The organism is Qipengyuania qiaonensis (assembly GCF_019711515.1).
Lineage (GTDB): Bacteria > Pseudomonadota > Alphaproteobacteria > Sphingomonadales > Sphingomonadaceae > Qipengyuania > Qipengyuania qiaonensis.
In genome coordinates, this window is record NZ_JAIGNO010000018.1 from 1 (window position 1) to 41,952 (window position 41,952).

Here is a 41,952-nt window from a genome sequence, read left to right on the forward strand (position 1 = left end):
AATATCACCAACCGGACGAGGCCCACACTCCGAAAAATTACGCCCCGAAGTGTGCCAAATGTTTTGACGACGGACAGTCCTTGGTGAAGCCCATACGTCGAAATGCCGCGTTGATGGTATTCTCGCTCATTGGACGCTGCTGTGTATGGAACGCCGGGAAGATGTAGCCCTTGGTGCCGGTTATTGATTTCAGCTCCCGAAACAGTTCCAACACCTGGCGTGATAAAGGCACCACATGGGTCCGGCGCGCCTTCATCTTGCCTTCCGGAATCGTCCAGATGGCCTTGTCCCAATCGATCTCATTCCACTCGCCATGGCGAAGCTCGCCGGGGCGCACAAAGACATGGGGTGCGATTTTCAACGCGAACTTCGTGGCCGGGTAGCATTCGAAGCCATCGATAGCGCGAAGTAGTCCGCCTAATTTCTCGGGTTCGAGGATAGCCGCGTAGTGCCGCGCCCTGGGCGTGACCAGCGCGCCCTGCAAGATCGATGTTGGATCGGTTTGGCACTGACCAAGCGCGGCTCCATACCGGAAAACCCGGCTTGCGAAGGATCGGCATTTCTTCGCGGTTTCGAGATTGCCTTTGGCTTCGAGCTTCTTGAGCGCCGCCAGCATCAGTTGCGGATCAACGTCGTTGATTGGCATATTGCCGATTGCGGGCTTTAGCAGGTCAAGGAACCAGCGCGCCTTCCGGAGCGTGGCCTCCGCCCTGCCTTCGGGCACCATCTTCTCGTCGATGTACTTGTTGGCGATGACCTCGAAGGTGTTCTCCGCACCAAGCTTTAACCTGGCCTTCTTGCGCTTCCGCTCCAGCATTGGATCGATGCCATCGGAAACCTTGAGCCGTGCTCGGTCACGAAGCTGGCGCGCTTGCGACAAGCTGACCTCTGGAAATGCGCCGATGGGCAGCTTCTTTTCCTTCCCGCCGAAGCGGTACTTGAAATACCAGAGCTTGGAGCCGTTCGGCTTCACCAGAAGCAGCAGCCCCCGTGAGTCGTATTTCTTGTACGATTTGTCGGCAGCCCGGAAGCCTTTGATTTCCTGCACATTGAGGCTCATTTGGGGGCCTCACTTTTTTGCAAGTTGGGGCCTTTTGAGCTGGAGCCCCCAGCCGAGGCCCCCAGAGACGTTGGAACAAAGCGGAACAAAACAAGACCTCGCTTTCTGCGCTAGAGGTCAAGAATGGCAGAATTCAGCCATTTTCGCAATGTTTTGGAACGTTCTGAAAAGAACAAATGGTGCCAGAAGAGGACTCGAAAGAACAACTTAAAGTGCTCAATTGAAACTCCTTTTTAGACTCCCTTCATACCGGAACCATCGTTCTTACCATCAGCCGAGTGCGATGTGTTGGTTCGATCTCAAACCAAGAAGCCTCGTGTCGATTTAGCTGAATTCCTCAACCGAGTCGCGGCTCAGTTTGCTGATGTAAGGCTCGATCTCCGTAAGCCCCATTAAGGTGACGGTTTCCGCGCTAAGAGGCTTCTGTGCGACGCGCCGACCCGAACAGGTGCCATGATCTTACGAGTGTCGGGGTCGAGGTCCACTGCGGCCCCGTCGGTCCAAATTCCTTCATCCCGGGATTTGTGGATGCGGCGGTCAAAATCCTTCCCCGTCGCGACGTGCCTTTCCGCATCAAGTTTCGCTACGGTAACATTTACAATATGGGCCTTCGCTGAATGTACTAGGCAGCGAAATTGCGGATGGTGTGATATGCTTGTTTGCGGCAAGAGGTCTAAGGCAATGCGTCTTTGAAAGGCGCGTGACGATTGCTGCCCCTACGGTTAACTGGGTGTTTCTAGCGAGCAATTGCCCACTTGATTTGCCGCCGGTCCCCACAAAGCGGACCCATCATGGCATAAGACTGCCATTGTGATATGTCTCTCCATGCGGCCCTGCTCATTGAGAAAGGATGCTAAAATTGAACAAGGGGCCGAATACGCTGGCTGATTTGGCACGGATTGCTGGTGTTTCGGTGACGACGGTGTCACGGTCGCTCGCTGGCAATCCGGTCATCGCCAAGAGCACTCGCCAACGTGTGGTCGCACTCGCTCGCGAGCATGGCTTCAAGATCAATCAATCGGCGCGCAATCTTCGCCTTAAGCGAACGGGCGCGATCGGTGTCATCTTGCCCTTGGGGCACGAACAACAGCAGCATCTGTCCGATCCATTCTTCATGAGCTTACTCGGGCCCCTCGCGGATGCATTGAGCGAGAACGGCTACGATCTGCTTCTTTCGCGCGTTATACCGTCGGACGAGGGCTGGCTCGACGAAATGACCGATTCCGGAAAGGTGGACGGGGTTATAGTCATTGGTCAGTCCAACCAGACCGACGTCATCGAGAAGGTTTCTGCCCGGTACCGACCGATTGTGGTCTGGGGGGCCGCCGCCCCCGGAATGCTCCAAACAACGGTAGGCTCTGACAATATTGCTGGGGGACGGCTCGCTGCTTCGCATCTCCTGGCCCAAGGACGTCGCCGTCTTGCGTTCTTTGGTGCCTCGGAAGTTCCGGAGTTCGCCGCGAGACTCGATGGGTTTCGTCAGGCAATCTCAGAAGTCGCAGATGCCAAGGAGCCCTTACTGCTCCCCGTTCATTTGACGACTGAGGAATCCTACTCGGCCATTGCCGAATTTCTATCGGGCCATCCCCCCCCGGATGGCATTGTCGCAGCATCCGACGTCATCGCGATGAGCGCACTTAGGGCGCTCGGCGAACGGGGTTTGAGAATCCCTCACGATGTCGCGGTCATCGGATATGACGACGTGCTTATCGCAACCCACACCAATCCACCACTCACGACCATCCGCCAAGACGTCGAGCGAGGTGCGCGGTCGCTAGTCGAACTCCTTTTCCAGCGAATGGAAGGCAAAGAGGTCAGTTCGGTCATGATGGAACCGGAATTGGTCCTCCGGGTATCAGCCTGAGCGGACATGCAGTCGGCCATCGGCAGCGGCGACTAGATTAAGCTGGTCGACGCTCGGGCCGCCCTCCCGCCTTTACGGCTAAAGTTGCTACGGCGCCTACGATCATCATGACACCAGCAAGAAGGAGAACGTTTCTCGGATCGCCTCCCAGGAGCGGCCGGTACATGAGCGGCATGGTCAGCGTCTGAATCAGCATCGGGATGACGATGAACATGTTGAAGATACCCATGTAAATGCCGTTGCGCTCGGGCGGAATGCTGTCCGCCAGCATGACGTAGGTATTACCCATCATTCCGGCCCATCCGATACCGATGCCAAGCATCAGCACGAAGAGCAACGGCACGGTTGTCGTCGACGGGATAAGCAACATGGCCAGACCCGAGGCCGTTAGACATACCGCGTGCACGTTCCTCGCGCCCAATCGTTTGACCACGGGGATGAGAGCCAGCGCACCAGCGAATGCGATGATATTATAGATCGCCCCCGCCTGTTGTGTCGTCAGGGTCGCCTCCCGGAAGGCGGCGCTCGAGGGGTCAGACGTGTCGTAGATCGAGCGACCGACGGCGAAGGTAATGTATTGCCAATAGGCGAACATCGCATACCACTGGCAAAGCATCGCCAGACTGAGCTGCCGCATCGCGGGCGGCATCTGGCGGATGGCATCGACGATCTCTCGCGCGGTCGAGCTGACGGTACTTGGCCGGGCTTCCAGAGCCGCTCTTTCCGCCGGGGCCAGCGGCAGTTCGGGCACGCGCCAGATCGACCACACGATGGTGCTGATCGACAGGATGGCACCGATCACGAAGGCGATCCGCACCACCGCCGGAATGCCGTTGGCATCGAGCACGTCGCGCGCCACGATCGACGTGAGCAGCGTTGGCGCGAGATAGGACAGCGTCTGCGCAAGCCCGGTGAACGCGCTCTGCGTCAGGAACCCCGTCGCGCGCTGGTCGGGCAGGAGGCGATCGGCCACATAGGCCCGGTAGGGCTCCATCGTGATGTTGTTGCCGGCATCGAGGATCCAGAGCAGCGAAGCGGCCATCCAGAGCGCGCTCGAATAAGGCATGAGAAACAGGCTGATCGAACAGATGATCGCGCCGATGAGGAAATAGGGCGTCCGCCGGCCGAGGTGCGATTTGGTGCGATCGCTCATGGCCCCGACAATGGGCTGCACAATGAGTCCGGTCATCGGGCCGGCCAGCCAGAGCAGCGGAATGGTCGCCTCGTCCGCGCCGAGGAAGCCATAGATCGGACCCATGTTTGCCTGCTGCAGACCGAAACTGAATTGGAGCCCGAAGAACCCAATATTCATCTCGATGATGCGCAGCAGCGACAGCCGCGGTTTGATGCTCGCGTGCACTTCTCGTCGTCCTCTCCCGGACACTCGCGGTCCGTTATCGCACGAGAGCTACCAAACGGCGCAATCGTTTGCAATAACTGTTGCAATCGATTGCAAAATGGGTCATCGAGCCCACCAAGCCTGGGAAAACCGGCGGTACAGGAGATGGATCATGAAAGCACGCTACACCCTTCTGGGCGGAGTCATGCTGTCCGCGTTCGCGGTCAGCGCCCACGCGCAGGACGCCGATCAGCCCGCCTCGACCGAGACCGAACCGCCCGCCGCGAACGAGAACGTCATCGTCGTGACCGGCGTCGCGCGCGGCACGAACGCGCTCGAAGCCTCGGTCTCGATCAGCTCGCTCGATGCGCAGACCATCGTCGACACTGCTCCGCGCTCTTCGGCCGAGCTCATCAAGCAGATCCCCGGCATCCGCTCTGAGAGTTCGGGCGGCGACGGCAACGCCAATATCGCGGTCCGCGGTCTTCCCGTGGCGGCGGGCGGCGCGAAGTTCCTGCAGCTGCAGGAAGACGGCCTCCCTATCCTCGAGTTCGGCGACATCACCTTCGGCAACGCCGACATCTTCCTGCGCGCCGACTACAACATCGCCCGCGTCGAGGCGATCCGCGGCGGCTCGGCCTCGACCTTCGCCTCCAACTCGCCGGGCGGCATCATCAACTTCATCTCCAAGACCGGAGAGGAAGAAGGCGGATCGTTCGGCCTGACCGCCGGTCTCGACTACCGTGAGTACCGCGCCGACTTCGATTACGGCGGCTCGATCGGTCCCGACACGAGCTTCCATGTCGGCGGCTTCGCCCATGTCGGCGATGGCCCCCGCGAGGTCGGCTACGACGGGTCGCGCGGCGGCCAGATCAAGGCGAACATCACACAGCGCTTCGATGGCGGCTATGTCCGTCTCTACGGCAAGTATCTCGACGACCACTCCGTCGGCTATCTGCCCAACCCTGTGATCGTTACCGGCACGGGCTCTGACCCGGAATATACCAGCGTCGCCAATTTCGATATCAACCGCGATTCGCTCCATTCGCGCTTCTTCACGCCGATCCGCTCGCTCGATGGCGCCAACCAGCCCGCGAGCTTCGACATCGACGAAGGCATGCACCCGGTGGTCATCGCCGGAGGTCTCGAAGCTCAATTCGAGCTCGGCGGTTTCACGATCACCGAGCGGTTTCGCTACGCCGATATTTCGGGCGGGTTCGTCTCGCCCTTCCCGGGCAGCGTGGGCGGCGCGCAGGCGGCAGCCGATGCGATCGGAGGTCCGGGCTCCTCGCTGTTCTTCGCCAGTGGCCCCAATGCCGGCACGCGCGTCGCCGATCCGGCGAGCCTGGGAGGCAACGGCCTGGTCGCCAACATCGTGCTGTTCAACACGCGCCTTAACAGCCTCAACAACCTGACCAACGATATCCGCGCGACCAACGAGTTCGACTTCGGCGGCGGTTCGGCCGCGCTCACGGCGGGATTCTACTATTCGCGCCAGGACATCGACACCGACTGGCTATGGACCAGCCATCTGTTCTCGGTCGAGGGCGAGGGTAACGCGGTGCTGCTCGATGTGCGCAACGCGGCAGGGCAACCGATCACCCAGAACGGAACTGTCGGCTTCGCCGCAACCTTCTTCGGCAATTGCTGCCGCCGGTCGTACGATCTGCGCTACGAGACCAAGGCGCCCTTCGCCGCGCTGTCGCTCGAATTCGGCGGGCTGACGCTCGACGGAAGCCTGCGTTACGATTTCGGTGACGCATCGGGCTCGGTTGCGGGCGCCGATCTTGGAGGCGGGCGCGTCGGGATCACTACTTTCGACTTCGACGGCAACGGGGTGATCGATCCCGCCGAAGCGCAGACCGCGACCCTTCCGCTCGGCAGTCCCTCGACGGTCGATTACGACTACGATTACCTATCCTACTCGATCGGTGCCAACTATCTGCTGACCGACGATCTTTCGGTCTTCGGTCGCTACAGCAGGGGTGGCCGCGCCAATGCGGATCGCCTCTTCTTCAACGGCGATACCATCGATCCGGTCACCGGCGCTCCGGTGGACGATGCGGTGGCCGTGGACTTCGTCGATCAGGCGGAGGTCGGCGTCAAATACCGCGCGGGCGGTCTCGCGCTGTATGCGACCGGCTTCTATGCCAAGACCGAGGAGCAGAACTTCGAGGTCACGTCGCAGCGGCAGTTCGACCGCGAGTACGAGGCCTACGGTGTCGAACTCGAGGGTTCCTATCGCACGGGTCCCTTCAGTCTTTCGGGCGGCGTCACCTATACCGACGCCGAGATTGTAAGGGACACGCGCCAACCGGTATTCGAAGGCAATACGCCGCGCCGCCAGGCGGACTTCATCTACCAGGCGACCGCAGCCTACGACAGCGAGCTGTTCGGTCTGGGCGTCAACGCCATCGGCACGACCGACAGCTTCGCCGGCGACAACAACGATCTGATCCTTCCGGGCTACACGACGGTGAACGCCTTCGTGAATGTGCGCCCATCGCCCGGCATTACGGTGTCGCTGAACGCGAACAACGTTTTCGACGTGAACGGGTTCACCGAAGCGGAAGAGGGTTCGATCCCGGCGAACGGCATCGTGCGCGCGCGCTCGATCAACGGACGGACGGTCTCGGCATCGGTTCGGTTCGATTTCTAATTTCTTCCCGACTGGCCCGGACCTCGTGTCCGGGCCGATTTTCGCTCAGGGCTCCGCCATGCCGCCTATCGAGACGACCAGCTGGACGGCCGATGATGTCGCGCACATTCGCCTCGATGCCGCGACGACCGCGCCTGTAATCGACCCCAGCGCGGTCAAGCGCATTCTGCCGGGCATCGACCTTTGGGATCTGTGGCCTGTTCAACACCGCGACGGGACGGTCGCGCGCATCGCGGACGGCGCGCTTTACATGGTGCTTTCGGCACCCATTTCGGATGACCCAGAGGACCGCCACGGCGTTGCCCGGATTAGGCTCATGCATCTGGCGGAAGAGGAGTGGCGCGACTGCGGACCGCTGCTTCCCTATGGCCATTCGCCGGGAAGCCGCGAATGGGCCGGAAGCGCGATCCTCGAAGACAGGGAGGTTACGCTCTACTTCACCGCCGCCGGCCGCCGCAACGAATTGCAGCTCTCCTTCGAGCAGCGCATTGTCGAGACCACCGGTCGCCTGCGCTGCGAGAACGGCGAGATCGCCATCGTCGAATGGAGCAAGCCGCAGGAATGCATCGTCGCCGATGGTGCGACCTATATGCGCGACATGGAAGGCGGCGGCGCGATCGGCACGATCAAGGCGTTTCGGGATCCGGCCTATTTCGAGGATCCGGCGAACGGCCGCAAATATCTTCTCTTTACTGGCTCGCTCGCGAATACTTGTTCGCAGTGGAACGGCGCAATCGGGATCGCCGCCGGTAACGAAGACGGCAGCTGGTCGCTGCTCCCGCCTCTCGTCACCGCGGACGATCTCAACAACGAACTCGAACGCCCGCATGTCGTCGTCCACCAAGACCGCTATTATCTCTTCTGGTCGACGCAGGCCAGGGTCTTCGCGCCCGCTGGTCCGATAGGTCCGACGGGCCTCTATGGCATGGTCGCGGATCGGCTTGGCGGTCCATGGCGACCGCTGAACGGGAGCGGCCTCGTGCTCGCCAATCCGCCAGAGGCGCCCTTCCAGGCGTTCAGCTGGCTCGTCACGCCCGATCTCACCGTGCGCAGTTTCGTCGACTATCCCGGTCTAAGCGAACCGGCGAAGTGTGCGGACGCGGCGCGCCAGGCATTCGGCGGGACCCCTGCACCGCCCTTGCAGCTGCGGCTCGACGGGGAACGGAGCATGCTGGTCTCGTGACCCAGGACGCTTCCCGGAATGAGGGCCTGGTCGCCGGGATAGAGGCGGGCGGAACGAAGTTCGTCGTCGGCGTTGCAAAAGCGACCGTGCTGCCGACCGCACGCACGGTCATTCCGACCACGCGCCCGGCGGAGACGCTGGCCGCGGTGACCGACTGGCTGCGCGAGCAGGGGCCGATCCGGGCCGTCGGCATCGCAAGCTTCGGTCCGGTCGAGCTCGACCCGGCCTCGCCCCGTTGGGGCCATATCACCGAGACCCCCAAGCCGGGATGGAACGACTGCGATCTCGCCGGCATCGTAGGGGAGGCGCTCGGCGTGCCGGTGGGGTTCGATACCGACGTCAACGGCGCCGCGCTGGCCGAGTTCGTCTACGGCGCCGGAAAGGGCATGCGCTCGCTCGTGTATGTAACGGTCGGGACCGGGATCGGGGGTGGCCTGGTGGTCGACGGACGCATTCTGTCGGGCGCGGGGCATCCCGAGATGGGCCATTTCTATCCGCGACGAAGCGCGAAGGACTGGAACTTCATCGGAGCCTGTCCGTATCATGGCGATTGTCTCGAAGGGCTGATCAGCGGCCCGGCGATCCAGAGGCGTTGGGGTGCGCGTCTCTCCGATTTACCTGACGATCACCAAGCGCATGGCATCGTTGCAGACTATCTCGCTCAACTCTGCCACACGATCTTCGCACTTACCGCTACGGAAACGATTGTCCTTGGCGGGGGCGTAATGGCGACGACTGGTCTTCTGGATCGGGTTCGCTCTAGGGCGAATGCGATCGGCGGCTGTTACTTCCCAGGTAGAGCGCGACAGACGATCGTCGCCCCCCAACTCGGTTCCGCTGCCGGACTGGTGGGAGCGATCGAACTAGGACGCCGCGCTGTAAAATAACTTGAATAAGGAGAAGCAGACATATCGTTAGTGCGGAAGAGGTGACTCTCGCTTCGCCGCATGTCGAGGCCGAGGATCGTATCGCTGATAGCGGGTCGGTATTCCGTCACCGAAGAGCTTGCGGCGGTATGAGGCACTAGCAACGATAACGGAATTCTCGACCTTGCGCTAAACAATGCAGGCATGGGTTATATGGTCGGCTTTCTTGCCCCTCGTTGAGATTCCGTCCGTCCGTCACCGGCGATCACCGCGCAAACCGCCGGGGAACGACAATTGGGTCGTGTTGAGGCAGGACGCCTAACCAATGACTTTGCCCAACATTATTCCTGGCAAGTGAAATCCCAAAGTTTGAATTTGATCGCAAGGAGCGGGACGTGTTTGCGATCCCGAACAGATAAGTGTCTCGACATCTGTCGTGGTCGCACACGGCTCCAATGGACGAACTGACAATGCTTACGCTTTATGACTACCTCCCCTCGCAGAACGCCTGGAAGATTAGGCAGCTGCTCGGTGCCCTCGACTGTCCTTACAAGACGGAACTGATCAGCATCTTCGAGGGCGAGGGCCATGCCGACGAATTCCTGCGGATCAACCCGTGGGGTGCGGTGCCCGCCATTCGCCTCGACGACGACAGGGTCCTGTCCGAATCGAGCGCCATTCTCTGGCATCTGGGGCGGGGAACGCGGTTCCTTCCGGACGATCCTTTTCAGGGCGCGAAGGCGGTGCAGTGGCTGTCGTTCGAAATCGACTACGTGCAGAATTCGCTCGGCAGCCTGCGCTACTGGACCCTCACCGACAAGCTCGGCGCCCGGCCCGCCGACATGGTCACCGGCAAGCGGGCCACGGCCGAGCGCGCGCTCGCGATCCTCGACCGCGAATTCGCCGAGCGCCCCTTTATCCTGGGCGATGCGTTGTCGATCGCCGATATCGCGCTCTACGCCTATGCGCATCTCGCCGAAGATGCGCGGCTCGATGTGAGGGGTCTGACGCATTTCCTGGCCTGGACCGAGCGCTTCCGCAGCGAGAGCCCGTTCCTTGCGGAAGTGCACCCCTACGCGATCGATCCGCATTCTTCCGGCGAGTTGTGATGCGCACCTCTTCGATCTTCCAGCCCGACGAGGTCGCTGCGCGTGCCATGTTCGACGAGCATCCGCTCGCACAGATTTTCTCCTGGCACGGCGGCGATGCTGCCGCAACGCCGCTGCCGTTGCTGGTCAACTGGAGCAAGGACGGTGCGCCGCGGGTCACGAGCGTTGTCGGCCATTTCGGCCGCACCAATCCGCAGCTCGATATCATCGCGCGCAATCCGCAGGCGCTGATCACCTTCATGGGTCACCATTCCTACGTCTCGCCATCGTGGCTCGATGACCGGACCCAAGCGCCGACTTGGAATTACGCGACCGCCCATCTCGTCGTCGATATCGCGCTAATGGACACGCCGGCAGCGGCGCGAGCAGCGGTCGATCGCCTGACCGCGCACATGGAGGCCGGGCGTCTGCAGGCCTGGCATAGGGACGAGATGGGTGCGCGCTACGAGCAGCTGGTCCGCGGCGTTATCGCCTTCGAGGGCAGGGTCGTCGACGCTAGATACAAGTTCAAGCTCGGGCAGAACGAACGTCCCGATGTGCTGCGCGACATCCTCGACGGTCTAGCGAGCGAGGGCCGGCACGATCTGCGAAAGTGGATGATCGCCCAAAATTCCGGCAGGCTGGAGAGCGTGTAATGCGGGGAACGAAGCCGCCCAAGAGCGATCCCGAGCGCATCCTTGCCGATCCGCGCTGGAACGCGCTCGTAACGCGCGACAAGACGGCCGACGGGTCGTTTTTCTATTCCGTGCGCAGCACGGGTGTCTTTTGTCGGCCATCCTGCGCGGCGCGCCTGGCGAAGCCCGAGAACGTCGCCTTTCATGCGACGAGCGGGGATGCCGAACGCGCCGGCTTTCGCCCGTGCAAGAGGTGCAAGCCCGATCAGCCCCCGACTGAGCAACGCGTGGCCGCGCTGATGGCGGCCGCCTGCCGGACGATCGAGGACGCCGAGGACCTGCCGAATCTTGCCGCGCTTGCCGGAGCGGCCGGACTGAGCCCGAGTCACTTCCACCGCGTGTTCAAGGCGGTGGTCGGGGTCACGCCCAAGGCCTATGGCGAAGCGCGCCGCACGGCGCGGGTACAGAGCGAGCTGGCCGATGGCGCGAGCGTCACCGCGGCGTTCTACGGCGCGGGCTTCGGCTCGAGCAGCCGCTTCTACGACAAGGCCCCGGCCATGCTCGGAATGGCGCCTTCGCGATATCGCCGCGGCGGGATGGGCGCGACCATCCGGTTCGCGGTCGGTGAGAGCCGGCTGGGTGCGGTGCTGGTCGCGGCCAGCGAAAGCGGCATCTGCGCGATCCTGCTGGGCGATGATCCGGAGGAACTGCTGCAGGATCTCCAGAACCGGTTCCCCAGCGCCGACTTCGTCGGCGGCGACGATCGGTTCGAACAACTGGTCGCACGCGTGGTCGGTTTCGTCGAACAGCCCCATACCGATCTCGACCTCCCGCTCGATATTCAGGGCACCGCATTCCAGCAGCGAGTCTGGCAGGCGCTGCGCGCCATCCCGGCCGGCAGCACGGCGAGCTATGCCGAGATCGCCCGTGCCATCGGTGACGCGGGTGCCGCCCGCGCGGTCGCCGGCGCATGCGCCGCCAATCCGCTCGCGGTTGCCATCCCGTGCCACCGCGTCGTGCGCAGCGACGGCGCGCTCTCGGGCTACCGCTGGGGCATCGAGCGCAAGCGCCAGCTGCTTGAAAGCGAAGCCGCCTGATCTGCGGTTGGTCCCCGCAAGTACGCGACCCTTGCCGGAAAACAAGTTCAGGCTTCACAGGCAAAGACAGCGTGAGGTGCAATTTCGCGGGCCGTTCACCGTGCCTGTAGGAAGGCGACGAGAGCCAAGTTCACCTGACCTGACGTCCTGTCGTCCGAGGTCACTGTGAACGGGCGGTACGCATATCCTGGTGAACGTTGCACTCAAGCCTTCCGAGCATCGTGCGATTCCCGCGCAACAAGCGGGACGCAACGCTCCCAGACCGATTGTAGCAGGGCCGCTCCGGGGCAGAAGTGACCCCTTCAGGGAGTGAGCGAGTGGTGTCTGGAAACTGGATTATGGCAGGGGTATTGAGTGCCCTGCCCGCCGGTGCATGGGCGCAGGCGACCGAGAACGCGACGACCGAGGCGGAGGATGCCTTCGGCTATACGGTCGGCGATGAGTCTGTCGGAATCTACGACCAGAGCTCGGTGCGCGGATTCGATCTCGAGGCGGCCGGAAACTACCGCATCAACGGCTACTATTTTGTCAAGAGCTCGGGTGTCAGCCGCCTATTTGTCGAGTCCACAGCGGTCAGGATCGGCTACAACACGTTCGGTCTGGCCTTTCCCGGGCCCTCGGGGGTGGTCGACTATCGACTGCGTGACCCCAAACCGGGCGAACATTCGCTGCTGACCGCCGGCATTGACGACGATACCCGCCCCTATCTTGAGCTTAATCTCCGCCACGGCGATCCCGACGACCGCTGGTCTGCCTCGTTCGGCGTCGGCGGAGTGGTTCCCGCCGCGGGTACCGATGGTGCCACGGCCAGTTCGCTGATTATCGCCGGGACGGTGCGTGCATCGCTCGGCAAGGAAGGGTCGGCGCAGGTCTTCGCCGGGGAATATGCCTATCGCAACCAGAGCGGCACCCGGTTCGGGATCACCGAGGGGCAGCTTCCGCCGCGCGTGGAACGCAGACGGTATCTCGGCCAGTCCTGGGCCGAGGAGCGCGGCGAGTTGCGCATCGCCGGCGTGATCGTCGAACAGCCCATCGTTCCGCAGATTGCCCTTGCCTGGATCGGGACCTTTTCTCAGTCCGATCCGACCCGTTCCTACAGCCAGTTCTTCACCGAGTTCGACGACGACGGCGAGGCGCGGTCCACGATCGTCGCATCGCCGCAGCAGCGTTCCACCGCCTGGTCCGGGGAAGCGCGCGCCACATGGACCGGGCGCAGCGGACAGCTCGCGCATCGGGTCATCCTGTCGGGTCGCCTGCGCCGATCGCGCGCACTGTTCGGCGGGGACAGTGTGATCGAACTCGGGCGGGTTACACCAGAGGGCGGCGTGCCGCGTCTGCCAGACCCTGCGTTCCTTGCGGAGGCCGAGGCCGACCGGACCACCGCCGTCGACCAGTGGGGTGCGGGCCTTGCCTATCTCGGCGCGCTGGGCACGCACGCCCGCGTGAACCTCGGCCTTCTTAAGACCGATTACCGCAAGACGTTCGAGGCGCCGGGCGGGCGCAGTTCGAACCGCTCCGCCCCGCTCCTTTACAATGCCGGCCTGATGATCCGGCCCGCCGCTTCGCTTGATGTCTATGCCAGCTATAGCCGGGGACTGGAGGAGGCGGGGACCGCGCCCGCGTCCGCCGCTAACCGCAACGCGGTGCTCGACGCGGTGCTCGTGACCCAGGCCGAGATCGGCGTTCGCCACGTGCTCGCGCCCGGTCTCAGCGCGATCCTGGCGGGGTTCGAGACCACCAAGCCCTACGCGGCGATCGATCCTGCTACCAACGTCTTCGGACTGAACGGCTCGGTCCGCCACCGCGGGATCGAGGCCTCGCTGTCCGGCACGATCGCGCAGGGCCTCTCGATGGTCGCGGGCGGCGTCTTCCTCGATGCCGAAGTGATCGACGAGGCGGATGGACCGGGCGGGAATTCCGCGCGCCCGGTCGGCGTGCCGCAATGGCGGCTCGTCGCATCGGCCAATTACGCCATCGCGAGCGTGCCCGGCCTCGAACTCGATATCGGCGGCCGGTACACTGGCGCGCTCGCCGCCACAGCGGGCACCATTGCCGGAGCGGAGCAGACCTTGCTGCCGGCGGCGTTCCTGCTCGATGCCGGGGTCCGCTATGCGATGCACCTCGGCGAGAAGACCCTGACATTCCGCGCGCAGATGCTGAACCTCACCAACGACTATGCCTGGCAGACCGACGGATCGTCCACCCTGGGCTATTCCCCGGCCCGCCGGGTCCGGCTGGCCGCGACCCTCGGCTTCTGAGACCGCGCTTCGATGACAAGATCCGGGATGCCGGCGAGCGCCTGCGCGGCTAGCCGGGAGGACATGATGGATTCATTCGATAATCGACCCCTTTCCGATGAGGCTACTCCCCGCCCCGCTGCGCCTCATCGCGAACTTGGCACTGGGGACAATGGCAGCATCCTGTCGCCGGACCAGTTGGGTGAACTGTCCGAGCGCGGTCTTACCGTGGCATGCGGCCTGTTCAACGAACGGGAATGCCTCGCGCTGGGCTCGGCCTATGCGGAAACCCCTCTCTATCGCAGCACCATCGACATGCGGCGCCACGGCTTCGGCGAGGGCCAGTACCGCTATTTCCGTTATCCGCTGCCCGGCTTCTTGCAGCGCCACCGCGAGCAGCTTTACCGATCCCTCGTGCCGGTCGCCAACGAGTGGCGCGCGATCCGGGGGCTCACGTCCCTGCCGGCCGAACACGCGGACTACATCCGGTGCTGCCACGAGGCCGGGCAGGTTCGCCCCACGCCGCTGATTCTGCGCTACGGGCCAGGCGACTACAACCGCCTTCACCAGGATATCTACGGCGAGCACGTCTTTCCCATCCAGGCGGTGGTTATGCTCTCGCGGCCTGGCGAGGAGTTCACCGGCGGCGAGCTGGTACTCGTCGAACAGAAGCCGCGCTCGCAATCGCGCGCGAAGGTTGTTCCGCTGCGGACGGGCGATGCCGCGCTCTTCGCGGTCAACGAATTCCCGGCGCGCGGATCGCGCGGCCATTACCACCTCAAGATGCGCCACGGCGTGAGCGAAGTCCTTAACGGTGAACGCCTTACGCTTGGCATCATTTTTCACGACGCAAGGTAACTGTAACCTTGGCAGATTGTCGTTGGACTTCTTTCGCGCGCGCCCATTTATCCGTCGATGATTCAAGATTACGGGTCACTTGCGAGACGGGCTCGCATATACCGCAACGAGTTCAGGTTTTTCTTTCGGTGATTAGACAGATCACGTTGCGTTCGCCGAAGCTTCTTCGCTCCCGATTCCTTGTTCTTCCTATGAGGCCTAGCCTGAGAAACGGTAGTGAAGTAAAACCTATGTAAAATTCAGCATCGTATTCTAGCTCATTGGTGTCTGCAGTGTATCACAGCGTCCGGTGTTCAAAGCGGTGCCGAAGAAGAAGAAACCGGCAGCAGATCCTACTCGGCTATGCGGATGGTTTTGGCAGACAGCTCTCCACTGGAAGGGGCTTAAGTTGGCGACGTTTCATCAAGGTACTGGGCGGCAAATTCAGCGCTCGGCGCGATGGGCTTGATCACATCGATGAGCACCCCATTGGGATCATGAGTGATAAAATGCCGCTGCCCGAAGTCCTCGTCTCGCAGGGAAAGGTCGATTGGTAACCCATTTTCGAGTGCCCGTGCGTAGACCTCGTCGACATCGTCGACCTCGAAGTTGAGAAGCATTGATGACGTCCGCCCGCGCCCCCGCTCCGGTATGGTGGCGTGATCACCCTGCAGGATCGCCAGATTTACGCTAGGATCGTCTTGGCTTTGAAGGTGAACGTACCAGTCGGACTCGAACACGGCTCTGAACGGGAAATGGCGGACGTAAAACGCTGCCGTCGCTGTGACATCAGTTACCATCAGTACCGGATAGAAACTCGAGATTTTCATATCTTGCACCTCCTCTGAAAAACATACATTCTGTATGTCGAATAACAAACAGGCAGTCTGTATGCAACAACAGAACCGCAGGACGAACCCGCAGCGAACGGCTGCGACGCGCGCCCGGCTCGTAGCGACCGCCCGGTCGTTATTTGTCGAACAGGGGTTTTCCAGGACGAGTACCCCCGCCATCGTGGCCGCGGCGGGAGTGACGCGCGGCGCTCTTTATCACCACTTCACTGACAAGCAGGCAATTTTCCGCGCGGTTGTCGAGGCTGAATCGCAGGCTGTTGCAAATGCAATTGATGATGCCGATGACATCGGCCTGTCGGCACTGGACGGCCTGCTGGTCGGTGCCCGGGCCTATGTGGACGCCATGCAGATCAGGGGACGTGTCGAGCTTCTGCTGATCGAGGGGCCGGCAGTCCTCGGTCGTGAGCAAATGCGACGGATCGAAGCGCACAACGGTGATGCAAGCCTGCAGAGCGGTCTTGTCGAAGCAATGAACAACGGCCATCTTGTTCAGATGCCGATTGACGAGCTGACCTCCGTTCTTTCTGCGATGTTCGAACGCGCGGCGATGGAGATATATGAGGGTCGCTCGCTATCGCGGGTACTTGATGTGGTCGAGGGCATTCTGCGGGGACTCTCTGGCAGATCTGTTTCATGATACACCCATCACCGCTCGCAATCGCTGCACGGAATGCCTTCGCAAAGGCACAAAATTCAATCGCACATTGTCGCGCCAACATCGGCTGCAAGGCGTCATCCGTTTTCAATGCGGGTTCGAAAACTGCATCAGCCGTATGCCGCAGCTTCGATCACAGCACCATGCAGTCCCATCTGCAGGATGGTTGGGAATGCCCGCCTTTAAGCCGTATCTCGAAGTCATGATGGCTTTGCCCGCAAGCCGTGACTGAACCCAGCACCCGGGACTTAGGAGGCATGATGCGAGGCGGCAAAATTCTTGAAGGAGCGACGCTTGCATTTGATCTTGACGGAACCCTGGTCGACTCTGCCCCTGACATTATCCGTCATTTGAACACTGCGCTTGGGTCCTTCGCGCATCATCCGATTGATGCATGCGCAGGACGAGCACTTATCGGGCGCGGTGCGCGGGCAATGCTTGATGCAGCGACCCGCCAAAACGGCGTCACTCTCTCGTCCCGCGAGCTGGATATGATCTTTCATAGATTTGTAGAGCTTTACTCAGCTCAGCCCATCAAATTGACCCGGCTCTATCCAGGGGCACTTGACGCGGTGCATTGCCTTATCGATTGTGGCGCATCCTTGGTCGTTTGCACAAACAAGCTCACGTCGATCGCCGAGGCCGTACTCACAGGTATCGGCGTCAGATCGGCATTCGACGGCGTCTTTGGCTACGACGCTGTCTCTGCCTGCAAACCCTCTCCTGCCCACCTTGTGGAAGCCGTAACACAGATTGGCGGCGACCTTACGCGAACCGTCATGGTAGGCGATTCGTCCGCTGACGCTTGCTGCGCCCACAACGCGGGCGTTCCCTTGGTAGTTGTGTCATTTGGCTACAACGATGTGCCGCACGCGCAGCTTCGCCCCGCGGTCCTAATTGATCACTTCGACGAGCTCCCACCGTCTTGCGCGAAGATCGTCCAGGCAAATAAGCGATCAACGGGCTGAACGATTGATGTTCTCCCTGAAAACAGGTTCATGCTGCAAAAGAAGGTGCCGCCCCTGCCCGCCCCCTTGGGTGGCGTCCACATGGCTGACATGACGATTTCACCCAGGCAGTTGACCGGCCGCGCCATCCTCACGGTGCTGGTTGGCTGGCTCTGCCTTGCAGCACTTTTTGGTGGTCAGAGACTTGGGCTCGTGGAAAGTGGTGAGGCACGTTGGCGCGTCATCGCCGAGGTCATTGTGTACAATGCGCTGTGGGCGCTCGCATCGCTGATGCTCTTGTGGGTTATCCGCTCACGCCATCTCAATCCGGAACCAGCAGTCCGCTTCTATCTGCTGCAAGTTCCGCTCAGCTTGCTGACTGTTCTGATCCTGCTGGCACTGCACGCGTTCAGCATCAGCGCAACCGGTATCGCGCCTGCAACCGACTTCCGTGCCCTGCTTGCCACCGCCGGGCCCTCTGCGCTCGTGATCTACTGGATGGTGCTCGCTGCCATCATGGTATCCGAGTATCGCGAGGCAGCTCATCATCGCCGACTTGTCCAACAGCAGCTTGAGCGAAACCTTCTCGATACCCGCTTGGCTATGCTGCGCGCCCAACTCAACCCGCACTTCCTGTTTAACACCCTTAACACGATTTCCGGGCTGATCGACACAGAGCCCGGGACGGCCCGGCGGCTGATCGTTCGGCTAGGCGAACTTCTTCGATCATCGCTGGCTCCACGCGAAGGCGCTTTCATCACGCTTGCGGATGAATTGCAGACGCTGCAAGCCTTTCTGGAGATTGAAAGGATTCGGTTTGGCCCCCGTCTGCAGATCGCGATGAACATCGAGCCGGCTTGCCTGCATGCCCGCCTGCCGGACTTTGTCCTGCAGCCGCTGGTCGAAAACGCATTGCAGCATGGCTTGTCCGGAAAGTCCGGTCCTGGCCGGCTGGAATTGACAGCAGAACGCAGAAGTGATCGCCTGCGTCTGACCGTCAGCGATGACGGTGCCGGTTTCAGAAGGGAGGGCCTGATCGAAGGCGTCGGACTTCGGAACACGAGGGAAAGGATCGCAATGCTCGGTGATAGTGCGGCATCGATGCGGATTGACGCAGCAGTGGGACAGGGCTGTTCCGTCACGATTGATTTTCCGTGGCAATAGTACCGGCAAGGCAACGACTTCGCGCCATTATCGCCGATGATGAGCCAGTCGGGCGCGCACTGGTCAGGCAGATGCTCTCGCGCCATCCGGACATTGATATTGCTGCGGAGGCTGAGGACGGCGAGCGCGCACTTGAGATTGCCTCGGAACTGAGGCCCGATGTCATGTTTCTGGACATTCAGATGCCCGGTAGAGGCGGCATTGCCATAGCAGAAGCATTAAGGCGCCATCGCCAGTCACCCGCAGTCGTTTTTGCGACCGCCCACGACCGCTTCGCCGCGACTGCTTTCACGCTCGACGCCGTCGACTACCTTCTCAAGCCATTTGACGAGGAGCGGTTTGACGCAACCCTCGAACGCATACGCCGCCGTCTTGGCTATGGCGCAGGGCACGACTGCTACCGAACCTCGGTTGCCGTAATTGACCGCCAGATGACATGGCTCTTGCCGACCAGATCGATCGAAACCGTCCGAGCCGCAGGAAACTATGTCGAGGTCTCGACAGCCGAGGGCGCACGGCACCTCGTTCGGGAAACACTTGTGCGTCTCGCGGAGCAACTCGGTCCGCCCTTTGTTCGTGTGAGCCGGACGCTCATTATCCGCACAGATCGCATTATTGGCCACGCCAGTCTAGGGCGTGGTGATACATGCCTCACGCTGTCGGACAGGTCTAGGGTAACGCTGACGCGTCGCTTCCGTAGAGGGTTTATGAAGCGGAGTGCCCTGCTTGGAGCCCGTTCATCCCATATTTGATCCCTCCCAAACCAATAACATAGACTACGGGCGGCAGTGAGCTGAAGAATATTTGATATGCTTATGTTCATGCTTTCACTATTCGTCGCAGCGGCACAACCCGCTTCCCTCCCCACGTCCACTCCGCCGGAAGACTCACCCAGTATTATGAGCGTATCAACGTCCGTTCTCGACGGACACTGGGTCGGCGGTATCATCGTCCCAGCCGGTTTGACCATTCCCTTCGAACTCCATATCGATGGAACGGTCGGGCACTTCGCCGCACCCGATCAGGGCGCCAGCGACATTCCGATTCGGGTCGCCCTATCCGAGAATAATGTTGTGGTAGAGGTGCCTAGCGCCAACGCGAGGTTCGAGGGTATTCTATCGAACAACAAGTCCGTTCTAGAGGGCCAGTGGACTCAGGGCGAACGGGCCTTCCCTGCCACTTTCCGCAGAGCGTCTAGCACGACGAATTCTCCCGGCACTATGAACCGTCCGCAGACGCCAGTACCGCCCTTTCCCTACTCGAACGAAGAATTATCAATTCCCGGCGGAGCTACCGACGTTCGATTGGGCGCGACGCTTACTGTTCCTGTATCCCGCAACGAACGACATCCGGCGATTCTGCTCCTTGGTGGTAATGGTCCGCAGGATCGCGACGAGACACATGCGGGCCACAAACCAATGGCCGTGATCGCTGACCATCTGTCCAGGGAAGGCTTCGCCGTTCTCCGATTCGACAAACGCGGAGTTGGGGATTCCTCCGGGGACTACTCTGCGCTCACTGGACCGGATCTTGTTGCAGACGCGATTGCGGCTCTTTCTTATCTCCGGCGACATGAGAAAGTCGCGTCCGATCGTATTTGTATTCTGGGTTTGAGCGAGGGCGCAACGATCGCTGCCGAGCTTACTAGATCAGGCCAAGTCACATGTGTCATCTTGCTCTCACCGCCAGGCCTTCTACCGATTGACTTGTTCGTGCAGCAGAAACGCGACGTCGCGGCTGCTGCGGGAATGACGACGGACGAGATCGACCTGCTGGCCTTGGTGGTGCAACAGCAACTCGAGGCCGTGGTGCGGGGCGCAAGTCGGAGCGAGATCGCTGCCATTGCGCTCGACGCGGGCCTCACGGACGCCGAGGCTAACCGCCTTGCAGAGGAATGGCTCTCTCCAGAAGTTCGCACATTGCTCGGAAACCATCCCACCGAGGCACTCACTGGCTACGTGGAGCCAGTCCTCATCATTACTGGCGGACTAGATCGACAGGTCGATCCTGATCTCAATTTGCCCCCGATCCGTCGTGCATTGGAAGGGAACTCGGAAGCGCAGTTCTTGCAATTCGACAATCTCAATCACATCCTGCAGCCAGCTTTGACGGGGAGTCCCTCGGAGTATGCAGAAGTCGATATCACTATCGACCACCAAGTACTGAACGCAATGGTCGATTTTCTTGAGTCGACTCTTGGTCCAGCCGACGCTGAATGATCGCCAAGGGAGCATTCAAGGTGGAAGGAGAGTTTGATTGCGTCTCTCATCGGAGTCAGCCAAGGCAACGTACAGATATCAGGTACGTTCCAATCTAGTGAATGAAAATAGGTTTTACAGCAGTGCATGCTGTTGGACTTAGGTTAATCGATTCAACGTGGATGTAGTCGCATGCTGCTTGGGGGTATTTATTATAAATCCTCTCAGATGATCGCTCCGGTTCTATTGAAGGACGATTCATCACAAACTTAGACCAAGGATTTTACTTCATGTCCGCTCCTGTCACTCACGGAACCGTTGTGGTCGAACGAGAGTTCGCTACTTCATCATCACGCCTGTTTGATCTGTTTGCGAAGGCATCTGAACGGGAGAAATGGGGTGCGCCCAATGAGGGCGCTGCTTACATTATAGAGAAGGACGATTTTCGGGAGGGTGGAAATGGTCTGGTTCGCTGCGGCAACGCCGCTGATCCGCGAATTACCGTCCAGACTCATTATCACCGGATCAGCAATGGGCGGTTGTTGGTTTTTACCGAGCACATTAGAAATGACGGTGATCCACTTGCGGTCAATGTCACGACAGCGGAGTTTGTTTCTCACGACGCCGGGTGCCGGCTTCGTACCACAATTCAGATTGCTTCGTTCATTGGCGAAGAGATGATCTCTAACACGCGGATGGGGCATGAGGGCTCAATGGATGGTCTGGAGAGATATCTAGCGAGAACGGCGGAAATCTGATTACCCGTCCTACTGTATCTGCGACTGCGGCGCTGCCCTCTACAAGTGCCACGATCCGAGACGGAGACGTCAGAAGGTCAAAGAGCGAACGTCAATATTGATCCGAGATGAATCATGATTATGAAGAAGCTTTTTCGGCTTTCGCGTTTCGAAGATTTGGCATTACTTATACTTCGCGTCAGCACAGGCGGCTTTCTTCTTTATCAATGTCATGATAATGTATTAAATCCCGATCGCATGACAGAGTTTGCAAAGTTCATGGAACAGTTTGGCTTCTGGCAGCCAAGCATTCTCGCACCTTTTGCAATCTTCTGGCAGATGGCTGCAGGTTTCGGATTTATTGCTGGTTTCTACGTTCGTGCATTGGGGCTGGTCACAGCGCTTCAGTTCACCGTCGCGGTTGTGATGGTGCATCTCAACGACCCTGCAAATATCCTTTGGAGCGCAGCCGTCCTGATCGTCATAGGCCTTTATCTAGCGACACGCGGGTCAGGGCGGTTCGGTTTTGACTATCGATTAGAGCGAAAGTTGGCGCCTTCCAGTTAACTGGTCCTTCGGATGCCAACCATCGGAAATTAGTCTGAAAAAGGCGCCTACGCGAGTGGCAGCGAGAGGTTCGGGCGCATCCGTGGATGCGTCATTGGATTAGCGCGATACTGTTCAACAGACTTGGTACAGGCCATCGGGTAGAACGGACATAACTTAGCATGACGAGGAGAAGCAGGCTCGGGGCTGCTTTCTGAAAGCACTCCATTTCCGTTCGCTTCGCTCAGCCAGGTCGAGTGCTCGGGAGAGATTTGCGGTGCGCCCGGCGAACGTGCTTATGGTTTCGACAAATGGCTTCCTGCCGAATGCGATTCCTCAGCCGTGCAGGTTTTGAGATCGAAGAAGTTAGTCGGCCAGCTTCTCGACCAGAAAATCAACGAAGGCCCGGGTCTTTAAAGGTAGATGCAGCGTGGCTGGAAATGCAACATGAATGTGGCTCTCGGCAACCGTCCACTCCTCAAGCACCCTCACCAGGTGCCCTGCGGCAAGGTCGTCGGCCACTAGGAATTCGGCCAGAAGCGCGATCCCGCACCCCTCCACAGCGGCGATCCGCAAAGCTTCCGCATTATCGGCGGTGATGAGCGGACTGACCGTTACTTCCCTGATTTCCTCTCCGCGTGACAAGCGCCACCGCTTACCGTCGACGAGCGGGCTGAAGTGCAGACAATCGTGCTCGACCAAATTGGCGAGATCGCGCGGCGTTCCTCTTCGTGCTAGGTATGAAGGCGCGGCACACAGGTAGCGTGGATTGGCAGTGAGCCGGCGGACGACAAAGTCGCCGGTGAAGCGATCGCCGATCCGCACGGCGACGTCCAAGCGACGGTCGACGAGATCGGCGTAATTGTCATCGAATAAGAGTTGAAGTGACAAGCGTGGGTGTCGCGCGAGAAACTCGGGCAGTAAAGGCGCGATGCGCTTCTGCCCGTAAACATTTGGCAGCGCGATCTTAAGCGTTCCGCGAGGTTCGACCGTGTCAGCCATTGCCGCCGCGTCAGCTTCGTCTGCACGTTCGATGATCTCCCGGCATCGTTCGAGATACTGCTCGCCCGCTTCTGTCAGCGTCACTTGACGCGTCGTACGCTGAAACAAGCGACAACCAAGTCGCATCTCGAGCGCAGCAATCCGGCGACTCAAGGTCGAAGGCGCAAGACCGAGATCCTGCCCCGCCTCGCTGAAGTTCAATCGCGTGGCTACGGCAACAAATCCTACCATCGCAGACCAGCGACCTCCAGAATCGGACTTCCGCGTCATTATTGCATCTTACGCAAAAGAATTGTGCTGAAAAACTTCATCTGTGCCTGACCTGAACTGGTATGTAGTGATTTGTCAAACTTCATATGAGGATCAAATGACCGACGTTTCTCGACGTAACGCATTGGGGGCCGGTCTCGTCGGTATGGCCGCAGTTGCCGTCCCGCGTGGTGCCGCCAAGGCGCAGTCTTCCAATCAACCCCAAGGCCGCTTCGCCAGTAAGTCGGTCATCATCACCGGTGCGACCTCGGGCATAGGCAGGGCGTCCGCCGAGGCATTTGCTCGCGAGGGCGCCAAGGTCGCATTCTGTGGTCGTCGGCAGGAACTCGGCCGCGAGGTCGAAGCCGGACTTCGGCGGTTGGGTGCGCCCGATGCCTATTACGTGCCTGCCGACGTGCGCGAGCCCGATCAGGTGCGCCGCTTCGTCGATGGCACCGCCGAGCGCTTCGGCGGGATCGAGATCGCGCTCAACAATGCCGGCATCAATTGGTTCAAGCCGCTGCACGAGATCTCGCTCGAAGACTGGACCGACATGCAGGACACCAATTTCCGCGGCGTGTTCCTCGCGATGAAGCATCAGATCCCGCACATGCTGCGGGGCGGCGGCGGACGCATCGTGGTGACCGCCTCGATGCACGACCGCGCGACCCGTCCCGGCGGAGCGGCCTATGCCTCCTCCAAGCGCGCCGTGCTGAGCCTCGTCCAGGCCGCCGCGATGGATTACGGCGAACAGAACATCAGGGTGAATGCGGTCAGCCCTGGCATTATCGACACGCGGCTTTACCGGGCGGGCGCGGACACGCCGCAGAGGCGGGCCGATGCCGCAGCGAGCGTCGACGGTCTCAAGAGGGTAGGCACGCCCGAGGAGATGGCCGGAGCGATCCTGTTCCTCGCATCCGATCAATGCACCTATCTCACCGGTGCGACGCTGCTTGCCGATGGCGGCCTGATGGCGGGCATATGACGATGGACACGGAGCAAAACGGCATCGCGCGCCGCGCCGTGCTGGCGGCGGGCGCCGCGGCGGGTACCCTGCCGTTCGCCGTGCGCGCGCAGGAGACCGGAATGACCATGACGGCAAGCGGCTCCGGGCTCGATCCGCAAAGCCGTGCGACGCTCGCGCGCCTCGATCCCGATCTCCCCGCCCGGTTCGAGGCGGCGGTCGCCGCGGGAACTGGCGACCTCGATGACCGGTCGCGCGCGCTCGTAGGGCTCGCCGCGCTCGCGGCACGGGGCGGCGAAGCGACTTCGTTCGAGGCGCGTGTACGAGGTGCGCTCGCCGCCGGCGTCACCACGAGCCAGATCGTCGAGATCGGCTATCTCGTGGCGGTCTATGCCGGTTTCCCGGCGGCGCAGGAAGCGCTGCAGCGAAGCAAATCGGTGTTCGGAGCGACCAACGCAGCCCACCGACCCACCTCCGGGCGGCCCGAAGGCAACGACCGCGCTCTGGGTCTCGCGAACCTCCGGCAGACCGGCGGCGAGGAGGCGGCACGCCAATGGGCCGCCTCGTCCTCGGAAGTCGCGCCGCTCACGGTCTCGTTCGCGCATGGAGAGATTCTCAACCGGCCCGCGCTAAATTTGCGGGACCGCCAGATCGCCACGCTCGCCATGCTAACCGCGCTTGGCGGTCAGGACGATGCGCTTACCTATCACGTCGCGGCCTCTCGGCGGGCGGGTTGGTCGCGTGAAGCGCTCGTCGAGGCGATGGCCGAGACCGCCCATTGGGTCGGGGTCACGCCGCTCTTGGGCGCTGTCGAGCCCGCGCTGGCGGGTCTCGCGCGTCCCGTCGAGCGTGTGCCCGAACGGGCCGTGCCGCGCAGCGAGGACGCGGTAGCCGCACCGAGCGATGCCGAGCGGCTCGAGAAAGGTCAGCAGGCGCTCGACGAGATCAGCCAGTCCTCGGGTCAGGCGGTCGTCTCGAGTTTCGACGACATCGCGCCCGACCTCGGACACTACATTCTCGAGTTCGCCTATGGCGACGTGTTCTCGCGCCCGGGGCTCGATTTCAAGTTGCGCGAACTGACGACCGTCGCGGCACTCGCGGCGACCGGGCGCACAGTCGATGCCGTCCCGCTCAACGTCCATGTAAACGCCGCGCTCAATGTGGGCGCCTCGCCGCGCGAGGTCGTCGAAGCATTGCTGCACATGCTCCCATACGTAGGGTTTCCGCGCGTCCAAAAGGCGATGGCGGCTGCGGAGGCGGTCTTTGCAGAGCGGGAGCTGGAACTTCTACCCGCCCGCAACCCGGACACTCCCGCATTGACGATCATCGGTACACTTCAGGCCAAACCGGGTCTGGGCGGTGAACTGCGCGAGGCATTGGAACCCGTCGTCGCGGCGAGCCGGCAGGAGCCGGGCTGCATCAACTACGATCTGCATGTCGATGCCGGAAATCCCGACCGGTTTATGCTGTACGAGAACTGGGCCGACCAGGCAGCGCTCGACCGCCATTTCGAGCAGCTGCACTCGAAGGCCCTGGCGGCGCGGTTCGACGAATTGTTGGCCGAACCGCTCAAGATGGACTGCCTCACGGAGATTTCGGACTGGATAGGACGACGGTCGTGAGTATGCCGGGAGACAATGTTTCGCGTAGACTTATCGCGGCCGCCCTGATCTCGTTGGCTTCGACCGCTTGTACGCAGACCACCTCCCAAAGCCCGTTGGCTGGGATTGATGCCGATCGGGTGGTCGCTATTGCGGACGGCGATTTTCGCGCGTCGAGCTACTTCGACGGCAAACTGTCCGCGGATGATGCGTTGTTCGCCGATCGGCTTCTGGTTTGGGAACGCAGTTCATCCACGCCGCGCTCATTCGCTGTCAGCAACTCGGTAACCAGTCCTCCCGAAGTGCTCGCGGTATCTCCTGACGGCCGGTACGCATATGTCGTCGAACGCCTTGGCAAGCGTGACGCGCGCATGACCGAAATTGGGGACCTTCCGCCCGGCGGCCTCCTGACCGCGGTTGACCTCGCAGCCGACGGGCCTGTGACCTCGACCATGCGCATCGAGGGCAATCTCGAAGCCATCGACCTCAGCGACGACGGACGCATGATCGCGGTCGTTTCGAACGCCATCGGTCGGCCACTGCTTCATCTTGTTCCGGTCGATGGAACGCGTTTCGAAGACCCGACCGTTGTCCCGCTCGCCGACCTAGCGCTGCGAAATTCCCCAACCGGTACGGGAACGCCGATGGCGAGTGCCGTCTTCTGGCAACCGGGCACCCGGAACCTCGCCGTGACCATCAACACGCTGGACAGAGTCGTCATGCTGCGGACGTTCGAGACGGTGAACGGTGCGCGTGTCGAACCTTGGGGTCCGCCGGTCGATGTCGGCAGCGATCCTTTCACGGGGCGCTTCACACCCGATGGCCGACATTTCCTTACGCTCGAGTGGGGCCGCGATCTCGATGCCGACGATCTCGCCGGTCGCCTGCCGACGTGGCCCTCACGGATAGGTGTCGTTCGCGTCGCGCGATCTGAGAGTGATCGCCATACCTATTTGCCGGGCCCCGAGACCGATCTGTCTTCCGAGGGGATCGCGGTGAGTCCGGACGGCAATCTGGTAGCCGCGATCAGCATGCGGGGTACACCTTTTCCGAAGAGTTCTGATCGGAATACGCCGAACGCCAGCGTCATCCTGTTTTCTATCGATCCTTTCACAGGATTATTGACCAGGAGGGACCGTCGCGAGTTTCCCGGGCTTCTTCCCGAAGGAGCTGCGTTTGATAGGACAGGCCGACATCTGCTGGTTACTGCCTTTGAACGAACCAGTGCAGAGGGCGGAGCTATCTTTGTTTTTGGCATCAGCCAATCGCCGTCAGGAGTTGGTCTTGAGGGTGTCAACGTAATTCCAACCGTACATGGACCTCATCATGTGGTGATCCGATAGTACATAGGGGGGTCATCAGCAGTGAGGCTACGCTGCTGTTTAGTGGTTTGGAAAAATGAATGCCTTTCGATATCCGCCAATTACGCTTTGCAATCGCAGCGGCGGATCATGGCAGCTTCTATCGCGCGGCGCGCGCGCTCGATGTCGAGCAATCGACACTCAGCCGTTCTATTTTAAAGCTCGAACGCTCGCTCGGCAGCGATCTGTTCGCCCGTACGCGTGCTGGAGTGACCATCACGCCGATCGGTCAGCAGTTTTTGCGTAACGCGCGCCCGATGGTCGCCAATGCGGACCGCATGATCGCGACTACGCGAGCTGCGGGGAAAGGCCGTGCGGGAGGTCTCACCATCGGATTCAACGGCTCGGTCTCGGCGGGCAATCTGCGCGCAACACTGGTCGCCGCGAGGAGGGAGAACCCAGATGTGGAAATCCGTGGCGCCGAAGCGGATCGCAGCGCGCTTTTCGCAAGGCTAGACAGCGGTGAGATCGATATCGCGATCCTGATGGGCGAGATCGCCAGCGACGATTATCGCCATGCTTCCTTCTGGAGCGAGCATGTGTTCGTTGCGTTGTCGCAGAGCCATGTGCTTTCGGAGCGCGAGATCCTTAATTGGACCGATTTGCGTGATGAGCGCTTCGTAGTGCCGACCGCCGATCCCGGTCCGGACATTCGCGACCTGCTGATCGGGCGGCTCTGGCAATCGGGCGCACGACCGGATGTCCAGTTTCATTGCGTGAGCCGCGAGACGATACTCAGCCTGATCGGCGCAACCGGACTGCTCACACTGGCCTGCGAAGGCACGACCGGGGCGCGCTATCCCGATGTCGTCTATCGGCCGGTTCATGGCGAACAGGGTCCGGCGCTGATTGCTTATTCAGGTTACTGGCGCGAGGACAACGTCAATCCCGCGCTCAAACGTTTTCTCGCTTTCGTCCGCAATCGCTACGCGCTGTCTTTTGAAATCGGCGCGATAACGACGGATAGCAATCCGCCAATGGGGGAGGTGCCATGACGCAAGGCAAGACCGTGATCATCATGCTCGTTGTTCTATTAATCGGGTTTGGTGCCGGGTTCGTGCTGCGACCGGTCATCGCTCCGCCTGGCGCATCTTCGGTCGCGTCGTCGGTTCCCGCAGCGCAATCCCTTGAAGCGCGAGGCATCCAGTATTTCGAAGCCAATGTCGAGGAAGCCCGACATGTAGTCGAGGGCTGCCGCAGCGGCTCGGTCCGCGGCGCCGAATGCGCCAAGGCCGAAGAGGCGATCATAAGAGTTGAGGCGGATGAGAGACGACAGCGCTTTCTGGGTCAGTGACTACACGCGTAATGGTTCGGCCTTCGCCGCGCGCCGGTGTTTCGCGAATCCGCGATCGGTCGCCATGAATCGCGCGAGCATCGGCGCAATGAGCTTTTCCGGTGGGACCGGATCGCCGCCAGTCTCGGCCGCGAGCGCAGCCGCGTAGGCGACAAGATCGCGATATACTACAGCGGGCAATTCGATCGTAAGCTTCGCTGGCTTGTCGTCGACCAGCGGCCCGAGTTTGAGCTTGGTCATCGCGCGCCTCCGAGAGGTTCGAGAATCAGGTCGCGCGTCAAGATCACGCGAAGCGGATGGCCGGGCCGGATGGTGAGCGTCGGCTGCACTTTGAGCTGGCGGTCGACGATCCGCTGCCCGGCCTGGTTGATCGTATCCTGACTGCCGCGGCGCAACGCGCTGATGAGATCGTCCTCGCCATCCGCGCCGAGTTCGACACCCAAGCCCAGCAACGTCGAGACCGCCGCCGCCCGAAGCAGATTGCCCCAATGCTGATCGACACGATCCTGTAGGCCCGCGAACCCGGCACCATCGCCGGAAGGCTGGCGGTCGAGCGCGATCGAACGGCCGCCGGGCAGGATCAGCCGGTCCCAAGCAAGCAGCACGCGGGTCTGACCGGCGGCGATGTCGCTGTCATATTCGCCGATCAGCCGCGAACCTTGCGGAATGAGCAGGATGCGGCCGGTCGGGCTATCATAGACATTGGCGGTCACCTGCGCGGTGATTTGTCCGGGGAGGTCGGAGCGGATGCCGGTTATAAGCGCGGCCGGGATGATGCTGCCCGCTTGCAGGATGTTGGGCGATACGGGCGCCGTTAGCCTCTCGGCACTGGCCGTGCGCCGGTCGGACGCACGTTCGAGAAAGGCGCGTCGTTGATCCTGACCGCTCTCGGCCGCCGGAGCCGACTGCGGATCGGCATCAGGGGTGGTCGGGAAAGGAGCGAGGCTCGGGAGCGAAGGAATGGCTACCGAAGCGCCAGTCCCACCACCACCGCTTCCACCAAGGAACACGTTGCTCGTTCGCGCGGCATCGCGCTCCTGCTCGGCGCGCTGACGTGCGGCCTCGGCGGCCTGGACGCGCGGATCCGGCGGCTTAGCTTTGGCGCCGATCGGCGGCAGCGGCACGTCTTCTCCGCGTTCCTGAGCCGCGACGATCGGCCCGCCGAGATCGCCGGGAAGAGGCGGACCCAATTGCGGCACGTCGGCATAGTCGCGCGGCCCGGAGGTGATGGTCTCGGCTTCCGAGCGGCTCTCAGTGTTGAAGAGTTCCTCCGACGCGCGGTCTTCGGACGGGAGCAGCGCGTAGATCAGCGCGCCGCCGATACCGAGACCGGCGATGCCGCCGATGACGGCCAGCGCCTTGCGCGACAGGCGCACGACCCTCGGCGCGTCGCCGCGCAACTGGAACGGCTGCGGGTCGGAAGGTGTGCGTGGCGGGACTTCGTGCGATTGATCCAGCTCATCCGCCTCATCCGGTTCGGCAGCGACTTTTTTAGGATCGTTGCTCATCGCCCACGCTCCCGCCCGTCGTCGCGGATTATCCGTACACGCTTTTCGCTGCGCCGGTCGCCCAAGCGCAGTTCGGCGACGGCGAACAGGCGGTCGACGACCATGTATCGCCCTTGGACGCGGTAATTGACGAGTTCGGCGTCGCCCGTCGCACCGGTTACGAAAAGCGGCGGCATCTCGCCCTGCGCGATCCCGGCCGGAAACTCGATGAACACCTGCCGCCCGTCATCGAACGCGCGCACGGGCTGCCACGGCACGCGGTCGCCTTCGATCCGGTAGCGGAAATTGAGCGAAGCGAGATCGACCCCGCTTGCCACCGGCGCGGCGGAAGCCGCTGCCGCATTGACGCCGCGCAATGCGATCAACTCGTCCTGCGGATAAGTCCAGGAGACCGAGGCCATGTAGGTTGACGGGGTTGCGTGCAGTTCGAGATGATAAGTGCGCCGATCAGTGTTGATGACGAGATTGGTTGAAAGATCCGGCCGGGTCGGCTTGACCAAGATATGGACGCGGGCGCTAGGCCCGCTCCTGCTGACCGTATCGCCGATGATCCAGCGTACGGTGTCTCCCGCCGCGACCGGACCTGGGCCAACGAGCTGCTCGCCTTCCTGCAATGCGATGTCGGTCACCTGCCCGGGTGCTGTATAGATCTGGTAGAGCGCGCCGTCGGTCCAGGGATAGCGTTGGATGGCGTTCAAGAACCCGTCGCGCACGGGCTGCACGCGCGCTGCGTCGTTGGCATCACCGATGCGGCGGCGCGGATCCGCGAGTTCCGCATTGGCCTCGTCATCCGATACAGACTTCAGCTGGCCGGGCAGCGGCAGCGGTTCGGGGATCGCCACCACTTGGACCGGGTGCGGCGGCTCGGGAGAGAGCGTTGCAGCGATTTCGCGTGGCGGATCGTCGTAGGCGAAATCCGGAAGATCGGATGTGGTGGCACAGCCAGCGAGGGCGACGGCGGAGGCGAGCATCGCTGCTACAGCGGCGCGGTGAGTGTATGGCGATGTCATTGCGACAGCTCCTTCGACCAGTTGAGAGCATTGACGAATATGCCGAGCGGGTTGGCGCGCAGGCCGTCTGGGGTGCGCGGCGGCTGCACGGTGATGGTGAGGATCGCCGACCAGCGTTCGGTCGCGGTGAGACTGCCATCCTGATATCGGCGCTCGGTCCAGGCGACGCGGAAGCTGTCGGGTGAGGCGCGGATGACGCTCGATACCTCGACCGCGACCTGCACCCGGCCGACCTCGGCGAAGGGGTCGTTGGCGCGCGCGTAATCGTTCAATGCCAGCGCGCCGCGATCGGTGGTAAAGTCGTAGGCGCGCAGCCAGTTCTGCCGCACGATCACAGGATCGGCGGGAACCGAGCGCACCTGTTCGATGAAGCGCGCGAGATGGAACGCGATCTGCGGATCGGTCGGACTGTAACCGGCTTCGGCAGGCGCGACGGCCTGAGCCTCGCCTAGCGCATCGACCTCGACCACCCAGGGGACGATATGGCCGCGCGCCGATTGCCAGACCAGACCGCCCGCGAGCGCGCCCGACAGCGCAAGCGTCCCGAAGAAGGCGAGCCGCCAGTTCTTCGCCTGCACGCGCGCCGAACCGATGCGGTCGTCCCAGGCCTGTGCCGCGCGCTGGTAGGGGGTCACCGGTTCGGGCGTCTGGCCGTAGCGGATGGAGGGTCGTCGAAACATTGCTTCAATCCTTCTCTCTGACATCGACCGAGGCGCCGCCGCCCCCGCCGTCGCCCGAGCGCAGCGTATGGGCGGCGACGGTCGCGCCGTGGGACATGGTCTGACGGCGTTTCATCGCGGACGCCCAGGCAGGCTGACCGTCGGGCGCAGATGCAGTTGCGGGCGCGCTTCCGGAGAACGTGGCGCCAGCGGCGGTAGCGCCCGCGCGGCCGCCCGATCGGTAGTTGTCCTTGAGGGACGAGGCGGCCTTGCGCAGCGGCGAGGTAGCCGCGCCGAGCGTGGCCTTGCCGACTCCTGCGGCCCCGCCCGCCACCGCCGCACCACCGCTCTTCCCGGCCGATCCGAGCGCGTAGGCGCTGCGCGCTCCGCCCGCGGCGAACGCGGTTCCCTTCGCGGCTCCGGCGGCAGCGCCTAATGCAGCGCCGGTGCCAAGCGTGGCCGCAGCGGCGCCGCCGACCACCACCCCGCCCGCCGCGAGCGCCGTCCCAGCGGCAGCGCCTGCGCCGAGCGCCGGGCCGCCCGAGACGATGCCGTTGGCGATCGACGGGCCGAAAATGCCGAGACCGAGCAGGCAGAGCGAGGCGAGCACGATGGTCATCGCGTCCTCGATCGTCGGCTGCTGGCCGCCGAACCCGGCGCGAAACTCCTCGAACAAAGTCGAGCCGATGCCGACGATGACCGCGAGCACCAGTACCTTGACGCCCGAGGAGACGACGAGGCCCAGCACGCGCTCGGCCATGAAGGCGGTCTTGCCGAACAGTCCGAAGGGGATGAGCACGAAGCCTGCGAGCGTTGCCAGCTTGAACTCGATCAGCGTGATGAAGAGCTGGATCGCAAGGATGAAGAAGGCGAGGATGACGAACAGCCAGGCGATCAGCAGCACCGCGATCTGGATGAAGTTCTCGAAGAAGGCGACGTAGCCCATCAGCTCGGAGATCGATTCGAGGATCGGCTGCCCGGCTTCCAGACCGACCTGCGCGACGCGGCCGGGCTGGAGCAGTTCGGCGGCAGTGAACCCGGTGCCCGAGGCTTGCAGGCCGAGCCCGGCGAAGCTTTCGAAGACGATGCGCGCGAGCGCGTTCCAGTTGGAGATGATATAGGCGAAGATGCCGATGAAGAGCGTCTTCTTGATGAGCCGGGCGAGAATGTCGTCGTCCGCACCCCAGGTCCAGAACAGCGCGGCGAGCGTCACGTCGATGACGATCAGCGTGGTCGCGATGAACGCGACCTCGCCGCCGAGCAGACCGAACCCGCTGTCGATATAGCGGGTGAAGACATCGAGGAAGCGATCGACGACGCCGGTGCCGCCCATGTCAGTTCTCCTCGGTCGCGAGTTGATCGGCGGGTGCCACCGTCCGCACTCTGCCATCGAAGAACCGCCGCCGGTTCTCGGCCCAGGCGGCAAGGCAATCGCGGTCCTCCGCACCCGCCGCGCCGAGCGCCTGGCAGCGGCGCAGTTCGGCGAGCAGCGGATCGGTCCCGGCGGGTTCGATCACGAAGGAAGGCTCTTCGCGCACCGGTTCGGGTGCGCGGCTCATCTCGATCGCGGTCATGGTGACCGCGATCGCGACGAACCCGATAGCGCCGATGCGCGCGAGGCTCTTGGGTTCCACGGGTGTTCTCAGTCGCGGAACATGCGCGCGTTGCCGGGCTCGTAGCCGACGCGCGGGGTGAGGAAGCGGCGCAGCTGCTCGCGCGCCTGCGCCTTGGCGGCGGCGCGCTCGGCCATGTCGAGCGATTGAGCCCGGCCCTGCGCCGCGATCAGCGCCGTGAGGTCCGCAAGCTGCTGCGACTGCAGCGCGACGAGCTGGTTCCCCGCCTGCGCGGCCTGGAGCGCGCCGGTCGCCGACTGGCTGGCGGTGACGAGCCGTTCCAAGCTGGCGCGCGAGCCATCGATATTTCCAACGACGCCCGCCTGAATCTTCAGCGCATCCTCGAAGGCCGCGACGCTGGTCTGCCAGCGTGATTGTGCGTCGGTCACGAGCTGGCGATCGGAGCCGGACCGGTTGGTGCCGCGATAGTTTTGCGCGAACGCCTGATCGATCTGCTGGACATCGTAGGCGAGCCGCTGCGCTTGGCCGAGCAATTGCTGGGTGCGCTGGAACTGCGCCTGCACTTCCTGAAGCTGATTGAGCGGCAGCGAGGTCAGGTTGCGCGCTTCGTTGAGGAGCGATTGCGCCTCATTCTGGAGGCTCGCAATCTGGTTGTTTATCTGTTCGAGCGCGCGGGCGGCCTGGAGCACGTTCTGCGCGTAATTGGTCGGATCCTTGACGATCATCTGCGCCTGCGCGGGCGTATTCATGGCGGCGACGCCGAGCATGCTGGTGGTGGCAAGCACGCCGGCCATCATGGCGCGGCGCAAGAGGGGCTGGGTCATATCTATAGTTCCTTTTCGGAAGGCAGGCGCGCGTCTTCCCGGTCGGGCGCCGGCGATGGAGGTTCGGATGCGGGAAGGAGGTCGATCGCCCAGGCAAGCCCGCGGTGGCGCAGCCATTGGGCGGCGAAAGCCTCTTTGCCGTGCACCTCGATCAGCTCGGCGATGGTGAGTTGGTCGGTTTTCGACGAGGCGGCGGTGAACGCCAGTGCGACCTCGCCCAGCCCCAGCTCGAACAGCCGGTTGCCGCGCCGCGACTGGCAATAGTAGTCGCGCTTGGGGGTCGCGCGGCTCAGGATCTCGATCTGGCGCGCGTTCAGCCCGAACCGTTGGTAGATGGCGGCGATCTGCGGTTCTAGCGCGCGCTCGTTCGGCAGGAAGATACGCGTCGGGCAGGACTCGATGATCGCGGGCGCGATGCTCGAGGTCTCGATATCGGCGAGACTCTGGGTGGCGAAGACGACGCTGGCATTCTTCTTGCGCAGAGTCTTGAGCCATTCGCGAAGCTGTGCGGCGAAGGCGGGGCTGTCGAGCACCAGCCAACCCTCGTCGATAATGATGAGCGTGGGCGAACTGTCGAGCCGCCCTTCGATCCGGTGGAACAGATACGACAGCACCGCCGCGGCCGATCCGGCGTCGACCAGACCTTCAGTCTCGAAGGCTTGTACGGATGCCTCGCCCAGATGCTCTGACTCGGCATCGAGCAGCCGACCCCAAGGTCCGCCGATGCAATAAGGCTGCAACGCCTGTTTCAAATGCTGGCTCTGGAGCAGCACGGCGAGCCCGGTCAGCGTGCGCTCGCTGATCGGCGCGGACGCGAGCGAGCCGAGCGCGGACCAGATATGCTCCTTGGCCTGCGGATCGACCGCCACGCCTTCGCCGGTGAGGATCGCGGCGAGCCATTCAGCGGCCCAGGCCCGCTCGGCTGGATCTTCGATGCGCGCTAGCGGTTGAAGCTGGACGCCCTCGCCCGCCTCGTCGGCGAGCATGCCGCCCAGATCCTGCCAGTCGCCGCCCATGCCGAGCGCGGCAGCGCGAATGCTGCCGCCGAAATCGAACGCGAACACCTGGGCATTCTCGTAACGGCGAAATTGCAACGCCATGAGCGCGAGCAGCACCGACTTGCCCGCGCCGGTCGGGCCGACCACCAGCGTATGGCCGACATCCCCTACATGAAGGGAAACCCGGAACGGGGTCGAGCCTTCGGTCTTGCCGTAGAGCAAGGGGGGAGCGCCGAAATTGCCATCCTTGCTGGGGCCGCCCCGTTCCGGTCCCGCCCATACAGCCGACAGGGGGATCAGGTGGGCGAGATTGATGGTCGAGATCGGGGGCTGGCGGACATTGGCGTAGGTGTGGCCGGGCAGGCTTCCCAGCCACGCCTCGATCGCGTTCATGCCTTCGGGGATGACGGTGAAGTCGCGGCCCTGGATGACCTTCTCGACCAGTCGCAGCTTCTCGGAAGCAATGGCGGGATCGCGGTCCCATACGGTCACGCTCGCGGTGACATAGGCCATGCCGGCATAGTCTGCGCCGAGTTCCTGGAGCGCGGTGTCGGCATCGGCAGCCTTGTTCGAGGCGTCGCTGTCGAGCAGCGTCGAGGCCTCGTTGGTCATGATCTCCTTGAGGATCGCCGCGACCGATTTGCGCTTGGCGAACCACTGCCGCCTGATCTTGGTCAGCAGCTTCGTCGCATCCGACTTGTCGAGCATGATCGCGCGGGTCGACCAGCGATATTCAAAAGCGAGCCGGTCGAGTTCGTCGAGCAGGCCGGGAAAGGTCGCGCTCGGAAAGCCGGTGACGGTGAGCGTGCGCAGGTGATGATCGCCAAGGCGCGGTTCCAGCCCGCCGGTCAGCGGCTCGTCGGCAAGCAGCGCGTCGAGATGCATCGGTGTCTCGGGCACACGCACGCGCTGGCGGCGGGTCGAGATCGTGGAATGCAGATAGGTCAGCGTCTCGGCATCGCCTAACCAGCGGACCTCGGGCACGAAGCCTTCGACGAGATTGAGGACGCGGTCGCTGCGGTCGGTGAAGCCCTTCAAGAGTTCCCACGGATCGACGCCGCTGGTCGAGCGGCCCTCGTAGAGCCAACCCTCGGCGCGCGCGGCGTCCTCGGCGGGCGGCATCCAGAGCAGCGTCAGGAAATACCGGCTCTCAAAATGCGATCCCTCTTCCCGGAACTGCTCGCGCCGCTCCATATCGACCAGCGCCGAGACCGGATCGGGAAAGGTGTTCGTTGGATAGTCGAGCGCAGGCGCGCGCTGTGCTTCGACGAAGATCGCCCAGCCCGAGCCAAGGCGGCGCAGCGCGTTGTTGAGCCGCGCGGTGGTGGCGACGAGCTCGGCGGGGGTCGCGCTGTCGAGATCGGGGCCGCGGAAGCGTGCGGTGCGCTGGAACGAGCCGTCCTTGTTGAGGACGACGCCTTCGCCGACTAGCGCGGCCCAGGGCAGGAAGTCGGCAAGATGCGCCGCCTTGGAGCGGTACTCGCGCAGAGACATCATGGCCGCATCCAGATCGGAAAGCGCAGGTGTCGCCGCGCGACGTCCACGAATTGCGGATCGTGTTGTGCGGCCCAGACAGATAGCGCATGGCCGATGATCCAGATGACGATGCCGGCGATCCACAGCCGCAGGCCCAGCCCGATCGCGCCCGCCAGCGTCCCATTGACGATGGCGAGCGCACGCGGCGCGCCGCCCAAGAGGATCGGCTCGGTCAGCGCGCGGTGGACCGGCGCGTAGAAGCCGGAGATCGGTTCGCCCGTTTCCATTAGACCAGCGCTCCGCCGCCGAAGCTGAAAAAGGAGAGGAAGAAGCTCGAGGCGGCAAACGCGATCGACAGGCCGAAGACGATCTGGATCAACCGCCGCGCACCGCCCGAGGTATCACCGAACGCCAAAGTCAGCCCGGTGATGATGATGATCATCACCGCGATAATCTTCGCCACCGGACCTTCGATGCTTTCGAGGATCGCCTGAAGCGGCGCTTCCCAGGGCATCGACGAACCGCCGGCCTGGGCCGGTCGGGCAAGGATCAGCGCGATCAGGCCGACGGTGGCGGCGAGCATGACGCGGTTCGCGCCGTGCCGAAGGGCATGGGTCATTCGGGGTCTCCAAGGATTGTTGATGAGAGTGAGGTCAGGCGGTAGTCGGCGGTAGCGGGATCAAGGCCTTCGACGCGCGCCAGTTCGGTGAGGCGGCGGCCGCTACCGTCGCGGACCAGCACGGCGACGAGATCGATGGTTTCGGCGAGCAGAGCGCGCGGGACCGTGACCACCGCTTCCTGGATCAGCTGTTCCATGCGCCGCAGCGCGCCGAGCGCGGTCCCTGCGTGGATCGTGCCGATTCCGCCGGGATGTCCGGTACCCCAGGCTTTCAGGAGATCGAGCGCTTCCGCGCCGCGAACCTCGCCGATCGGGATACGATCAGGCCGCAGCCGCAGCGACGAGCGCACCAGATCGGACAGCGAGACGACGCCGTCCTTGGTCCGCATGGCGACGAGGTTAGGTGCTGCGCATTGCAGCTCGCGGGTGTCTTCTATGAGGACGATGCGATCGGTGGTCTTGGCCACCTCGGCCAGCAGCGCATTGACGAGCGTGGTCTTGCCGCTGCCGGTGCCGCCCGCGACGAGGATGTTAGCGCGGGACGCGACGCCTTCGCGCAACGTCGCCGCCTCGGTTGCCGACATGATGCCAGCGGTTGCGTAATCTTCGAGCGTGAACACTGCTACGGCGGGTTTGCGGATGGCGAAGGCGGGCGCAGCGACGATCGGCGGCAGCAGTCCTTCAAACCGCTCGCCACCCTCGGGAAGTTCGGCGGAGACGCGTGGGGATTTAGAGTGGACTTCGACCCCGACATGATGCGCTACCAGACGAATGATGCGTTCACCGTCGGCGGCTAGCAGCGTCATGCCGGTATCGCTGATACCTTCACCGAGCCGGTCGAGCCACAAACACCCGTCCGGGTTGAGCATCACTTCAATCACGGCGGGGTCGTCCAGCCAGGCGGCGATCGACGTGCCAAGCGCTGTGCGGAGCATGCGCGCGCCGCGTGTATTGGCTTCGGATCGGATCGGATGGACGCTCAAGGCTCGGCCCCTGCAATAGTGCCGGGCGAACCGCCGCCCGGCTGTCGAGGCACATCAAGAGACGCAGAAAAAACTTCCGCGCAACAGTTCGTTGGCGGCGTAGTAGAGACGGCGGCAGCTACTTGTGTGGGGCGGAAACGCGGGCACGTAGATTGCGCATTTATGTCACGGTCTGACGGGCATCGAATCGATCGACCTGATTAGGGAGCCGTCGTGCAATTAGTTATGACCAAAACTGGGCCGTAAGCAGAATATCTGATTTTTGGGGCCCTAGGCTGCGAACCCGGACCATCCGCGCATAGCTATTGCTAGGTTCGAAACGACCCATTGCGCACGCTCGGCTGATGTCTCTAACTTGGCCGTATGGATGCCAACAGCAACAATGCCATACGATTGATCGAGCAGGCGAAGCGACAAACAAGCCGCGTGATTGTTGCGGTCGATGGTCGGAGCGGCGTGGGCAAGTCGACATTCGCCGCCGCTCTGGCGGCAGAAAGCGGTGCGGTCGTTGTTGAAGGTGACGACTTCTATGCTGGAGGTGTGGAGGTCAGGGGTGACACGGCCGAACAGCGAGCGGACGCGTGCATCGACCGGCCGAAACTCATCGGAGTGCTGCAGCAGCTGCGATCAGGCATGTCAGTGACCTACCGGCCATTCGACTGGGAAGCCTTCGACGGGAGTCTGGAAAGTCCCGCGAGGATCGTATCTCCCGCAGATGTCGTTATCGTAGAGGGTGTCTACGCGGGTCATCCTGACCTATGTGACCTGACGCAGGTCAGGATATTGCTGAGGGTTCCGGACGAGCTGAGACATCAGCGGTTGATCGCACGAGAAGGCTCAATCGGACCTTGGGAGCGGCAGTGGCATGAGGCGGAAGCGTGGTATTTCTCGCGGCTTGCCACAACCGCGAACTTCGACCTGGTAATAGGCTAGAGTCGGGTCAGGACCGGGCTGTCGGCTTCCGCTTAGAGGAAATGAAAGCACTGAAACCGCTCAGTTTCCGCGCGAAGCCTTCAACTATTTTCCAGTCAACCATGACTGTCGCTTTTCTCGCGCTCTTCTTCGTTTCTTGCCAGCGAAAGGAGATCTGCGACCACTTCCTCCAGGGGCCGATCAGTTTCCAGTTCCACTGTGGCCAATGATCTAAGCAGCGGTTCCACGTTACGCGTGTTCTCCACGATACGGGCGCTCTCGACGCCCGACTTCCCATACTCATTCGCTGTCCGTCGAGCCACGCGGAAGAGCATGGTTTCGATGGGCGCGCTTAACAAAACCACCTCATCGAAACAGTTCAGGAAGTCGCCGATGTTTGGCGCGCATCCCGCAAAATAGCGGGGACCCTCGAAAGGTTGTGAAAGGAGGCTCCTGAGCTTCTCCTCGCTCCAGACCCAATCGAAACCGTCGCGAGACCCTGTCGGATTACCTTCAAAAGGCCGCCACTCGCTGTATCCATCGGCGTCGAGATCGATAGCCCACGTACCGGCGGCCCGCAGAGCCTTCACAGCCGTAGACTTGCCGGTCCCTGACATGCCGGTGATAAGGATCTTCATGACTGGCTTTCCATCGGGACGGATCTCGATCGAGGTGTGGACAAAGCGTCGCTTCCCAAGGCCGAGCATCGTGGAAGCACTGTCAGATAGTTTGCCCTGAAGCGCTTCCTGTTCATTCTAACGCTTCTCCATGCTGGTCATCTCCAAACGTGGATCCTGCACGGTGCCGGCGGCGAAACTCGGACGTACGGAATGGAGCGCGATGCTCCCGTTGCACACGATGGAATTTCCGGCAACGCAATCTATAGCGGCTCGGATGTGCCTTTACTCTCCCGGGCCTGGACTGTTCGTCTTCCGGTCGTGACCGGCAGAAATCGACATCTCGCTAGGCACCCCTACCCGATGGGGTTACCCGATTCGAAATTCATGCTGGGCTGCTACTTACTCGTTCGATAATGGGCGCAATATGATTGCATAAGCGGCCTGGCCACGACGGCCTCGGTTCAGGATTATGCCACCGTCCCGGAACAGTCGAAGGAAAGCGCCAGCAGGTCATCGTGCAATACGAACAAGACATTTCCAAGAAGCCTGGCATTGCAGCTCTCGCCGGAGCGACAATCGTCCTGGACCTCGATGGAACCGTCGTCGATTCCGCTCCGAACATCGTCGCCGCGGTAAATTTCTCGCTGGAGTCAGAGGGTCTCGATCCCATCCGTCTGAGAGAGGCTCGGCCCCTGATCGCAAACGGGGCCCGGCAGCTCCTACGATACGGTTTAGAGCAGAACGGAAGGGATCCGAGCACGGAGCCATGCGAACGGTTGTTCGCACGATTTCTGAGCTACTACGAGGCGCACCCGTCTGATCTGACCAAGGCGTTTCCCGGGGTTTGCGAAACCCTAGAATGTCTGCAGAAGTCCGGTGCAGGCCTGGTCGTATGCACCACCAAAACGACCGGTCTCGCGAAACTCGTTCTCTCGTCGCTCGACCTATCATCATTCTTCGCGGGCGTCGTTGGGGCCGACCTGACCTCTGCCTCCAAACCCGACGCTGCGCACGTCCTTCAAGCCATCGAAGCCGTGTCCGGCGACCCAACGACTTCAGTCATGATCGGTGATGCCGAACCCGATGCTCGCGCCGCTCGTGCGGCCGGGATCCCGATCGCCTTGGTGACGTTCGGGTATTCACACGTTCCGGTCGACCGCCTTCCGCATGATCTGCTCATCGATCGGTTCGACCAAGTCGTTCCAGCTTGTCGCAAACTGCTATCGGAGCGGAGAAAGCGCTAGCGCCTCTCAGATGAATCGAATCGACTTTGACTGTCGTCAAGGTCCTCTCCTGCGCAGCGGATTGAATGAAAACGCTGATCATGCGCATGTCAGGGATGGGGAAGCCGGCCATCCAACCGTTCGGTCGACGACATTGATCGCCTTTTCGTTACACCCTCCTTCCGACATGCTACGGGAGCGCTCAACCTGTAGCATCGGCAAGGATGGCGTGAGGCAATTCTGCAAAAGAGGGTTTGGAGAATGACTGTGGCAGTAACCGAGCTCGACCATCCGGGAACCAGTCGATTGCGCTTCAATATCCCGGGTGTCTCCGACCTCGACGACATGATCGCCATGTGGAGCGACCCCGAAGTCGCCAAATACATTGGCGGGAAGCCCTCGTCTTCGGAGGAGGTATGGCAGCGGCTCCTGCGTTATCGCGGGCACTGGGCATTGAACAGGTTCGGGTACTGGGTGGTCCGGGATCAAAGCAGCGATACCTATGTCGGCGAGGTCGGTTTCGCGGACTGGAGGCGCGAGAACCTGCCCGAGATCGCGCAACTCCCCGAGTGCGGATGGGCTCTGTCACCTGCCATGCAAGGCAAGGGGCTGGCGCGCGAGGCGATCGAAGCCGTACTGGCCTGGAGCGACGCGCAAGGATCGATGCCCGAAACGGTCTGCATGATAGCCCCCGGAAACACCCGATCGATCGAGTTAGCGGAGCGCCAAGGCTTTCGAGAAGTCGCCGAGCGCGAGTACAAGGGCGCGACCACCAAGCTTTTCAAACGCACCATTTCGTCAGGCGGATAAACCGGCGGTGGTATTCTGACCGACAAACGTCAGCATGAGCGTGAAGCGCAATGGCCGGGAAGGGTGGGTAGCGGACTGTCTGCATTTGGGGACTGTTGCTCGAAAGTCGCCTGAGGCTTGCGCCTTCGAGCTTAATGCCTCACAGCGTCAGGAGCCCATCAGGGCACACGGAGATTTTTTGAACACGATTGCATAGAACGCCTGAGCCTCCGCGGCTCGGCTTTGTTCCCCGTCAGCGCCTATGGCACAGATTTGGGGTTGTGATTTAAGGAGGATTTGGGCTTCGTCGTAGTGACGAA

Annotated in this window: 40 protein-coding genes; 24 read left to right on the plus strand and 16 right to left on the minus strand. The window is 62.1% G+C overall.

What is annotated here, in order from left to right; all coding sequences use genetic code 11:
* Positions 1–37: 37 nt before the first annotated feature.
* A complete protein-coding gene (locus K3174_RS15890; protein ID WP_247712241.1) occupies positions 38–1,060 on the minus strand; it encodes a tyrosine-type recombinase/integrase in 1,023 nt (340 codons plus the stop codon).
* Between the two features lie 859 nt (positions 1,061–1,919).
* Between K3174_RS15890 and K3174_RS15895 the strand changes: the two genes are divergently transcribed.
* Positions 1,920–2,924, plus strand: a complete 1,005-nt coding sequence (locus tag K3174_RS15895) for a LacI family DNA-binding transcriptional regulator (RefSeq protein WP_247712242.1) — start codon at positions 1,920–1,922, stop codon at positions 2,922–2,924.
* Positions 2,925–2,961: 37 nt separating this feature from the next.
* Here K3174_RS15895 and K3174_RS15900 read toward each other — a convergent pair whose 3' ends face one another.
* Positions 2,962–4,236, minus strand: coding sequence for an MFS transporter (locus tag K3174_RS15900; protein WP_221560461.1), 1,275 nt, complete (start codon positions 4,234–4,236; stop codon positions 2,962–2,964).
* A gap of 199 nt (positions 4,237–4,435) precedes the next feature.
* Between K3174_RS15900 and K3174_RS15905 the strand changes: the two genes are divergently transcribed.
* From K3174_RS15905 to K3174_RS15940, 8 genes are all read left to right on the plus strand, one after another.
* On the plus strand, positions 4,436–6,922 hold the full coding sequence (locus tag K3174_RS15905; protein WP_221560425.1) for a TonB-dependent receptor domain-containing protein: 2,487 nt from the start codon (positions 4,436–4,438) through the stop codon (positions 6,920–6,922).
* A gap of 58 nt (positions 6,923–6,980) precedes the next feature.
* Positions 6,981–8,105 carry a glycoside hydrolase family 68 protein gene (locus K3174_RS15910; protein WP_221560426.1) on the plus strand — a complete coding sequence of 375 codons (1,125 nt, stop codon included), beginning with the start codon at positions 6,981–6,983 and terminating at the stop codon, positions 8,103–8,105.
* Positions 8,102–8,992 (plus strand): ROK family protein, encoded by an 891-nt coding sequence (locus K3174_RS15915; protein ID WP_345719674.1) that lies wholly within the window; start codon positions 8,102–8,104, stop codon positions 8,990–8,992. The genes K3174_RS15910 and K3174_RS15915 overlap by 4 nt, the downstream gene beginning before the upstream one ends.
* 434 nt (positions 8,993–9,426) lie before the next feature.
* On the plus strand, positions 9,427–10,080 hold the full coding sequence (locus K3174_RS15920; RefSeq protein WP_221560427.1) for a glutathione S-transferase family protein: 654 nt from the start codon (positions 9,427–9,429) through the stop codon (positions 10,078–10,080).
* Positions 10,080–10,715, plus strand: coding sequence for an FMN-binding negative transcriptional regulator (locus K3174_RS15925; RefSeq protein ID WP_221560428.1), 636 nt, complete (start codon positions 10,080–10,082; stop codon positions 10,713–10,715). Before K3174_RS15920 ends, K3174_RS15925 begins: the two co-directional genes overlap by 1 nt.
* A complete protein-coding gene (gene ada, locus K3174_RS15930) occupies positions 10,715–11,791 on the plus strand; it encodes a bifunctional DNA-binding transcriptional regulator/O6-methylguanine-DNA methyltransferase Ada (RefSeq protein ID WP_221560429.1) in 1,077 nt (358 codons plus the stop codon). Before K3174_RS15925 ends, ada begins: the two co-directional genes overlap by 1 nt.
* 338 nt (positions 11,792–12,129) lie before the next feature.
* Positions 12,130–14,049: a TonB-dependent receptor domain-containing protein gene (locus tag K3174_RS15935; protein ID WP_221560430.1), complete on the plus strand. Its 1,920-nt coding sequence runs from the start codon at positions 12,130–12,132 to the stop codon at positions 14,047–14,049.
* Between the two features lie 66 nt (positions 14,050–14,115).
* Positions 14,116–14,886 carry a 2OG-Fe(II) oxygenase gene (locus K3174_RS15940; protein ID WP_221560431.1) on the plus strand — a complete coding sequence of 257 codons (771 nt, stop codon included), beginning with the start codon at positions 14,116–14,118 and terminating at the stop codon, positions 14,884–14,886.
* Positions 14,887–15,269: 383 nt separating this feature from the next.
* On the opposite strand, the gene K3174_RS15945 is transcribed toward K3174_RS15940, so the two are convergent.
* On the minus strand, positions 15,270–15,695 hold the full coding sequence (locus tag K3174_RS15945) for a VOC family protein (protein WP_221560432.1): 426 nt from the start codon (positions 15,693–15,695) through the stop codon (positions 15,270–15,272).
* Between the two features lie 61 nt (positions 15,696–15,756).
* On the opposite strand from K3174_RS15945, the gene K3174_RS15950 reads away from it, so the two are divergent.
* From K3174_RS15950 to K3174_RS15980, 7 genes are all read left to right on the plus strand, one after another.
* Positions 15,757–16,356: a TetR/AcrR family transcriptional regulator gene (locus K3174_RS15950; RefSeq protein ID WP_221560433.1), complete on the plus strand. Its 600-nt coding sequence runs from the start codon at positions 15,757–15,759 to the stop codon at positions 16,354–16,356.
* Positions 16,357–16,598: 242 nt separating this feature from the next.
* Entirely contained in the window at positions 16,599–17,342 is a 744-nt protein-coding gene (locus tag K3174_RS15955) for an HAD hydrolase-like protein (protein WP_221560434.1), read from the plus strand.
* Positions 17,343–17,372: 30 nt separating this feature from the next.
* Positions 17,373–18,485, plus strand: a complete 1,113-nt coding sequence (locus tag K3174_RS15960; protein WP_221560435.1) for a sensor histidine kinase — start codon at positions 17,373–17,375, stop codon at positions 18,483–18,485.
* The gene (locus K3174_RS17120) at positions 18,476–19,237 is read left to right on the plus strand and encodes a LytR/AlgR family response regulator transcription factor (protein WP_221560436.1); all 762 of its coding nucleotides are present in this window, start codon (positions 18,476–18,478) and stop codon (positions 19,235–19,237) included. Before K3174_RS15960 ends, K3174_RS17120 begins: the two co-directional genes overlap by 10 nt.
* Positions 19,238–19,294: 57 nt before the next feature.
* The gene (locus K3174_RS15970) at positions 19,295–20,704 is read left to right on the plus strand and encodes an alpha/beta hydrolase family protein (protein ID WP_221560437.1); all 1,410 of its coding nucleotides are present in this window, start codon (positions 19,295–19,297) and stop codon (positions 20,702–20,704) included.
* 269 nt (positions 20,705–20,973) lie between these two features.
* A complete protein-coding gene (locus tag K3174_RS15975) occupies positions 20,974–21,441 on the plus strand; it encodes an SRPBCC domain-containing protein (protein ID WP_221560438.1) in 468 nt (155 codons plus the stop codon).
* A gap of 120 nt (positions 21,442–21,561) precedes the next feature.
* A complete protein-coding gene (locus tag K3174_RS15980; RefSeq protein WP_221560439.1) occupies positions 21,562–21,987 on the plus strand; it encodes a DoxX family protein in 426 nt (141 codons plus the stop codon).
* A gap of 345 nt (positions 21,988–22,332) precedes the next feature.
* Here the strand turns inward: K3174_RS15980 and K3174_RS15985 are convergent, their stop codons facing one another.
* Entirely contained in the window at positions 22,333–23,238 is a 906-nt protein-coding gene (locus K3174_RS15985) for a LysR family transcriptional regulator (RefSeq protein ID WP_345719675.1), read from the minus strand.
* Positions 23,239–23,335: 97 nt separating this feature from the next.
* Between K3174_RS15985 and K3174_RS15990 the strand changes: the two genes are divergently transcribed.
* From K3174_RS15990 to K3174_RS16010, 5 genes are read left to right on the plus strand one after another with little or no spacing between them, the layout of a single operon-like run.
* Positions 23,336–24,202, plus strand: coding sequence for an SDR family NAD(P)-dependent oxidoreductase (locus K3174_RS15990; protein WP_221560441.1), 867 nt, complete (start codon positions 23,336–23,338; stop codon positions 24,200–24,202).
* A gap of 2 nt (positions 24,203–24,204) precedes the next feature.
* Positions 24,205–25,803 (plus strand): carboxymuconolactone decarboxylase family protein, encoded by a 1,599-nt coding sequence (locus tag K3174_RS15995; RefSeq protein WP_221560442.1) that lies wholly within the window; start codon positions 24,205–24,207, stop codon positions 25,801–25,803.
* Positions 25,800–27,125: a lactonase family protein gene (locus K3174_RS16000; RefSeq protein ID WP_221560443.1), complete on the plus strand. Its 1,326-nt coding sequence runs from the start codon at positions 25,800–25,802 to the stop codon at positions 27,123–27,125. Before K3174_RS15995 ends, K3174_RS16000 begins: the two co-directional genes overlap by 4 nt.
* A 59-nt stretch (positions 27,126–27,184) precedes the next feature.
* Entirely contained in the window at positions 27,185–28,138 is a 954-nt protein-coding gene (locus K3174_RS16005) for a LysR family transcriptional regulator (protein WP_221560444.1), read from the plus strand.
* Complete coding sequence (locus K3174_RS16010; protein ID WP_221560445.1) at positions 28,135–28,437, plus strand: hypothetical protein; 303 nt, start codon at positions 28,135–28,137, stop codon at positions 28,435–28,437. Before K3174_RS16005 ends, K3174_RS16010 begins: the two co-directional genes overlap by 4 nt.
* Here the strand turns inward: K3174_RS16010 and K3174_RS16015 are convergent, their stop codons facing one another.
* The 11 genes from K3174_RS16015 to trbB are packed head-to-tail and all read right to left on the minus strand — an operon-like array spanning position 28,438 to position 38,088.
* Entirely contained in the window at positions 28,438–28,677 is a 240-nt protein-coding gene (locus tag K3174_RS16015; RefSeq protein ID WP_221560446.1) for a DUF2274 domain-containing protein, read from the minus strand.
* The gene (locus K3174_RS16020; RefSeq protein ID WP_221560447.1) at positions 28,674–29,945 is read right to left on the minus strand and encodes a TraB/TrbI/VirB10 family type IV secretion system protein; all 1,272 of its coding nucleotides are present in this window, start codon (positions 29,943–29,945) and stop codon (positions 28,674–28,676) included. Before K3174_RS16020 ends, K3174_RS16015 begins: the two co-directional genes overlap by 4 nt.
* Positions 29,942–30,955, minus strand: coding sequence for a P-type conjugative transfer protein TrbG (gene trbG / locus K3174_RS16025; protein WP_221560448.1), 1,014 nt, complete (start codon positions 30,953–30,955; stop codon positions 29,942–29,944). Before trbG ends, K3174_RS16020 begins: the two co-directional genes overlap by 4 nt.
* Positions 30,952–31,635, minus strand: coding sequence for a conjugal transfer protein TrbF (gene trbF, locus K3174_RS16030; protein ID WP_221560449.1), 684 nt, complete (start codon positions 31,633–31,635; stop codon positions 30,952–30,954). The genes trbG and trbF overlap by 4 nt, the downstream gene beginning before the upstream one ends.
* A gap of 4 nt (positions 31,636–31,639) precedes the next feature.
* Positions 31,640–32,947 (minus strand): P-type conjugative transfer protein TrbL, encoded by a 1,308-nt coding sequence (gene trbL / locus K3174_RS16035; protein WP_221560450.1) that lies wholly within the window; start codon positions 32,945–32,947, stop codon positions 31,640–31,642.
* Between the two features lies 1 nt (position 32,948).
* Positions 32,949–33,248, minus strand: a complete 300-nt coding sequence (gene trbK-alt, locus K3174_RS16040) for a putative entry exclusion protein TrbK-alt (RefSeq protein ID WP_221560451.1) — start codon at positions 33,246–33,248, stop codon at positions 32,949–32,951.
* Positions 33,249–33,256: 8 nt separating this feature from the next.
* Positions 33,257–34,012, minus strand: coding sequence for a P-type conjugative transfer protein TrbJ (gene trbJ / locus K3174_RS16045; protein ID WP_221560452.1), 756 nt, complete (start codon positions 34,010–34,012; stop codon positions 33,257–33,259).
* A gap of 2 nt (positions 34,013–34,014) precedes the next feature.
* Positions 34,015–36,507, minus strand: coding sequence for a conjugal transfer protein TrbE (gene trbE, locus K3174_RS16050; protein ID WP_221560453.1), 2,493 nt, complete (start codon positions 36,505–36,507; stop codon positions 34,015–34,017).
* The gene (locus K3174_RS16055) at positions 36,504–36,773 is read right to left on the minus strand and encodes a VirB3 family type IV secretion system protein (RefSeq protein WP_221560454.1); all 270 of its coding nucleotides are present in this window, start codon (positions 36,771–36,773) and stop codon (positions 36,504–36,506) included. Before K3174_RS16055 ends, trbE begins: the two co-directional genes overlap by 4 nt.
* On the minus strand, positions 36,773–37,105 hold the full coding sequence (locus K3174_RS16060) for a TrbC/VirB2 family type IV secretion system protein (RefSeq protein WP_221560455.1): 333 nt from the start codon (positions 37,103–37,105) through the stop codon (positions 36,773–36,775). The genes K3174_RS16055 and K3174_RS16060 overlap by 1 nt, the downstream gene beginning before the upstream one ends.
* Entirely contained in the window at positions 37,102–38,088 is a 987-nt protein-coding gene (gene trbB / locus K3174_RS16065) for a P-type conjugative transfer ATPase TrbB (protein ID WP_221560456.1), read from the minus strand. Before trbB ends, K3174_RS16060 begins: the two co-directional genes overlap by 4 nt.
* Before the next feature lie 363 nt (positions 38,089–38,451).
* Between trbB and K3174_RS16070 the strand changes: the two genes are divergently transcribed.
* A complete protein-coding gene (locus K3174_RS16070; protein WP_221560457.1) occupies positions 38,452–39,021 on the plus strand; it encodes a uridine kinase family protein in 570 nt (189 codons plus the stop codon).
* A gap of 95 nt (positions 39,022–39,116) precedes the next feature.
* Here K3174_RS16070 and K3174_RS16075 read toward each other — a convergent pair whose 3' ends face one another.
* Positions 39,117–39,638 (minus strand): AAA family ATPase, encoded by a 522-nt coding sequence (locus K3174_RS16075; RefSeq protein WP_221560458.1) that lies wholly within the window; start codon positions 39,636–39,638, stop codon positions 39,117–39,119.
* Between the two features lie 497 nt (positions 39,639–40,135).
* Between K3174_RS16075 and K3174_RS16080 the strand changes: the two genes are divergently transcribed.
* Both K3174_RS16080 and K3174_RS16085 read left to right on the plus strand, forming a co-directional pair.
* On the plus strand, positions 40,136–40,864 hold the full coding sequence (locus K3174_RS16080; protein ID WP_221560459.1) for an HAD-IA family hydrolase: 729 nt from the start codon (positions 40,136–40,138) through the stop codon (positions 40,862–40,864).
* 246 nt (positions 40,865–41,110) lie between these two features.
* A complete protein-coding gene (locus tag K3174_RS16085; RefSeq protein ID WP_221560460.1) occupies positions 41,111–41,653 on the plus strand; it encodes a GNAT family N-acetyltransferase in 543 nt (180 codons plus the stop codon).
* The last annotated feature ends 299 nt before the right edge of the window (positions 41,654–41,952 follow it).

Bases quoted from the DNA above. Each gene is read 5' to 3' on its own strand.
- K3174_RS15890 (WP_247712241.1), bottom strand. From the start codon at position 1,060: ATGAGCCTCAATGTGCAGGAAATCAAAGGCTTCCGGGCTGCCGACAAA.
- K3174_RS15900 (WP_221560461.1), bottom strand. From the start codon at position 4,236: ATGAATATTGGGTTCTTCGGGCTCCAATTCAGTTTCGGTCTGCAGCAG.
- K3174_RS15905 (WP_221560425.1), top strand. From the start codon at position 4,436: ATGAAAGCACGCTACACCCTTCTGGGCGGAGTCATGCTGTCCGCGTTC.
- K3174_RS15910 (WP_221560426.1), top strand. From the start codon at position 6,981: ATGCCGCCTATCGAGACGACCAGCTGGACGGCCGATGATGTCGCGCAC.
- K3174_RS15920 (WP_221560427.1), top strand. From the start codon at position 9,427: ATGGACGAACTGACAATGCTTACGCTTTATGACTACCTCCCCTCGCAG.
- K3174_RS15925 (WP_221560428.1), top strand. From the start codon at position 10,080: ATGCGCACCTCTTCGATCTTCCAGCCCGACGAGGTCGCTGCGCGTGCC.
- ada (WP_221560429.1), top strand. From the start codon at position 10,715: ATGCGGGGAACGAAGCCGCCCAAGAGCGATCCCGAGCGCATCCTTGCC.
- K3174_RS15935 (WP_221560430.1), top strand. From the start codon at position 12,130: ATGGCAGGGGTATTGAGTGCCCTGCCCGCCGGTGCATGGGCGCAGGCG.
- K3174_RS15940 (WP_221560431.1), top strand. From the start codon at position 14,116: ATGGATTCATTCGATAATCGACCCCTTTCCGATGAGGCTACTCCCCGC.
- K3174_RS15945 (WP_221560432.1), bottom strand. From the start codon at position 15,695: ATGAAAATCTCGAGTTTCTATCCGGTACTGATGGTAACTGATGTCACA.
- K3174_RS15950 (WP_221560433.1), top strand. From the start codon at position 15,757: ATGCAACAACAGAACCGCAGGACGAACCCGCAGCGAACGGCTGCGACG.
- K3174_RS15960 (WP_221560435.1), top strand. From the start codon at position 17,373: ATGCTGCAAAAGAAGGTGCCGCCCCTGCCCGCCCCCTTGGGTGGCGTC.
- K3174_RS15970 (WP_221560437.1), top strand. From the start codon at position 19,295: ATGCTTATGTTCATGCTTTCACTATTCGTCGCAGCGGCACAACCCGCT.
- K3174_RS15975 (WP_221560438.1), top strand. From the start codon at position 20,974: ATGTCCGCTCCTGTCACTCACGGAACCGTTGTGGTCGAACGAGAGTTC.
- K3174_RS15980 (WP_221560439.1), top strand. From the start codon at position 21,562: ATGAAGAAGCTTTTTCGGCTTTCGCGTTTCGAAGATTTGGCATTACTT.
- K3174_RS15985 (WP_345719675.1), bottom strand. From the start codon at position 23,238: ATGACGCGGAAGTCCGATTCTGGAGGTCGCTGGTCTGCGATGGTAGGA.
- K3174_RS15990 (WP_221560441.1), top strand. From the start codon at position 23,336: ATGACCGACGTTTCTCGACGTAACGCATTGGGGGCCGGTCTCGTCGGT.
- K3174_RS15995 (WP_221560442.1), top strand. From the start codon at position 24,205: ATGGACACGGAGCAAAACGGCATCGCGCGCCGCGCCGTGCTGGCGGCG.
- K3174_RS16005 (WP_221560444.1), top strand. From the start codon at position 27,185: ATGCCTTTCGATATCCGCCAATTACGCTTTGCAATCGCAGCGGCGGAT.
- K3174_RS16010 (WP_221560445.1), top strand. From the start codon at position 28,135: ATGACGCAAGGCAAGACCGTGATCATCATGCTCGTTGTTCTATTAATC.
- K3174_RS16015 (WP_221560446.1), bottom strand. From the start codon at position 28,677: ATGACCAAGCTCAAACTCGGGCCGCTGGTCGACGACAAGCCAGCGAAG.
- K3174_RS16020 (WP_221560447.1), bottom strand. From the start codon at position 29,945: ATGAGCAACGATCCTAAAAAAGTCGCTGCCGAACCGGATGAGGCGGAT.
- trbG (WP_221560448.1), bottom strand. From the start codon at position 30,955: ATGACATCGCCATACACTCACCGCGCCGCTGTAGCAGCGATGCTCGCC.
- trbF (WP_221560449.1), bottom strand. From the start codon at position 31,635: ATGTTTCGACGACCCTCCATCCGCTACGGCCAGACGCCCGAACCGGTG.
- trbL (WP_221560450.1), bottom strand. From the start codon at position 32,947: ATGGGCGGCACCGGCGTCGTCGATCGCTTCCTCGATGTCTTCACCCGC.
- trbJ (WP_221560452.1), bottom strand. From the start codon at position 34,012: ATGACCCAGCCCCTCTTGCGCCGCGCCATGATGGCCGGCGTGCTTGCC.
- trbE (WP_221560453.1), bottom strand. From the start codon at position 36,507: ATGATGTCTCTGCGCGAGTACCGCTCCAAGGCGGCGCATCTTGCCGAC.
- K3174_RS16055 (WP_221560454.1), bottom strand. From the start codon at position 36,773: ATGGAAACGGGCGAACCGATCTCCGGCTTCTACGCGCCGGTCCACCGC.
- K3174_RS16060 (WP_221560455.1), bottom strand. From the start codon at position 37,105: ATGACCCATGCCCTTCGGCACGGCGCGAACCGCGTCATGCTCGCCGCC.
- K3174_RS16070 (WP_221560457.1), top strand. From the start codon at position 38,452: ATGGATGCCAACAGCAACAATGCCATACGATTGATCGAGCAGGCGAAG.
- K3174_RS16075 (WP_221560458.1), bottom strand. From the start codon at position 39,638: ATGAAGATCCTTATCACCGGCATGTCAGGGACCGGCAAGTCTACGGCT.